The sequence below is a fragment of the Streptomyces albidoflavus genome (genome assembly GCF_000719955.1).
Lineage (GTDB): Bacteria > Actinomycetota > Actinomycetes > Streptomycetales > Streptomycetaceae > Streptomyces > Streptomyces albidoflavus.
The window spans coordinates 395,805-450,001 of record NZ_JOII01000006.1; the positions used below are offsets into that span (position 1 = coordinate 395,805).

Annotated in this window: 51 protein-coding genes and 2 riboswitches (1 of these 53 only partly in view); of the genes, 30 read left to right on the top strand and 21 right to left on the bottom strand. The window is 73.5% G+C overall.

Annotated elements, in window-relative coordinates; all coding sequences use genetic code 11:
* Positions 1 to 782, bottom strand: partial view of a cysteine desulfurase/sulfurtransferase TusA family protein gene (locus tag IF45_RS0109570; protein ID WP_015508013.1) — the 5' portion only. 595 nt of this gene lie to the left of the window's left edge; the window shows 782 of its 1,377 coding nt (coding positions 1–782); the start codon lies at positions 780 to 782; its stop codon lies beyond the left edge, outside the window.
* A gap of 484 nt (positions 783 to 1,266) precedes the next feature.
* Here IF45_RS0109570 and ctaC point away from each other — a divergent pair, with 484 nt between their 5' ends.
* The 4 genes from ctaC to IF45_RS0109590 all read left to right on the top strand — a co-directional run bounded on the left by ctaC (position 1,267) and on the right by IF45_RS0109590 (position 5,763).
* Entirely contained in the window at positions 1,267 to 2,232 is a 966-nt protein-coding gene (gene ctaC / locus IF45_RS0109575; RefSeq protein ID WP_078842857.1) for an aa3-type cytochrome oxidase subunit II, read from the top strand.
* Positions 2,229 to 3,965: an aa3-type cytochrome oxidase subunit I gene (gene ctaD / locus IF45_RS0109580; RefSeq protein WP_003947652.1), complete on the top strand. Its 1,737-nt coding sequence runs from the start codon at positions 2,229 to 2,231 to the stop codon at positions 3,963 to 3,965. Before ctaC ends, ctaD begins: the two co-directional genes overlap by 4 nt.
* Complete coding sequence (locus tag IF45_RS0109585; protein ID WP_003947651.1) at positions 3,962 to 4,360, top strand: cytochrome c oxidase subunit 4; 399 nt, start codon at positions 3,962 to 3,964, stop codon at positions 4,358 to 4,360. Before ctaD ends, IF45_RS0109585 begins: the two co-directional genes overlap by 4 nt.
* A gap of 140 nt (positions 4,361 to 4,500) precedes the next feature.
* Positions 4,501 to 5,763 carry a L,D-transpeptidase gene (locus tag IF45_RS0109590; protein WP_015508014.1) on the top strand — a complete coding sequence of 421 codons (1,263 nt, stop codon included), beginning with the start codon at positions 4,501 to 4,503 and terminating at the stop codon, positions 5,761 to 5,763.
* Positions 5,764 to 5,884: 121 nt separating this feature from the next.
* Here the strand turns inward: IF45_RS0109590 and IF45_RS0109595 are convergent, their stop codons facing one another.
* Positions 5,885 to 6,286 (bottom strand): response regulator transcription factor, encoded by a 402-nt coding sequence (locus IF45_RS0109595; RefSeq protein ID WP_003947649.1) that lies wholly within the window; start codon positions 6,284 to 6,286, stop codon positions 5,885 to 5,887.
* Between the two features lie 298 nt (positions 6,287 to 6,584).
* On the opposite strand from IF45_RS0109595, the gene ctaE reads away from it, so the two are divergent.
* The 6 genes from ctaE (at position 6,585) to IF45_RS0109625 (ending at position 13,840) form a co-directional block, all read left to right on the top strand.
* The gene (gene ctaE, locus IF45_RS0109600; protein WP_003947648.1) at positions 6,585 to 7,205 is read left to right on the top strand and encodes an aa3-type cytochrome oxidase subunit III; all 621 of its coding nucleotides are present in this window, start codon (positions 6,585 to 6,587) and stop codon (positions 7,203 to 7,205) included.
* A 75-nt stretch (positions 7,206 to 7,280) separates the two neighbouring features.
* Positions 7,281 to 8,090 (top strand): cytochrome bc1 complex diheme cytochrome c subunit, encoded by an 810-nt coding sequence (qcrC, locus tag IF45_RS0109605; RefSeq protein WP_003947647.1) that lies wholly within the window; start codon positions 7,281 to 7,283, stop codon positions 8,088 to 8,090.
* The gene (gene qcrA / locus IF45_RS0109610; RefSeq protein ID WP_003947646.1) at positions 8,087 to 9,139 is read left to right on the top strand and encodes a cytochrome bc1 complex Rieske iron-sulfur subunit; all 1,053 of its coding nucleotides are present in this window, start codon (positions 8,087 to 8,089) and stop codon (positions 9,137 to 9,139) included. Before qcrC ends, qcrA begins: the two co-directional genes overlap by 4 nt.
* Positions 9,136 to 10,776, top strand: a complete 1,641-nt coding sequence (gene qcrB, locus IF45_RS0109615; RefSeq protein ID WP_003947645.1) for a cytochrome bc1 complex cytochrome b subunit — start codon at positions 9,136 to 9,138, stop codon at positions 10,774 to 10,776. Before qcrA ends, qcrB begins: the two co-directional genes overlap by 4 nt.
* Positions 10,777 to 10,907: 131 nt before the next feature.
* Positions 10,908 to 11,972 (top strand): anthranilate phosphoribosyltransferase, encoded by a 1,065-nt coding sequence (trpD, locus tag IF45_RS0109620; RefSeq protein ID WP_003947644.1) that lies wholly within the window; start codon positions 10,908 to 10,910, stop codon positions 11,970 to 11,972.
* 115 nt (positions 11,973 to 12,087) lie between these two features.
* Positions 12,088 to 12,204: riboswitch (SAM riboswitch) on the top strand.
* Positions 12,205 to 12,475: 271 nt separating this feature from the next.
* Positions 12,476 to 13,840 (top strand): aminotransferase class V-fold PLP-dependent enzyme, encoded by a 1,365-nt coding sequence (locus tag IF45_RS0109625; protein ID WP_030306799.1) that lies wholly within the window; start codon positions 12,476 to 12,478, stop codon positions 13,838 to 13,840.
* Here the strand turns inward: IF45_RS0109625 and IF45_RS0109630 are convergent.
* The 7 genes from IF45_RS0109630 to IF45_RS0109660 form a co-directional block, all read right to left on the bottom strand.
* The gene (locus tag IF45_RS0109630; RefSeq protein ID WP_030306801.1) at positions 13,801 to 15,042 is read right to left on the bottom strand and encodes a glycerate kinase family protein; all 1,242 of its coding nucleotides are present in this window, start codon (positions 15,040 to 15,042) and stop codon (positions 13,801 to 13,803) included. The genes IF45_RS0109625 and IF45_RS0109630 overlap by 40 nt on opposite strands.
* A gap of 55 nt (positions 15,043 to 15,097) precedes the next feature.
* The gene (locus IF45_RS0109635; protein WP_030306803.1) at positions 15,098 to 16,510 is read right to left on the bottom strand and encodes an SLC13 family permease; all 1,413 of its coding nucleotides are present in this window, start codon (positions 16,508 to 16,510) and stop codon (positions 15,098 to 15,100) included.
* A gap of 76 nt (positions 16,511 to 16,586) precedes the next feature.
* On the bottom strand, positions 16,587 to 17,252 hold the full coding sequence (locus tag IF45_RS0109640) for a response regulator transcription factor (RefSeq protein ID WP_003947639.1): 666 nt from the start codon (positions 17,250 to 17,252) through the stop codon (positions 16,587 to 16,589).
* On the bottom strand, positions 17,249 to 18,721 hold the full coding sequence (locus IF45_RS0109645; RefSeq protein ID WP_030306805.1) for a sensor histidine kinase: 1,473 nt from the start codon (positions 18,719 to 18,721) through the stop codon (positions 17,249 to 17,251). Before IF45_RS0109645 ends, IF45_RS0109640 begins: the two co-directional genes overlap by 4 nt.
* On the bottom strand, positions 18,708 to 19,052 hold the full coding sequence (locus IF45_RS0109650) for a hypothetical protein (protein WP_030306807.1): 345 nt from the start codon (positions 19,050 to 19,052) through the stop codon (positions 18,708 to 18,710). The genes IF45_RS0109645 and IF45_RS0109650 overlap by 14 nt, the downstream gene beginning before the upstream one ends.
* Positions 19,053 to 19,169: 117 nt before the next feature.
* A complete protein-coding gene (locus tag IF45_RS0109655; protein WP_003947636.1) occupies positions 19,170 to 19,451 on the bottom strand; it encodes an Lrp/AsnC family transcriptional regulator in 282 nt (93 codons plus the stop codon).
* Positions 19,448 to 20,185: a rhomboid family intramembrane serine protease gene (locus tag IF45_RS0109660; protein ID WP_008415132.1), complete on the bottom strand. Its 738-nt coding sequence runs from the start codon at positions 20,183 to 20,185 to the stop codon at positions 19,448 to 19,450. The genes IF45_RS0109655 and IF45_RS0109660 overlap by 4 nt, the downstream gene beginning before the upstream one ends.
* 225 nt (positions 20,186 to 20,410) lie before the next feature.
* On the opposite strand from IF45_RS0109660, the gene IF45_RS0109665 reads away from it, so the two are divergent.
* The 5 genes from IF45_RS0109665 to IF45_RS0109685 all read left to right on the top strand — a co-directional run bounded on the left by IF45_RS0109665 (position 20,411) and on the right by IF45_RS0109685 (position 25,976).
* Positions 20,411 to 20,650: a hypothetical protein gene (locus IF45_RS0109665; RefSeq protein ID WP_003947634.1), complete on the top strand. Its 240-nt coding sequence runs from the start codon at positions 20,411 to 20,413 to the stop codon at positions 20,648 to 20,650.
* Positions 20,651 to 20,684: 34 nt separating this feature from the next.
* On the top strand, positions 20,685 to 22,064 hold the full coding sequence (locus tag IF45_RS0109670) for an NYN domain-containing protein (protein ID WP_003947632.1): 1,380 nt from the start codon (positions 20,685 to 20,687) through the stop codon (positions 22,062 to 22,064).
* Positions 22,065 to 22,400: 336 nt separating this feature from the next.
* Positions 22,401 to 23,429: a C40 family peptidase gene (locus tag IF45_RS0109675; RefSeq protein WP_008415127.1), complete on the top strand. Its 1,029-nt coding sequence runs from the start codon at positions 22,401 to 22,403 to the stop codon at positions 23,427 to 23,429.
* Between the two features lie 294 nt (positions 23,430 to 23,723).
* Positions 23,724 to 24,752: a C40 family peptidase gene (locus IF45_RS0109680; protein ID WP_030306809.1), complete on the top strand. Its 1,029-nt coding sequence runs from the start codon at positions 23,724 to 23,726 to the stop codon at positions 24,750 to 24,752.
* Between the two features lie 39 nt (positions 24,753 to 24,791).
* Complete coding sequence (locus IF45_RS0109685) at positions 24,792 to 25,976, top strand: hypothetical protein (RefSeq protein WP_030306811.1); 1,185 nt, start codon at positions 24,792 to 24,794, stop codon at positions 25,974 to 25,976.
* Here IF45_RS0109685 and IF45_RS0109690 read toward each other — a convergent pair.
* On the bottom strand, positions 25,933 to 27,228 hold the full coding sequence (locus tag IF45_RS0109690; RefSeq protein WP_030306813.1) for a glycosyltransferase 87 family protein: 1,296 nt from the start codon (positions 27,226 to 27,228) through the stop codon (positions 25,933 to 25,935). The genes IF45_RS0109685 and IF45_RS0109690 overlap by 44 nt on opposite strands.
* A gap of 118 nt (positions 27,229 to 27,346) precedes the next feature.
* Here IF45_RS0109690 and IF45_RS0109695 point away from each other — a divergent pair, with 118 nt between their 5' ends.
* Positions 27,347 to 28,489, top strand: a complete 1,143-nt coding sequence (locus IF45_RS0109695; RefSeq protein ID WP_010637350.1) for a glycosyltransferase family 4 protein — start codon at positions 27,347 to 27,349, stop codon at positions 28,487 to 28,489.
* 90 nt (positions 28,490 to 28,579) lie between these two features.
* Here IF45_RS0109695 and IF45_RS0109700 read toward each other — a convergent pair whose 3' ends face one another.
* A complete protein-coding gene (locus tag IF45_RS0109700; RefSeq protein WP_003947626.1) occupies positions 28,580 to 30,376 on the bottom strand; it encodes an AMP-dependent synthetase/ligase in 1,797 nt (598 codons plus the stop codon).
* 279 nt (positions 30,377 to 30,655) lie between these two features.
* Between IF45_RS0109700 and IF45_RS0109705 the strand changes: the two genes are divergently transcribed.
* The 6 genes from IF45_RS0109705 (at position 30,656) to IF45_RS0109730 (ending at position 36,008) form a co-directional block, all read left to right on the top strand.
* The gene (locus IF45_RS0109705; RefSeq protein ID WP_078842858.1) at positions 30,656 to 31,426 is read left to right on the top strand and encodes a metallophosphoesterase family protein; all 771 of its coding nucleotides are present in this window, start codon (positions 30,656 to 30,658) and stop codon (positions 31,424 to 31,426) included.
* Between the two features lie 149 nt (positions 31,427 to 31,575).
* The gene (locus IF45_RS0109710; protein WP_003947624.1) at positions 31,576 to 32,022 is read left to right on the top strand and encodes an SRPBCC family protein; all 447 of its coding nucleotides are present in this window, start codon (positions 31,576 to 31,578) and stop codon (positions 32,020 to 32,022) included.
* Positions 32,023 to 32,069: 47 nt separating this feature from the next.
* The gene (locus IF45_RS0109715) at positions 32,070 to 33,260 is read left to right on the top strand and encodes an ArsA family ATPase (RefSeq protein ID WP_030306815.1); all 1,191 of its coding nucleotides are present in this window, start codon (positions 32,070 to 32,072) and stop codon (positions 33,258 to 33,260) included.
* Positions 33,261 to 33,336: 76 nt separating this feature from the next.
* Positions 33,337 to 33,825 carry a DUF5304 domain-containing protein gene (locus IF45_RS0109720; RefSeq protein WP_030306816.1) on the top strand — a complete coding sequence of 163 codons (489 nt, stop codon included), beginning with the start codon at positions 33,337 to 33,339 and terminating at the stop codon, positions 33,823 to 33,825.
* Positions 33,826 to 33,905: 80 nt separating this feature from the next.
* A complete protein-coding gene (locus IF45_RS0109725) occupies positions 33,906 to 34,847 on the top strand; it encodes an ROK family glucokinase (RefSeq protein WP_003947621.1) in 942 nt (313 codons plus the stop codon).
* A 369-nt stretch (positions 34,848 to 35,216) separates the two neighbouring features.
* Positions 35,217 to 36,008: an endonuclease/exonuclease/phosphatase family protein gene (locus IF45_RS0109730; protein ID WP_370443945.1), complete on the top strand. Its 792-nt coding sequence runs from the start codon at positions 35,217 to 35,219 to the stop codon at positions 36,006 to 36,008.
* Between the two features lie 30 nt (positions 36,009 to 36,038).
* Here IF45_RS0109730 and IF45_RS0109735 read toward each other — a convergent pair whose 3' ends face one another.
* Positions 36,039 to 36,653, bottom strand: a complete 615-nt coding sequence (locus tag IF45_RS0109735; protein ID WP_003947619.1) for a hypothetical protein — start codon at positions 36,651 to 36,653, stop codon at positions 36,039 to 36,041.
* Complete coding sequence (locus IF45_RS0109740) at positions 36,646 to 37,434, bottom strand: alpha/beta hydrolase (RefSeq protein WP_030306819.1); 789 nt, start codon at positions 37,432 to 37,434, stop codon at positions 36,646 to 36,648. The genes IF45_RS0109735 and IF45_RS0109740 overlap by 8 nt, the downstream gene beginning before the upstream one ends.
* A gap of 226 nt (positions 37,435 to 37,660) precedes the next feature.
* On the opposite strand from IF45_RS0109740, the gene IF45_RS0109745 reads away from it, so the two are divergent.
* From IF45_RS0109745 to IF45_RS0109760, 4 genes are all read left to right on the top strand, one after another.
* A complete protein-coding gene (locus IF45_RS0109745; RefSeq protein WP_003947617.1) occupies positions 37,661 to 38,449 on the top strand; it encodes a lysophospholipid acyltransferase family protein in 789 nt (262 codons plus the stop codon).
* 90 nt (positions 38,450 to 38,539) lie between these two features.
* A complete protein-coding gene (macS, locus tag IF45_RS0109750; RefSeq protein WP_003947616.1) occupies positions 38,540 to 39,775 on the top strand; it encodes a MacS family sensor histidine kinase in 1,236 nt (411 codons plus the stop codon).
* Positions 39,776 to 39,813: 38 nt separating this feature from the next.
* A complete protein-coding gene (locus IF45_RS0109755; protein WP_044474559.1) occupies positions 39,814 to 40,485 on the top strand; it encodes a response regulator in 672 nt (223 codons plus the stop codon).
* A 56-nt stretch (positions 40,486 to 40,541) separates the two neighbouring features.
* Positions 40,542 to 41,546, top strand: coding sequence for a 2-hydroxyacid dehydrogenase (locus IF45_RS0109760; RefSeq protein ID WP_003947614.1), 1,005 nt, complete (start codon positions 40,542 to 40,544; stop codon positions 41,544 to 41,546).
* 48 nt (positions 41,547 to 41,594) lie between these two features.
* On the opposite strand, the gene IF45_RS0109765 is transcribed toward IF45_RS0109760, so the two are convergent.
* Positions 41,595 to 43,526: an anthranilate synthase family protein gene (locus tag IF45_RS0109765; RefSeq protein ID WP_030306820.1), complete on the bottom strand. Its 1,932-nt coding sequence runs from the start codon at positions 43,524 to 43,526 to the stop codon at positions 41,595 to 41,597.
* 95 nt (positions 43,527 to 43,621) lie between these two features.
* The gene (locus tag IF45_RS34390) at positions 43,622 to 43,678 is read right to left on the bottom strand and encodes a trp operon leader peptide (RefSeq protein ID WP_107104582.1); all 57 of its coding nucleotides are present in this window, start codon (positions 43,676 to 43,678) and stop codon (positions 43,622 to 43,624) included.
* Positions 43,679 to 43,831: 153 nt separating this feature from the next.
* Between IF45_RS34390 and IF45_RS0109770 the strand changes: the two genes are divergently transcribed.
* Positions 43,832 to 45,151, top strand: coding sequence for a class II 3-deoxy-7-phosphoheptulonate synthase (locus IF45_RS0109770; RefSeq protein ID WP_008410433.1), 1,320 nt, complete (start codon positions 43,832 to 43,834; stop codon positions 45,149 to 45,151).
* Positions 45,152 to 45,588: 437 nt separating this feature from the next.
* Positions 45,589 to 45,828 carry a (2Fe-2S)-binding protein gene (locus IF45_RS0109775; RefSeq protein ID WP_003947611.1) on the top strand — a complete coding sequence of 80 codons (240 nt, stop codon included), beginning with the start codon at positions 45,589 to 45,591 and terminating at the stop codon, positions 45,826 to 45,828.
* A 19-nt stretch (positions 45,829 to 45,847) separates the two neighbouring features.
* Here the strand turns inward: IF45_RS0109775 and bfr are convergent, their stop codons facing one another.
* The gene (bfr, locus tag IF45_RS0109780; protein ID WP_008410429.1) at positions 45,848 to 46,327 is read right to left on the bottom strand and encodes a bacterioferritin; all 480 of its coding nucleotides are present in this window, start codon (positions 46,325 to 46,327) and stop codon (positions 45,848 to 45,850) included.
* A gap of 156 nt (positions 46,328 to 46,483) precedes the next feature.
* Here bfr and IF45_RS0109785 point away from each other — a divergent pair, with 156 nt between their 5' ends.
* Positions 46,484 to 47,107 carry a sulfite oxidase-like oxidoreductase gene (locus IF45_RS0109785; protein WP_003947609.1) on the top strand — a complete coding sequence of 208 codons (624 nt, stop codon included), beginning with the start codon at positions 46,484 to 46,486 and terminating at the stop codon, positions 47,105 to 47,107.
* Between the two features lie 26 nt (positions 47,108 to 47,133).
* Here IF45_RS0109785 and IF45_RS0109790 read toward each other — a convergent pair whose 3' ends face one another.
* The 5 genes from IF45_RS0109790 to thiO all read right to left on the bottom strand — a co-directional run bounded on the left by IF45_RS0109790 (position 47,134) and on the right by thiO (position 52,373).
* Positions 47,134 to 48,000: a deoxyribonuclease IV gene (locus IF45_RS0109790; RefSeq protein ID WP_003947608.1), complete on the bottom strand. Its 867-nt coding sequence runs from the start codon at positions 47,998 to 48,000 to the stop codon at positions 47,134 to 47,136.
* Between the two features lie 67 nt (positions 48,001 to 48,067).
* A complete protein-coding gene (pknB, locus tag IF45_RS0109795) occupies positions 48,068 to 50,002 on the bottom strand; it encodes a Stk1 family PASTA domain-containing Ser/Thr kinase (protein ID WP_370443946.1) in 1,935 nt (644 codons plus the stop codon).
* A 114-nt stretch (positions 50,003 to 50,116) separates the two neighbouring features.
* The gene (locus IF45_RS0109800) at positions 50,117 to 50,911 is read right to left on the bottom strand and encodes a thiazole synthase (RefSeq protein WP_008410424.1); all 795 of its coding nucleotides are present in this window, start codon (positions 50,909 to 50,911) and stop codon (positions 50,117 to 50,119) included.
* Between the two features lie 2 nt (positions 50,912 to 50,913).
* The gene (gene thiS / locus IF45_RS0109805; protein WP_003947605.1) at positions 50,914 to 51,150 is read right to left on the bottom strand and encodes a sulfur carrier protein ThiS; all 237 of its coding nucleotides are present in this window, start codon (positions 51,148 to 51,150) and stop codon (positions 50,914 to 50,916) included.
* Positions 51,147 to 52,373: a glycine oxidase ThiO gene (gene thiO, locus IF45_RS0109810; protein WP_030306824.1), complete on the bottom strand. Its 1,227-nt coding sequence runs from the start codon at positions 52,371 to 52,373 to the stop codon at positions 51,147 to 51,149. The genes thiS and thiO overlap by 4 nt, the downstream gene beginning before the upstream one ends.
* A 70-nt stretch (positions 52,374 to 52,443) precedes the next feature.
* A riboswitch (TPP riboswitch) is annotated at positions 52,444 to 52,555 on the bottom strand.
* A gap of 92 nt (positions 52,556 to 52,647) precedes the next feature.
* On the opposite strand from thiO, the gene IF45_RS0109815 reads away from it, so the two are divergent.
* Positions 52,648 to 53,835 carry an NAD(P)/FAD-dependent oxidoreductase gene (locus IF45_RS0109815; protein WP_030306826.1) on the top strand — a complete coding sequence of 396 codons (1,188 nt, stop codon included), beginning with the start codon at positions 52,648 to 52,650 and terminating at the stop codon, positions 53,833 to 53,835.
* The last annotated feature ends 362 nt before the right edge of the window (positions 53,836 to 54,197 follow it).

Here is a 54,197-nt window from a genome sequence, read left to right on the forward strand (position 1 = left end):
TCCCGCAGCCGCACCCCCTCGGCCTCCGCCTCGGCGCGTACCGCCCGGAGCGAGGCCGCCGCCGCGACCACCGCCGGGAGGTTGCCGAAGCCGGGGGCGCGGCCCGACTCCCGCTCGTCCGCCGGGCCCCGCGGCGCGAACCGCGTCCCCTTGCGCACCGCCAGCAGTCCCACCCCGGGCGGGCCGCCCCACTTGTGGGCGCTGCCGGTCAGCAGGGACCACGGGCCCGGGACCGGACCCCAGGGGAGCGACTGGGCGGCGTCCACCAGCAGCGGGACCGTGGCCGCCCGGCACGCCTCGGCCACCTCCTCCACCGGCTGGGCGGTGCCCACCTCGTGGTTGGCCGACTGGAGGCAGGCCAGCGCGGTGTCGGCGCGCAGGGCGGCGGCGAACGCCTGGGCCGGGACGCGGCCGGTGCTCTCCACGCCGACCCGGTCGACCTCGCCGCCCTCGGCCTCGAAGGACTCGGCCGTGTGCAGGACCGAGGAGTGCTCGACCTCGGAGACGACCAGGTGGCGGCCGGTACGGCGGCGGCCCGCCAGAGCGCCGGCCATGCCCCAGTGGACGGCCTGCGTCCCCGAAGGAGTGAAAACCAGCTCGTCGGGGCGGCAGCCCACCGACTCGGCCGCGCTCTCCCGGGCGGCGTCCAGCAGGAGGCGGGCGCGGCGGCCCTCCCGGTAGAGGCGGGCCGGGTCGGCCCAGCCCTCGTCGAGGGAGGCCAGGAGGGCCTGGCGGGCCGTCGGATGCAGGGGGGCGGCCGACGCCGCGTCGAAGTAGGGCACGGCGTCACGCTAACCCCGGGGGCGGGGCTGCGCCCCGGGGAGGGGGCGTGGCTCGCCGGTTCTCACGTGGCCGTCCCGTGGGGCCGGGGTGGGGTGGCCTCAAGCGCCGGCCGGGCTTCGAATGCCGGGCCCGGCGTCCCCGCGCGCCGGCGGGGGATGCCGGACACGACGTCCTCGCGCGCCCGTGGGGGATGCCGGACACGACATCCTCGCGCGCCCGCGCCCGCGGGGAGTAAAGGAAGGGGGCGGAGGGCGTGGGCGGAAGGGGTGTCAGATGGGGGAAAGGCGCCGGGATTCCGGACGGATTCCACCCCTTCGGGGTGCGGCACGGCGCGTTGGGCACCCTCCCCGCGCGGCCCCAAATTGAGTCCAGTAGGGTTTGGTCCGCATAAACATCCAATCCCCTGCCCGCCGCAGGGCCGGCGACCGACCAGCGTGGAGGCCGCACCCGACCGCGCGGGCGAGACTCTCGGGAAGGCGCTACGTGAGTCCCAACGGCTCCGACCGCTCGTCGCGGCGCCCGATGCGGCGGAAGCTGCCGCAGGTGCTGACTGCGGGCCTGATCCTTGCAACCGCCACCGGTTGCACATACGAGGACTTCCCCCGTCTTGGTATGCCCACCCCGGTGACCGAAGAGGCACCGATCATCCTCTCCCTCTGGCAGGGCTCCTGGGCGGCTGCGCTCGTCACGGGTGTCCTGGTGTGGGCGTTGATCCTCTGGGCCTGCTTCGCCTACCGGCGGACGCGCACCAAGATCGAGGTACCCCCGCAGACCCGGTACAACATGCCGCTCGAGGCGCTGTACACCGTGGTTCCCGTCCTCATCGTGTCGGTGTTCTTCTTCTTCACCGCCCGCGACGAGTCGAAGCTGCTCGAGCTCTCCGACGAGCCCGCCCACACCATCAACGTGGTCGGCTTCCAGTGGAGCTGGGCCTTCAACTACGTCGAGGACGTGGACGGCGACACCGCCACCGGTGACGCGAAGAAGGACAAGGACCTCAGGGCGATCCCGGACCGCTTCAAGGACGCGTTCCCCGAGGGAGCCGAGGGCGTCCACGCCGTCGGTACCCCCGGCGAGCGCAACCCGCAGAACGGCAACCCGGGCCCGACCCTGTGGCTCCCCAAGGGCGAGAAGGTCCGCTTCGTGCTGACCTCGCGGGACGTCATCCACTCGTTCTGGGTGGTCCCGTTCCTGATGAAGCAGGACGTCATCCCCGGCCACACCAACTCCTTCGAGGTGACCCCCAACAAGGAGGGCACCTTCATGGGCAAGTGCGCCGAGCTCTGCGGCGTCGACCACTCCCGCATGCTCTTCAATGTCAAGGTCGTGTCTCCCGAGCGCTACCAGCAGCACCTTGAGGAGCTCCGGGAGAAGGGCCAGACCGGGTACGTCCCGGCCGGCATCGAGCAGACGGACCCGGCCAGGAACTCGGAGAAGAACCAACTGTGAGCATCCTCAACGAACCCCAGGGTGACGCCGCAGCTGACGACTCGTACGAGAACGAGCTGCCGGTTCGCCGCAAGCAGCCGGGCAATGTCGTCGTGAAGTGGCTGACCACCACCGATCACAAGACGATCGGCACGCTGTACCTGGTCACCTCGTTCATCTTCTTCTGCATCGGTGGCCTGATGGCCCTGGTGATGCGCGCCGAGCTGGCCAGGCCCGGCACGCAGATCATCTCGAACGAGCAGTTCAACCAGGCGTTCACGATGCACGGCACGATCATGCTGCTGATGTTCGCGACGCCCCTCTTCAACGGTTTCGCGAACTGGATCATGCCGCTCCAGATCGGTGCGCCCGACGTGGCGTTCCCGCGGCTGAACATGTTCGCCTACTGGCTCTACCTCTTCGGCTCGCTGATCGCGGTGGCCGGCTTCCTCACCCCGCAGGGTGCGGCCGACTTCGGCTGGTTCGCCTACTCCCCGCTGTCGGACGCCGTCCGCTCGCCGGGTGTCGGCGCCGACATGTGGATCATGGGTCTGGCGCTCTCGGGCTTCGGCACGATCCTCGGTTCGGTCAACTTCATCACCACGATCATCTGCATGCGCGCGCCCGGCATGACGATGTTCCGCATGCCGATCTTCACCTGGAACGTCCTGCTCACCGGTGTCCTGGTGCTGCTGGCCTTCCCCGTCCTCGCCGCCGCGCTGTTCGCCCTGGAGGCGGACCGCAAGTTCGGGGCACAGGTCTTCAGTCCGGAGAACGGCGGAGCACTGCTCTGGCAACACCTCTTCTGGTTCTTCGGGCATCCAGAGGTGTACATCATCGCCCTGCCGTTCTTCGGCATCGTCTCCGAGATCATCCCGGTGTTCTCGCGGAAGCCGATCTTCGGCTACATGGGTCTGGTCGGCGCCACCATCGCCATCGCCGGTCTCTCCGTGACGGTGTGGGCGCACCACATGTACGTCACCGGCGGCGTGCTGTTGCCGTTCTTCTCCTTCATGACCTTCCTGATCGCGGTACCGACCGGTGTGAAGTTCTTCAACTGGATCGGCACCATGTGGAAGGGCTCCTTGTCCTTCGAGAACCCGATGCTGTGGTCGGTCGGCTTCCTGGTCACCTTCCTCTTCGGTGGCCTGACCGGCGTCATCCTGGCCTCCCCGCCGCTGGACTTCCACGTCTCGGACTCGTACTTCGTCGTCGCGCACTTCCACTACGTCGTCTTCGGCACCGTGGTCTTCGCGATGTTCGCCGGATTCCACTTCTGGTGGCCGAAGTTCACCGGCAAGATGCTGGACGAGCGGCTCGGCAAGATCACCTTCTGGACGCTGTTCATCGGCTTCCACGGCACCTTCCTGGTCCAGCACTGGCTGGGCGCCGAGGGCATGCCCCGCCGGTACCCGGACTACCTGGCCGCCGACGGCTTCACCGCCCTGAACACGGTCTCGACGATCAGCTCGTTCCTGCTCGGCCTGTCGCTGCTGCCGTTCTTCTACAACGTCTGGAAGACCGCCAAGTACGGCAAGAAGATCGAGGTGGACGACCCGTGGGGCTACGGCCGTTCGCTGGAGTGGGCGACCTCCTGCCCGCCGCCGCGGCACAACTTCCTCACGCTGCCGCGCATCCGCTCGGAATCCCCGGCGTTCGACCTGCACCACCCTGAGATCGCCGCCATGGACCACCTTGAGGACCACGACCCGCAGCCCAAGGCCGTCGCGGGCACCAAGGAGGCAGGCAAGTGAAGATCCAGGGCAAGATGTTCATCTGGCTGAGCGCCTTCATCCTGCTCGTGGCCGTGGTCTACGGCCTCTGGTCGCGGGAGCCCGCCGGGACGACGGCACTCTTCCTCGCCTTCGGCCTCTCCATCATGGTCGGCTTCTACCTGGCGTTCACCGCCCGGCGGGTCGACGCGATGGCGCAGGACGACAAGGAGGCGGAGGTCGCGGACGAGGCCGGCGAAGTGGGCTTCTTCAGCCCGCACAGCTGGCAGCCGCTCTCCCTCGGCATCGGTGGTGCCCTCGCCTTCCTGGGCGTGGTCTTCGACTGGTGGCTGATGTACTTCTCCGCCCCGATGCTGCTCATCGGCCTCTGGGGCTGGATCTACGAGTACTACCGCGGCGAGAACCAGAACCAGTGACACCTCGCTGAACCCCGCCGCCCCGGCGGCCCGTCAGGCCCGGCACCTCCCGCGAGGAGGAGCCGGGCCTGACGGCGTTCCCGCACCCGAACGGCCCAACCCGCCGGGCCGGGCGCCGTATCCGTTCCTACGGTGTGGACATGAGCCACACTCCGCGAATCCGTACGGTTCTGAGCTGCACCGTGCTGGTGGTCGCCCTCGGGGCCGGGGCCACGGCATGCGGGAGCTCCGAGACCCACCCGCTCGCGGCCGCGCCGTACGACGCGGCCCAGGACGTCGCCATCAGCGCGGGCGGCCGCACCAAGGCCGACCCGGACAAGCCCCTCGAGGTCACCGCCACCGGCAAGGGCCGGCTGACCGACGTCGTCGCCGTCGACGCCTCCGGGCGCCGGGTCGCCGGCGAACTCTCGGCCGACGGCACCCGCTGGCGCACCACGGGCCCGCTCGCCGCCGCCGCCCGCTACACCGTCACCGCCTCCACCGAGAACGGCGACGGGGGCCCAGGACGGCGCACGATGACCTTCGACACCGCCGCGCAGGGCAAGGGCAAGGACAAGCGCCTCAAGGTCACCTTCGGCCCCGAGAAGGGCACCTACGGCGTCGGCCAGCCGATCGTCGCCGAGCTGAACGCCCCCGTCGAGGACCGCAAGGCCCGCGCGGTCGTCGAGAACTCCCTGAAGGTCACCTCGAAACCGGCCGTGGAGACCGGCGGCTGGTACTGGGTGGACAGCAAGACGCTGCACTACCGGCCCAAGGAGTACTGGCCCGCCAACGCCACCGTGACGGCCCGCAGCGAACTCGGCGGCGTCCGGGTCACCGACAAGGTCCGCGGGGCCGCCGGCAAGCCGCTGACGATCCGCACGGGCAGCAAGATAGAGGCCGTCGTCGACGCCTCGCGGCACGCCATGACGGTGTTCAAGGACGGCGAGGAGCTGACCACCCTCCCGGTCACCACCGGCAAGCCCGGCTTCGCCACCCGCAACGGCGTCAAGGTGGTGCTCGGCAAGGAGTACTTCGTCCGGATGCGCGGCACCTCGGTGGGCATCGCCGCGGGCAGCTCCGAGTCGTACGACCTGCCGGTGTACTACGCGACCCGGGTCACCTGGAGCGGCGAGTACGTGCACGCCGCGCCCTGGTCGGTGGGCTCGCACGGCTCGGCCAACGTCAGCCACGGCTGCGTCGGGATGAGCACGAAGAACGCCGCCTGGTTCTTCGAGACGGTCCGCGAGGGCGACCTGGTCCACGTCGTCAACAGCATCGGCGAGGACATGGACCCGTTCGGCAACGGCTTCGGCGACTGGAACGTCGACTGGGCGGACTGGAAGGCCGGCAGCGCCAACGCCCCCGAGGCGCCGCCCGGCAAGGCCCCCGGGCCCGCCGACCGCCTCAGTCCCCGGATCTGAGCGCGTGACGCGCCCGACACGCCGCGAGGGGCGGCCCGGGAGATCCGGGCCGCCCCTCGCGGCGGTCGTGCGGCTCCAGGAGCGAGGAAGATCACTCTTACGAGTGGCCCCGCGCCGGGAGTCAGGCCGTGACGGGCTTGCGCGGCCGCAGCAGGGCCGCCAGCGCCCCGGCGAACTCCACCGGCTCCACCGGCAGCGTCACGGCCGCGTCGGCGCGGCTCCAGGTGGCCAGCCAGGCGTCCTGCGGGCGGCCCATGAGCAGCAGCACCGGCGGGCACTGGAAGATCTCGTCCTTGAGCTGCCTGCACACGCCCATGCCCCCGATCGGGGCGGTCTCGCCGTCCAGCACGCAGGCGTCGATGCCGCCGTGCTCCAGTTCCTTGAGGACGGCCGGGAGGGTCGCGCACTCCACGAACCGCACCGGGGGGACGTCCGCCGCCGGCCTGCGGCCCGCCGCGAGCCGGACCTGCTCGCGGGTGGCGGAATTGTCGCTGTAGACCAGCACCGTGGCGGTCGCCTGCATGGTTCCTCCGTGACGTCGGTGTCTTCGGGCCCTGCGGTCTTGCCACCCCCGGCGGACCCGCCCCACGGGGCGTACGCGGCCGTGCCGGAGGCCGTGCGGCACCGGCCCGCCCCTGGGCCGCACCGGGGTCTCCCGGGGGCCGCCCGGCGGGCGGGGCCGATGCGCGGATGCTACTCCGTCCGACACCCCGTCAACACCGGTCCGACAGCCCCGGCGATGGGCCGTTCGAGCTGGACAGGGAGGGCTGACACTCCGAACGGCACCCCCCGGAGTGAGGGCGGGATAAGGGACCGACATAATGTCGGTCGTGGCGACAGCAACGACAGTAGAAACAGGGCACGCGCACCCGACGGTCAATCGGCCGAACCTCACCAGTGTGGGCACCATCATCTGGCTGAGTTCCGAGCTGATGTTCTTCGCGGCCCTCTTCGCGATGTACTTCACCCTGCGATCGGTGACCGGGCCGGATCACTGGAAGGAAATGGCGGACAGCCTGAACTTCCCGTTCTCGCTCACCAACACCTCCATCCTGGTGCTCTCCTCAGTCACCTGCCAGCTCGGCGTCTTCGCCGCCGAGCGCGGGGACGTGAAGAAGCTCCGGATGTGGTTCATCGTGACCTTCATCATGGGTGCGATCTTCATCGGCGGTCAGGTACTCGAGTACACCGAGCTGGTCAAGCACGAGGGGCTCACCATCTCCTCGGACCCGTACGGCTCCGTGTTCTACCTGACCACCGGCTTCCACGGACTGCACGTGCTGGGCGGTTTGTTCGCCTTCCTTGCCGTCCTCGGCCGCACCTACGCGGCCAGGAGGTTCACCCACGAACAGGCCACGTCCGCCATCGTCGTGTCCTACTACTGGCACTTCGTCGATGTCGTCTGGATCGGCCTCTTCGCCACGATCTACATGATCAAGTAATTAGGTCTCGTACTTCGTACGAAGTCCCACTGCCCAGAAGCATCGACGCAGAAGATCCTGACACCGGGGTAATCCGTGAAAAAGCTCTCCGCACGACGACGCCATCCGCTGGCGGCGTTCGTCGTCCTACTCCTCGCGCTGGCGGCCACCGGGGGGCTGTACACCGCGTTCGCACCCGCGGACAAGGCGCAGGCCGAAGAAACCGCCCAGTCCCTCGCCATCGAGGAGGGCAAGAAGCTCTACGCCGTGGGCTGCTCCAGCTGCCACGGCACCGGCGGTCAGGGCAGCTCTGACGGTCCGAGCCTGGTCGGCGTGGGATCGGCCGCGGTCGACTTCCAGGTCGGTACCGGCCGCATGCCGCTCCAGCAGCCCGGCGCCCAGGCACCGCGCAAGAAGGTGATCTACACCCAGGCCGAGATCGACCAGATGGCGGCCTACATCGCCTCGCTCGGTGCCGGCCCCACGACGCCGACCGCCAAGCAGTACAGCCCCGAGGGCGCCGACATCGCCAACGGCGGCACGCTGTTCCGCAACAACTGCGCGCAGTGCCACAACTTCACCGGCGAGGGCGGCGCGCTCACCAACGGCAAGTACGCGCCCGACCTCACGGACGTGAGCCCCAAGCACATCTACGAGGCCATGCAGACCGGCCCGCAGAACATGCCGTCCTTCCCGGACACGGTCCTGCCCGAGCAGGAGAAGAAGGACGTCGTCGCGTACCTCCAGACGGTCAACAGCGACAAGTCCGAGAACCCCGGTGGTCTGAAGCTGGGCGGTATCGGCCCGGTCGCCGAAGGACTCTTCGCGTGGATCTTCGGCCTCGGCACCCTGATCGCCGTGGCCATCTGGGTCGCCGCCCGGACCGCAAAGGCCAAGAAGTCATGAGCAGCCAAGAGAATTCTGAAGAGAACCTGCCGACGAAGCAGGACTCCGCGCACGGCGCGGTGGCCGTGGCGGACAACCCGTTCGCCGACCCCGGCCTGCCCCCCCACGAGGCACGGCAGCAGGACCTGGACGACCGGACCGCCAAGCGGTCCGAGCGGACCGTCGCCCTGCTCTTCACGGTGTCGATGCTGGCGACCATCGGGTTCATCGCGTGCTTCGTGATCTTCCCGATCGAGAAGATCGTCTACATCTGGCCCATCGGCAAGGTCAGCGCCCTCAACTTCTCGCTGGGCCTGACCCTCGCCGTGGCGCTCTTCTGCATCGGCGCGGGCGCCGTCCACTGGGCGCGCACCCTGATGTCGGACGTGGAGATCGCCGACGACCGGCACCCGATCTCGGCCGAGCCCGAGGTCAAGGCCAAGGTCCTGAACGACTTCAAGCAGGGCGCCGAGGACTCGGTCCTGGGCCGTCGCAAGCTCATCCGCAACACCATGTTCGGCGCGCTGGCCATGGTGCCGCTCTCCGGCATCGTCCTCCTGCGCGACCTCGGTCCGCTCCCCGAGGACAAGCTGCGTCACACCCTGTGGGGCAAGGGCAAGGCCCTGGTCAACATGAACACGGGTGAGCCGCTGCGTCCCGAGGACATCGCGGTCGGCTCGCTGACCTTCGCCAAGCCCGAGGGCCTGGAGGAGCACGACCACGGCTTCATGAACGAGATCGCCAAGGCCGCCCTGATGATCGTCCGGCTCCAGCCGGAGGACATCAAGGACAAGCGCGAGCTCGACTGGTCGCACGAGGGCATCGTGGCCTTCTCCAAGATCTGCACGCACGTCGGCTGCCCCATCAGCCTCTACGAGCAGCAGACGCACCACGCGCTCTGCCCGTGCCACCAGTCCACCTTCGACCTCTCCGACGGTGCCCGGGTGATCTTCGGCCCCGCCGGACATGCCCTGCCGCAGCTGCACATCGGCGTGAACGACGAGGGCTACCTTGAAGCCCTCGGCGACTTCGATGAGCCCGTCGGTCCTGCCTTCTGGGAGCGCGGATGAGTAACACGACCACAGCGCCTGCCGATGAGCAGCGGGGCAAGGCCCCCGCGGGCGAGCGGGTGGCGGACTGGGCAGACGGCCGGCTCGGGATCTACTCCCTCGCCAAGGCCAACCTGCGTAAGGTCTTCCCGGACCACTGGTCCTTCATGCTGGGCGAGATCTGCCTCTACAGCTTCATCATCATCATCCTCACGGGTGTGTACCTGACGCTGTTCTTCCACCCGTCGATGAACGAGGTGGAGTACCACGGCGTCTACGCGCCGATGCAGGGCGTGCTGATGTCCGAGGCGTACGCCTCGACGCTCGACATCAGCTTCGAGGTCCGCGGTGGTCTGCTCATCCGGCAGATCCACCACTGGGCCGCGCTGATCTTCCTCGCCGGCATGTTCGTGCACATGATGCGCGTCTTCTTCACGGGCGCCTTCCGCAAGCCGCGCGAGATCAACTGGCTGTTCGGCTTCCTGCTCTTCGTCCTCGGCATGTTCACCGGTTTCACCGGCTACTCGCTCCCGGACGACCTGCTGTCGGGCACCGGTGTCCGGTTCACCCAGGGCGCGATCCTGTCGGTGCCGATCGTCGGTACCTACATCTCGATGTTCCTGTTCGGCGGCGAGTTCCCCGGCACGGACTTCGTGGCCAGGTTCTACTCGATCCACATCCTGCTGCTGCCGGGCATCATGCTCGGCCTCGTGGTGGCCCACCTGATCCTGGTCTTCTACCACAAGCACACGCAGTTCCCCGGTCCCGGCCGGACCGAGAAGAACGTCGTGGGCATGCCGCTCATGCCGGTCTACATGGCGAAGGCCGGAGGCTTCTTCTTCCTGGTCTTCGGTGTCATCGCGGCGGTCGCCGCCATCGCGACGATCAACCCGATCTGGACGATCGGCCCCTACCGGCCGGACATGGTGGGTACCGGCGCCCAGCCGGACTGGTACATGGGCTTCGCCGAGGGCCTGGTCCGTGTGATGCCTGGCTGGGAGATCAACCTCTGGGGCCACACGCTGGTCCTGGGTGTCTTCATCCCGCTGGTGGTCTTCGGTCTGGTGCTGGGCGCGATGGCGGTCTATCCGTTCATCGAGTCCTGGATCACCGGTGACAAGCGCGAGCACCACCTGCTGGACCGCCCGCGCAACGCCCCGACGCGTACCGCGCTCGGCGTCGCCTGGATCACGATGTACATGATCACGCTGGTGGGTGGTGGAAACGACCTCTGGGCGACCCACTTCCACCTCTCGATCAACGCGATCACCTGGTTCGTGCGGATCGGCTTCTTCGCCGGACCGGTCATCGCCTTCATCGTGACCAAGCGGATCTGCCTGGGTCTCCAGCGGCGCGACGCCGAGAAGGTGCTGCACGGACGCGAGTCCGGCATCATCAAGCGGCTTCCGCACGGTGAGTTCATCGAGGTGCACGAGCCGCTCAGCCAGGAGCAGCTGCACACCCTCACCCAGCACGAGCAGTACAAGCCGGTCGAGATCGGCCCGACGGTCGACGAGAACGGTGTGGAGCGCAAGGTCAAGGGCGGCGAGAAGCTCCGGGCCAAGCTCTCCCAGGCGTACTTCGGTGAGGGGACCCAGATCCCCAAGCCGACCGCCGAGGAGTACAAGGAGATCCAGGAAGGCCACGGCCACCACTGATCTCCGCGCCACCCTGACCGACTGATCGCCACGCCGGGGCCCCGTCCATTCGCTGGACGGGGCCCCAGGCCGTTGCCGGGCTTGGTTAGGGTATGGACCATCCCGCAGTTCGAGACGAACCAGGAGCGACCATGAGCGCTGCGCAACCCGCTGGAGGCGACACCACGGCGGTCCGTTCCTGGCCCGAGGTGCTCAACGGCCTTCTGGACGGACGCGACCAGAGTGCCGAGGCCACCGCCTGGGCGATGGACCGCATCATGCGCGGTGAGGCCACCGACGCCCAGATCGCCGGCTTCGCGGTCGCGCTGCGGGCCAAAGGCGAGACGGTCGAGGAGATCAGCGGCCTGGTCCGGGGGATGTACGCGCACGCCCGCACCATCGAGGTGCCCGGCGAGAGCGTCGACATCGTGGGGACCGGCGGCGACGGCGCCCACACCGTCAACATCTCCACCATGTCCTCCATCGTGATCGCGGGGACGGGCGCCAAGGTCGTCAAGCACGGCAACCGGGCCGCCTCCTCGGCCTCGGGCGCCTCCGACGTGCTGGAGAAGCTGGGCGTCAATCTGGAGCTGGCGCCCGGCCGGGTCGCCGAGGTCGCGGAGGAGGCCGGGATCACCTTCTGCTTCGCGGTCCGCTTCCACCCGGCGCTGCGGCACGTCGCCCCGGCCCGCAAGGAACTGGGCATCCGCACCGTCTTCAACTTCCTCGGCCCGCTCACCAATCCGGCCCGGGTCCGCGCCCAGGCCACCGGGGTCGCCGACGCCCGGATGGCGCCGATCATCGCCGGCGTCCTCGCCGAGCGCGGCTCCTCGGCGCTGGTCTTCCGGGGCGACGACGGGCTCGACGAGCTGACCACGACCGCCACCTCCCGGGTCTGGCTGGTCGGCGGCGGCGAGGTGCGCGAGGAGACCTTCGACCCGCGCGACGTCGGCATCGAACTGGTGCCGGTGGAGGCGCTGCGCGGCGCCGATGCCTCGTACAACGCCGATGTGGCGCGCAGACTCCTGGCGGGCGAGAAGGGCCCCGTCCGCGACGCCGTCCTGCTCAACTCCGCCGCCGCCCTGGCGGCCCTGCGCCCCTCGGCCGCGCCGCTGACCGAACGCATCGCCGACGGGATGCGGCTGGCCGCCGAGTCGCTGGACTCCGGCCGCGCCCAGGCGGCCCTGGAGCGCTGGGTGGCCGCCTCCCACCGGTGAGCCCGCACCCCAAATCGCGGCCCTCGCGGGGCCGTTGAGTATCCGCACCCCGAGGCGCGGTCCGCATGGCGGACCGCGCCTTGCGCGTTCCGCCCGGTGTGGCAAGATGCTGGCAGGTCATGAGTGACAGCGACTACGGCCCCGGCCCGCTGTCCGGCAACCCTCCGTCCGTGGCGGGGTGCCCCGGGTGAAGACCAGGCCGCGGTCAGACCGTCCGCGGCAAGCGCGGACCCCTCGCGCCCCGTCGGGGCGAGTGTCCAGGGGTCCTGGTCCTTCGAGGGAGCGGTTCTCGTGAGCAAGCGAATGCGTTAGGGCCGGTCGGCCCGACACGGCGTCTCTCTACTCCTTCCTCCCCGCGGCCTTCGCCGTCCGGGCAGTGACGCCGTACCTCCCAGGGAACTCCCGGGTCCCGGGCCGCGGTTGCCCCCACCTCGCACACCCTTCTCCGTTCTCGCCGCCGGGCGCCGCCACACGCCCCGCCGCACACCGCTCCGGGAGTACCCATGACCGCCACCGCCGTTCACGCCGTCGCCGAACCGACGATTTGTGCCCCGCTGCCCGTTCTGGGCGCCGACGTGACCGTCCCGCTCGCCACCGGCGGGGAGCGCACCTACGCCGCCCTCGACTACGCCGCCAGCGCCCCCGCCCTCCAGCGGGTCTGGGACGACGTGGCCGCCTACGCCCCCTACTACGGCAGCGTCCACCGGGGCGCCGGGCACCTCTCCCAGCTCTCCACCGACCTCTTCGAGAAGAGCAGGGCCACCGTCGCCGCCTTCCTCGGCTGCCGCCCCGGCGACGAGCTCCTCTTCACCCGCTCCACCACCGACTCCCTCAACCTGCTGGCCGGCGCCCTCCCCGAGGGGTGCGAGGTCTTCGTCTTCGAGACCGAGCACCACGCCGCGCTGCTGCCCTGGCGCTCCTCCCGCCTCACCGTCCTCGACGCGCCCCGCAGCCACGAGGAGGCCGTCCGCACCCTGGAGCGGGCCCTCGCCGCCCGCGAGCCGTACGGCCCGGCACTGGTCTGCGTCACCGGCGCCTCCAACGTCACCGGGGAGATCTGGCCGGTCCGCGAACTGGCCGCCGCCGCCCACGCCCACGGCGCCCGCATCGTGCTGGACGCCGCCCAGCTCGCCCCGCACCGGCCCGTGTCGCTGGCCGAGCTGGACGTCGACTGGGTCGCCTTCTCCGGCCACAAGCTGTACGCGCCGTTCGGCTCCGGGGTGCTGGCCGGACGCGCCGACTGGCTGCGCTCCGCCGAGCCGTACCTCGCCGGGGGCGGGGCCAGCCGGACCGTCACCCGCGCCGAGGACGGCGGGGTGGAGGTCGTCTGGCACACCGGCGCGGCCCGGCACGAGGCCGGCTCGCCCAACGTCATCGGCGCCTACGCCGTCGCCGCCGCCTGCACCGCTCTCACCGAGGCCGGACCGGAGCACCTGGCCGCCCGCGAGGAGGCGCTGCTGGAGCGGCTGCTGACCGGCCTCGCCGCACTGCCCGGCATCCGCGTCCTCAGCCTCTTCGGCGCCGGCGCCGACCGGGTGGGCGTGGTCTCCTTCACCGCCGAGGGCTGGCACAGCTCGCACCTGGCCGCCGCCCTCTCCGCCGAGTACGGCATCGGCGTCCGCGACGGCCTCTTCTGCGCCCACCCGCTGGTGCGCACCCTGCTGGAGGCGGAGCGGACCGAGCCCGGCGAGTGCGGCGCGCCCCAGGAGACCGACGGACAGGCGCTCAGCGCGGTCCGGGTCAGCTTCGGCGCGGGGACGCCCGAGGAGCACGTCGAGCGGTTCCTCGGCGCCGTCCGCGAGCTGCTCACCGACGGCGCGCGCCTGGACTACCGCACCGTCGACGGTCGCTGGGTCCCGGCCGTCTGACCGACGGCGGCGGCGAGAGGAGCCGCGCACGCCGCGACCGGGCTGAGCCGCGCCCCGAGCAGGACCATCCGCAGGGCCCGCTCGGTGGCGCCGGTGAGGAACTCCGCGCCCCGGCCCAGCGCCTCCGCCAGCCCCACCGGCGCGGGCAGGATGCTGTGGTAGGCGTCCACGCCCGGCACCTGGCCGTGGCCCTCGCCGAGGGTCCCGGCCAGTGCCAGCACCGGGCGGCCGGAGAGCTTGGCGCGGCGCGCGACCTCGGCGGGCACCTTGCCGCGCGGGGTCTGCGCGTCGAGGGCGCCCTCGGCGGTCACCACCAGGTCGGCCCGGGCCAGCCGGGCGTCCAGGTCGAGCCGCCCGAGCAGCACCTCGAAGCGGGGCCGCAGTTCGGCGCCGAGGGCGGCGAGCCCCGCCCCGAGCCCGCCGGAGGCGCCCGTACCGGCGTCCAGCCGCAGGTCGGCGAGGCGGCAGCGGCCCGGTGCCACGTCCCGGGCCAGCACCGCCGCCCACCGCTCCAGACCGGCCGCCAGCTGCTCCACCCGCTCGGGCGAGGCCCCCTTCTGCGGACCGAAGACCCGCGCCACGCCGCGCTCCCCGCACAGCACGTTGTACGGGTTGCAGGCCACCTTGATCCCGGTGCGGGCCAGCCGGGGGTCGAGCCCGGCCGTGTCGATGCGTGCCAGGCGCGACAACTCCACGCCTCCCGGGCCCAGTTCGCGCCCGTCCGCGTCCAGGAGGCGGGCGCCCAGCGCCTGGAGCGCGCCCGCGCCCCCGTCGGACGTACCGGAGTCGCCGCAGCCGACCAGGACGCGGGTGGCGCCCGCGTCGAGGGCGGCGGTGATCAGTTCGCCGACGCCGCGGGTGGTGGTGCGGCCGGGGTCGCGGGCGGTGCGGGGAACCAGGGCGAGGCCCGCGACGGCGGCCATCTCCACCACCGCCGTGGAGTCGGGGAGCAGGGCGAGATGGGTCGGCACCGGGGCGCCGACGGGGCCGGTGGCGGTGTACGGCAGGAGCCGGCCGCCCGCCGCCTCGGCCAGGGCCTCGGCGGTGCCCTCGCCGCCGTCGACCAGCGGGATCAGGTCGACCTCGGCGTCGGGCACCACGCGGAGGATGCCGGCGGCGATGGCGCGGGCCGCGTCCGGCGCGGAGAGGGACTCCTTGAATCCGCTGGGGGCGACGGCGAATCGGGTCGGGTACTGCGGCACGGTGACTCCCGGGAATCGGGCGGACAGGACGGTGTGGGGGAGGGGCGCGCGGCCGTCAGGAGACGGGCACGCCGAGCAGCGGCCACACCGCGAGGGCGAAGGCCAGCACCAGCAGGGCGGTCAGCGGCGCGAGCACCGCCGAGAGCCGCAGCAGGTCGCGCGGGGTGTACGTGGGCGTGTCCGGTATCCCCGCGAAGAGCGTCACCGGCTTCGCGGAGGCGGGCAGGGTGTGGCAGAAGCCGGCGGCGGCGGTGGAGGCGAGGGCGGCGGTGACCGGGTTGACCCCGGCGCTCGCGGCGGCGGCCACCACCAGCGGCACCAGCACGCTGGACCGGGCCGAGCGGGACTGGAGGACCAGGTGGGCCGCCGTGCTGACCGCGGTCACCACGGCGAGGAAGACCCACGGCGGTACGTCCAGCGGCACCCCGCCCACCAGCCAGCGGGCCGCGCCCGAGTCGGCCAGCGCGATGCCCATCGCCATCGTCGCCGCCATGAAGAGCAGCAGCGACCAGGGCACGGTGCGCAGCGCGTCCTTCAGCCGGACCGTGCCCAGCGCCGGGGAGGCGGCGACCACCGCGCCGATCAGCGCCACCACCGCCGGGGGCACTTGGTGCAGGGGCTCGCTGCACCAGAGCACCACCACGGTGGAGAGCAGCAGGGCGCAGCGGGCCTCGGCGGGGGAGAGGGGCCCGGTCACCGGGGAGTCGCTGTGCTCCTGGATGTCGTCCGCGCCGATCCGTACCGGTCCCTCGCGGTCGGCGCGCCGGGTGGTGGTCAGCAGGACCGCCTCGGCGGCGAGGTGGGAGGAGGCGATGGCGAGGGGGAGGCCCAGCAGCAGCCACTCGGTGAAGCCGATCCGTTCCCCGGTGGCCTCCCAGAGCACCGAGACGGTGATGAGGTGGGCGCCGGCGCCGATCAGCGTGGCCACCGCCGACAGCAGGATGACGGTGGGGAAGAGCAGCGCCAGCATCACCACCACCCGGCGCCTCTCGCCCAGCACCTTGGCGAGCGCCAGGAAGACCGGCAGGGCGAGGGCGGCCCGGCCCGAGGTGGCCGGGACGGCGAAGGCGGTGACGACCAGCGCGGCGGTGGTCAGGTGGACCAGCTGGCGCACCGAGCGGGCGCCGCTCACCAGGAAGGCCGCCGCCCGGCCCGCGAGCCCGGTCCTGCCCACCGCGGCGGCCAGCACGAAGGCGCAGATCAGCAGCCAGACGGTGTCGTCCCCGAGGGTGCCGAAGAGGGCGTCGCTGCTGATCACGCCGGTCACGGTGAGGGCGAGCCCGGCGCCGAGCGCGACGTAGGTGTCGTCCACCGGGCCGGCGATCCAGGCGGCGGTGGCGAGGACGAAGACGCCGAGCGTCAGCCGCCCCTCCCCGGACAGGCCGGGGACCTGGCCGGGCACGAGGAGCAGGGCGCAGAGGCTCAGCGCCGCGCACCACAGCGCGGCCTGGCGGAGAGTCAGGGTCACCCGTTCACCCTGGGCGGCGGGGGTGAGCCGCCCATGAGCCCGTCATGAAGGACGTCTCATGCGGGCCCGGCCCCGATCACCCCTGCGGCAGCCGGTACCCCATCCCGCGCACCGTCTCGATCCGGTGCGCGCCGAGCTTGCGGCGCAGGGCGCGCACGTAGACGTCGACGATGTTGGAGCCCGGGTCGAAGTCGTACCCCCAGACCTGGGAGAGGATCTGCTCGCGGGAGAGGACCTGGCCGGGGTGGCGCAGGAAGAGTTCCAGCAGGACGAACTCGCGGGCCGTCAGGTCGACGGTCTCCTCGCCGGATCGGGCCCGCCGGGTGCGCAGGTCGAGGGTGACCTCGCCGCACCGCAGGACGGTCACCTCCGGCGCGCGGGCGGCGGTGCGCAGCCGCAGCCGCACCCGGGCCAGCAGCTCCTCGAACCGGAACGGCTTGGTCATCCAGTCGTCGGCCCCGCCCTCCAGACCGGCCACCGTGTCCCGTACGGAGTCCCGCGCGGTCAGCACGATCACCGGCGCCGTCACCCGGGCCTCGCGCAGGTCCCGCAGGACGGTGAAGCCGTCCCGGCCCGGCAGCCCGATGTCCAGCAGGACCAGGTCGAAGCCGCCGGTGAGGGCGTAGTCGTGGGCGCTCTCCCCGTCGGCGGCGACCGTGGTGGTGAAGCCGTTGGCCCGCAGCCCCTTCTCGATGAAGGAGGCGATGCGCTCCTCGTCCTCGACGATGAGTATCCGGTTCACGGCGTGGTGGCCCTTTCCAGTACGAGGACGAAGGTGGCGCCGCCCGACTCCGGCGAGCGCAGCTCGACCCGGCCGCCGGGATGGCCCTCGGCGATGGCCCGGACGATGGCGAGGCCGAGCCCGGCCCCGCTGCCCCGGGCGCCGCGCCGGGCGGTGCCGCGCCGGAACCGTTCGAAGATGACCTCGGCGTCCTGCGGCTGGACGCCGGGCCCGGTGTCGGCGACGTACAGCTCCGTGGTGGAGTCGGCGAGGGTGCGGGAGCCGACGGTGATCCGGGCGCCCTGCACGGTGTGCTGCACGGCGTTCTGGGCGAGCTGGACCATGGCCTGGGTGACGCGCTGCTCGTCGAGGTGGACGAGGTCGTCGTCGGGGCGGTCCGGGCGCAGGTCGGTGTGGCCGTCGAGGACCCAGTCCCGCTCGCCCAGGGTGCGGGCCTTGACGTAGACGTCGGCGGTGAGTTCGGCGAGGCGGACGGGGCCGGGGGTGACGAAGTCGGGGCGTTCGGACTTGGCGAGGAGCAGCAGGTCCTCCACGATGCGGCTCATCCGGTCGAGTTCGTCGGTGACCAGCCGGACCGTCTCCTCACGCTCGGCCGGGTCGTCGCCCATCAGCTCCAGGTGGCCCCGGACGATGGTGATGGGGGTACGCAGCTCGTGCCCGGCGTCGTCGACGAACTGGCGCTGCGCGGCGAAGGCCCGCTCCAGCCGGTCCAGCATGGCGTTGAAGGTGCCCGCCAGCGCCGCGATGTCGTCGTGGCCGCGGACCGGGATGCGGCGGGTCAGGTCCTGCTCGGTGAGCTGGGCCGCGGTGGTGGTGACCAGCCGGACCGGGGCCAGGATGCGTCCGGCGACGGCCCAGCCGATGCCACAGGTCAGCAGCAGGGCGACGGCCGAGATGGCGAGCAGGATCTGGAAGACGGTGTCCGCCTCCTCCCGCTCCCGCTCGGGATGGAAGGCGACCACGAAGGCCGCCTCCGGGGAGCCGCCGCCGGGGACCACCCGCACCTTGGCCCAGCGGATCTCGCCCTCGGGCCGGTCCAGCGTGCCGGAGCGGTGCGGGGAGGCGAGGACGGCGGCCCGCGCGTCGGCGTCCCGGTGCAGCGGCAGCCGGACGGGTATCTCGCGGCCCTGGGTGAGCTGGGCCGGGCCCCGGCCGCCGGTGCGGCCGACCAGGCCGATCAACTCCTCGCCCGGGTCGGCGTACTGGCGTTCCAGGAAGACCCGCAGGAGCCGTTCCGGGTCGCGGAAGCGGGTGCCGGTGGAGGGGTCCACGCCGCGTTCGAAGAAGGCGGTGAACTCGCCCGTCTCCTGGGCGAGGAGGCGCTCCACCCGGTGGTCGACGTCCCGCAGCAGGATGGACCGGGTCGTCGCGGCCACCGCCGCCAGGGCGACGGCCATGACGACCAGCAGCCAGAGCAGGATGCGGACCCGGGCGGATATCCGGTGCGGGACGGAGTCAGCCGTCGTCACCGTCGCGGTCGTCCCGGTCGTCGTCGCGGTCGGGTCCGATGTCGTCCCGGTCGTCGTCCCCGTCGTCGCCCGAGCCGCTCGGGGAGGGGGAGCCGGAGGGCCGGGCGGAGGGGGCGCCGCCGTCATCGCGGCCGTCCTCGGCGGAGGGGGAGGGGCCGCCGCTCTCCGGCGTGCCCGAGGGGCCGGAGGAGGGCGAGCCGCTCTCCATCTCCACCCGGGCCGGCGGCGCGGGCGGGTCGGGGCTGTCGGTGAGCGCGAAGCTGGTCGCCGCGATGGCCAGCGGTATCGCGACGACGGCGGCGAGGGTCGCCACCCGGTGGGAGAAGGCCATGCCCGCAGCCTGCCGGGGCCACCCGTCGCCGGGGATGAAGGCCGGATGAGGGTTTCTTCATCTTCGCCGCCACCCCGGTGCGCGCGGCCGGCGGTGGGCCGGCCGCCGCGCCGGAGGTCAGCTGTCGAGGCCGATGGCGAAGGCGGCCTCGAGGTCGTGCTGGGAGTAGGTGCGGAACGCCACGTGGGTGTCGGTGCCCTCGACGCCCTCGATCTTGCTGATCCGGCCGGGGATGACGTCGGCCAGGTCGTCGTGGCGGGGCACGCGCACCATGGCGATCAGGTCGTAGGTGCCGGTCACCGAGAACACCTCGCTGACGTTGTCCAGTGCGGCGATGGCCTCGGCGATCTCGGGAATGCGGTCCACGCTGGTCTTGATGAGCACGATCGCGGTGATCACGGTTTGCTGTCTCCCTCGGTGGCCGTCGCTGGGGTCCTCACTCTAAGCGACCCCGAACGGGTCCACGCATACAGGAACCCCAGCGCGAATCCGATCAGGTGCGCCAGATAGGCCACGCCCGGGCCCTCGCCGCCGCGCCGGGCCGCGATCCACTGGAGCGCCGCCCAGAACGGCAGCACCACCCAGGCCGGTACCCGTACCGGGAGGAAGAGGAGGAAGGGCAGCAGCGTGGTGACCCGTGCCTTGGGCAGCACGTGGAGGAAGGCGCCGAGCACCGCCGAGATCGCCCCGGAGGCCCCCACCAGGGGCTGGGCGGAGTCGGCGAAGGCCGCCGCGTAGCCGAGCAGCGCCAGGTAGCCGCAGCCCAGATAGAAGAGCAGGTAGCGGACCGGGCCCATCCGCTCCTCCAGCATCCCGCCGAAGACGTGCAGGAAGAGCAGGTTGCCGAGCAGGTGCAGCCAGCCCCCGTGCACGAAGAGCGCCGTCAGCGGGGTCAGCGCCTCCTCGGCCCGCCCCCGGAACAGCTCGGCGGGGATCACCCCCCAGCGGTCGTAGTAGGCGTACTGCGCCGCGACCAGCCGCTCGCCCGTGCCGTACGCGGTGGTGAACCCGGAGACCGGACCGAGCAGGAAGACGATCGCGCAGAGGGCGATCAGGCCGTACGTGACGGGGTGGCCGCGCCCCGCCAGCCGCCGGGCCGCCGTCCGCAGGGAGCCGAACCGTGTCACGATCATGTTCAGATCATGGCGTAACCGGCGCAAACCACGCATACCGCCTCGCCGGTGCCCTGGGCGGCCCACGGGCGGCCCGCCAGGCCGTAGGGTTGCGGCGTCAGGCGGCACGGACGTACCGCGACCCGGTCGCGGTGGCGCCACGTGGTGGCGACGACACCAGCGCAGGCGACAGCGTGGTCGCGGCAGAAGCAGTAGCGACACCGAGTGACACCAAGGACAGCCACGATGACGGTTCCCCAGCCCACCACCGAGACCCGCTGGCGCTGCACGCTCTGCGGCAACCTCACGCGCTTCGACGTGACCCGCTCCTCCAAGGTCGTCGAGTACGTCCACCTCGACCTGGCCGGAGTGCCGAACGTCGAGGAGACCGAGGTCGTCAGTGAGACGATCGACTCGGTCCGCTGCCGCTGGTGCAACGCGGTGGACCAGATCGAACTGGTGGACAGGCCGGGCGCCGGCTCCTGAGGGAGCGGCACCCGCACGGCGATGGGGTGACTCGATGACGGACGGTGCGCGGCCCGCCGGCTCCACCTCGGGAGCGGACGGCCCCGAAGGCGGCGAGACGGCGGACGAATGCCTCGACCGCCCCCTGCCGGAGCCCGTACGCCACCGGGTCATCGCCCTCGCCTCCGAGGGGTTCGGCTCCCTCACCCCGAGCGAACTGCCCGCACCGCTGCGGCAGTACGCCCGGTTCACCCCCAGCCGCCGCGTCAAGTTCGCCGGGAACGCGCTGGCCGCCGCCCTGGAGCACGAGCCGCTCTTCCGCCAGCGCGTCGGCGAGCGGCTGCGGGAGAACCAGGCCGAGCTGGCCGCCGCCCTGGAGGCCGGCACCGCCCCGCCCGCCGCCGACCCGCTCGACGTGGCCGCCGCTGCCTACGTGCTGCGCCCGGCCGGCTGGGTCAAGCTGGTCACCGCCGGCGGCGAGGAGGCCCAGCGCGCCGACGCCGAGCGCGGCGGCGAGCGCGCCCGCGCCGAGGTGGCCCGGCTTCGCGAGGAGCGCGACGCGGCCCGCGCCCAGGTCCGTACCGAGACCGAGCGGCTGCGCGCCGAACTCGACCAGGCGCGCAAGCAGGCCGACGCCCTCCACCGCAAGCTGCGCAGCGCCCACAGCGACATCAAGCGCGGCGAGGCCGCCGTCCGCAAGGCCGAGGCCCGCACCGAGGAGGTACGCGCCGAGACCGCCGCCCAGCTCTCCGCCGCCGACAGCGAGAGCCGTCGGCTCAAGGCCCGGCTGGCCGAGTCCGAGGCGGCGCTGGAGGCCAGCCGCAAGGCGGCCCGCGAAGGGCGCAGCATCGAGGACATGCGGGTCCGGCTCCTCCTCGACACCGTGCTGGAGGCCTCCCAGGGGCTGCGCAGGGAACTGGCGCTGCCGCCCGCCGGTATCCACCCGGCCGACACCGTGGACGCGGTGGAGCCGGGCCGGATGACGCCGAAGGACATCGCGGCCCGCGCCCTCTCCGAGCACGACCCGGCCGTGCTCGACCAGTTGCTGGCGCTGCCCCAGGCCCATCTGGTGGTCGACGGCTACAACGTCACCAAGACCGGCTATCCCACGATGCCGCTGGAGAAGCAGCGGCTGCGGCTGCTCGGCGGCCTCTCGGCGCTGGCGGCGCAGACCGGCGCCGAGGTCACCTGCGTCTTCGACGGCGCCGAACTGGCCGCGCCGGTGCTGCTGGCGCCGCCGCGCGGGGTACGGGTCCTCTTCAGCAAGCCGGGGGTGACCGCCGACGAGCTGATCCGCCAGCTGGTGCGGGCCGAGCCGGAGGGGCGTCCGGTGACCGTGGTCTCCACCGACCGCGAGGTGGCCGACGGGATCGCGGCGGCGGGGGCCCGGCCGGTCGCCTCCGTGGTCCTCCTCAAGCGGCTCTCGCGCGGCTGAGGGTGGCGGGGGCGGTGCGGCCGGGGTGGCGCCGAGTACCGCCAACTTCCGTCGGTATCCCGTAAGTCGGCCAAGTGGCAGTCGGGCGCAAATGACCGACTTTGACAGCTCCTTCACGCGACGCCCTGTCAACCTCCCATGACTGACCGTGGATTCTTCGCAACGAAGCCAGGATGTGGCCGAGATTTTTCCTCACAGGATTTGAACTGATCACAAGGAGGTCACTAAGGTCGGCCCGAACCTCCGATCGGTTGATCACCCACCCGGGGTGACAGCGGAGGTACCCGCCCACCGGGTTCGTCGGTAGGCGGCTGAAGGAAGAAGGAGCTCGCCTTCGTGGCGTCCCACCGTCGACCCAAGCAGCCGAGCCGCACCCGCGTGACCGTGCTCACCGCGACCGCCGCCGCTGCCGTGGCACTCACCTCCCAGACCGCGCACGCCGACCCCAAGCCGTCCAAGACGGAGGTCAAGGCGAAGGTCGACAAGCTGTACGAGGAGGCCGAGAAGGCGTCCGAGAAGTACAACGGCGCCAAGGAGAAGCAGGACAAGCTGGAGGGCCAGATAGGCAACCTCCAGGACAAGGTCGCCCGTGGCCAGGAGGAGCTGAACGAGCTGCGCCAGGCGCTCGGTTCGGCCGCCAGCGCCCAGTACCGCACCGGCGGCATCGACCCCTCGCTGCAGCTCTTCCTCTCCGCCGACCCGGACGACTACCTGGACAAGGCGTCCGCGCTCGACCAGCTCAGCTCCAAGCAGGCCGAGGGCGTCAAGAAGATCCAGGCCAAGCAGCGCGACCTCGCGCAGCAGCGCCAGGAGGCCCAGGCCAAGCTCCAGGACCTCAGCGACACCCGCAAGGAACTCGGCGACAAGAAGAAGAAGGTCCAGGGGAAGCTCGCCGACGCGCAGAAGCTCCTCAACAGCCTCACCGCCGCCGAGCGCGCCGAGCTCCAGCAGGAGGAGGAGCGCGCCAGCCGCTCCGCCGGTGACCGTGTGGAGCTCGGGGACGCCGTCCCCGCCTCGAACCGCGGTGCCGCCGCCCTGGCCGCCGCCAAGTCCAAGGTCGGCACGCCCTACGTCTGGGGCGCCACCGGACCCAACTCCTTCGACTGCTCGGGCCTCACCTCCTGGGCCTTCGCGCAGGCCGGCTACACCATCCCGCGCATGTCGCAGGACCAGGCCAACGCCGGCACCCGGATCGGCTCGCAGAGCGCCCTCAAGCCCGGCGACCTGGTCATCTTCTACAGCGACCTGCACCACGTCGGCTTCTACGCGGGCAACGGCCAGGTGCTGCACGCCCCGAAGCCCGGCGCCAACGTGCGCTACGAGTCGATCAACAACATGCCGTACATGTTCGGCGTCCGTATCTGACGCACGGACACCACGGACACGCGCGAGCCGGAGGGGCCAGGACCCCTCCGGCTCGCGGCCGTTCGCACCCGTCCGGCCCTCCCCGCGCCACCCCCGGCCGACACCGCCCGAACGAGGGAATCCCCGTGGCTCGTGTCGCCCCGCGACTCCGCCGGTGACCTGCGGATGTGGCACAACGCCCCGATTTGCCCCACCCGAGGTCGTTGGAGCACGGGTGATCGCCCCGCTACTGTCTGCCGCGCACTTCCCCGCCAAGGCCGGGGGAGACTTCAGCGGAGGGGAGAACGGCTTCCAGTGGGGTCCCACCGACACACCGGTACGTCGCACACCGCACGCCACGCCCGAGGCGTGACCGCCGCCACCGCGCTGTCCGCGGCGGCGGCCACCGCGGCCGCCACGCTCGGCGGCGCCGCCCCGGCCGAGGCCAAGCCCGAGCCGGCCGCCACCCGGGCCTCCGTGGAGCGGCTGCTCACCGAGGCCGAGCGGGCCACCGAGGCCTTCAACAAGGCCGACGAGCGCACCGGCGCCCTGCGCGCCGAACTCCGCCGCACCCAGGACCGGGTGGCACGCGGCCAGGACCGGGTCAACACCATGCGCGGCGCCCTCGGCGCGCTCGCCGGGGCCCAGTACCGCAGCGGCGGCGTCGACCCGGCGCTGGAGCTGATCTTCTCCGCCGACCCCGAGCAGTACCTGGAGAAGGCCGCCACCCTGGACCGGATCAGCCTGCGCCGGGCCGGTGAACTCAACCGCCTCACCCAGGCCCAGCGACTGCTCACCCAGGAGCGCGCCGAGGCCGCCGCCACCCTCGCCGAACTCACCCGCAGCCGGGCCGCCACCGCCCGCCACAAGCGGACCGTCGAGGCCAAACTGGCCCGCGCCCGCGCCCTGCTCGCGGCCCTGCCCGACGGCGAGCGCGACGCCCACGACCGGCGCGCCTCCCGGTCCGCCCGGCCCGACCTCGGCGGCATCGCCCTCTCCGGCCGCGCCGGCACCGCCGTGGCCGCCGCCCAGCGCGCCCTGGGCAAGCCCTACGTCTGGGGCGCCAACGGCCCCGGCGGCTTCGACTGCTCCGGCCTCATGCAGTGGGCCTACGCCCAGGCGGGCGTCGGACTCCCGCGCACCTCGCAGGCCCAGCGGAACGCCGGACAGCACGTGCCGCTCTCCCAGGCCCGCCCCGGCGACCTCGTCACCTACCGCGCCGACGCCAGCCACGTCGGCATGTACGTCGGCAACGGCCAGGTCATCCACGCCCCCTACCCGGGCGCCTCGGTCCGCTACGACCCGGTCGGCATGATGCCGATCGCCTCCGTCACCCGGGTCTGACCACGGGCCGGGTCCGCGCGGCCCGTACGATCGGCGACCGTGACCGAAGCCCAGGGCCTCCCCGGGCGGCGCCGGGCGGCCCGCCTCGGGCTCGCCGCACTGCTGGCGGCGGGGTGCGCCCCCGCCTCCGGCCCGCCCCCGCCCGGCCAGGCGGCGGCCGCCGCCCTGCTCGGCCGGCGCGCCGCCGCCCTGCGGGAGCGCGACCCCGCCGCCTGGAGCGCCACCAGCACCGGCGGCACCGGACAGGACAGCCTCTGGGCCCGGCTCGCCGGGGTCCCGCTCGCGGGCTGGGCGTACCGGGTCACCGGGGTCCGGGCCGGTGACGCGACCGCCACCGTCGAGGCCACCCTGCGGTACCGCCTGCGGGGCGAGGACCCGGCGCCCGCCACCGCCCGGCGCCTCCTCGCCCTCGTCCGCCACGAGGGCCGCTGGCGGGTCCGCTCCGAAGAGGCCGCGCCGGGCGCCGCCCAGCTCCTCTGGGACCAGGGCCCCGTCCGCGCCCGGCGGGGAAGCTGGGGGCTGGTCCTCGGCACCGGGAGCGCCGGGGAGCTGGCGGCGTTCGCCCGGCTCGCCGAGCGGGCCGTACCCGTCGCCGACGAGGCCTGGGGCGGCGACTGGCCCCGCCGGGTCGTCGTCCTCGTCCCCGGCTCGCTGGCCGGGACCGCCGCGCTGCTCGGCGGGGAGCCCGACGCCTACCGGGGCGTCGCCGCCGTCACCACCGGATCGCCCGAGCCCGGCACCCCGGCCGACCGGATCGTCGTCAACCCCGAGGCGTACCGCGAACTGGACGCCCGGGGGAAGCAGTTCGTCCTCACCCACGAGACCGTGCACGTCGCCACCCGGAGCGTGACCGGCCCCGCCACCCCGCTCTGGCTCTCCGAGGGCTTCGCCGACCTGGCCGCGCACCGGGCCGCCCCGCGCCCCCTCGCCGCCGCCGCGCCCGCGCTGACCGCCGCCGTGGCCCGGGGTGAGGTGCCGCGCGCCCTCCCGGACGACGCCGCCTTCGCCTTCGACGGGGACAGCGGCGCGCTGGACCGGGCCTACGAGGGCGGCTGGCTCGCCTGCCGCCTGCTCGCCGACCGGTGGGGCGAGGAGCGGCTGCGCGCCTTCTACCGGGCCGCCGGGACCCGCGGCGGGCAGGCCGCCTTCCGCGAGGTGCTGGGCACCACCCGGGCGGAGTTCACGGCTGCCTGGCGGGCGTACCTCCGGGAGAAGCTGGGCTGAGCCCCTCCGGCGTGGCACCGGCCGCGCCGGGCACCGTACGGCGCCACAGCGCCCGGCCCGCCAGCAGGCAGGCCGCCACCAGCAGGCCGTTGCGGACCAGCATCACCCCCACCCCCAGCGGCGTGCTGCCCACCACGTCGCCGAAGAAGACCGGGAACTCCAGCACCGTCACCGCCGAGGCGGCCACCACCAGCACGGCGGGCCGCGTCATCCCGCTCCCGGCGAAGAGCAGGCAGACCGCCGCCAGCGCCACCAACCACAGCAGGTACTGCGGGCTGATCACCCGGCTCGTCGTGGTGAAGAGCAGCACCGCCGTGAACGCCGCGTCGGCCGTCGTGCCCGCCGCGAACACCCGCGCCCGCAGCCGCCAGTACACCAGCCACCCCAGCGCCACCACCGACAGCAGCTGCGCCGCCAGGCTCACCCCGGCCACCCCCGGGCCCAGGAACTCCAGCGAGCCGTAGTGCAGCTGGACCTCGCCCTGCCAGCCGAAGTACCGCGCCACATGGAAGACCAGCGCCCCCAGCGACTCCACCTCGGTGCCCCGGTCGCGCTGGGCCGTCAGGAAGACCAGCGCGTTCGGCATCGCGACTGCGAACGCCGCCAGCACCACCGCGCCGGTCACCGCCGCCGACACCCAGACCCGCCGCACCGCGCCCCGCGCCACCCCGATCAGCAGCAGCGCCGGCCACACCTTCAGCAGCGCCCCGAACGCCACCAGCGCCCCCATGAGCCGGGGCCGGCCCACCCCGGCCACCAGCGCCGCCACCGCGACCGCCGCCACCATCAGGTCGTAGCGCGCGTACGCCGTCGGGCCGAGCAGCACCACCCCGGCCACCCAGACCCACACCCCGCGCCGCGAGCGGTCCGGGCCGTGCGAGGCGCGCAGCAGCAGTGTGAGGACCACCGCGTCGGCCAGCAGCACCAGGACGAAGAAGGCGTGCGCGTACTCCAGGAACGGCAGCAGGGCGGGGGAGAGGATCGCCAGCGCCGCCGCGGGCGGGTACTGCCAGGTCACGTCGTCGGCCGGGAAGGCGCCGGTGGACAGGACGCCGTACCAGTTCCGGTAGATGACCGAGACGTCGACCGTGACGTCCGGTCCCGGCACCACCCAGACCTGGAGGACGCAGAGCAGCAGCGCCGCCCGGGTCGCCGCCCAGACCGCCACCGGGGCCAGGACGCCCGCCGTCGGCGGGGGCCGGTCCCCGCCCGTGGCACCCCTCGTCGCGGTGGCGTCCGTCGTCGCCGTCATCTCCTCGCGTCCCCTCGTCGCCGTACGGGACCAGCCATGATGCCCTTCGGGCCGCCCGGGCCACCATCGGACACGGCCGTGGCGCCGCGCCCTGGACCGTTGGGTACTGTCGGGCGCGATGGACAAGACCCTGATCGTGACCAACGACTTCCCGCCGCGCCCCGGCGGCATCCAGGCGTTCCTGCACAACATGGCGCTGCGCCTGGACCCGGACCGGATCGTCGTCTACGCCTCCACCTGGAAGCGCGGGCGGGAGGGCGCCGAGGCCACCGCCGCCTTCGACGCCGAACAGCCCTTCCCCGTCGTCCGCGACCGCACCACGATGCTGCTGCCCACCCCGGCCGCCACCCGGCGCGCCACCGGGCTGCTCCGGGAGCACGGCTGCACCTCCGTGTGGTTCGGCGCCGCCGCCCCGCTCGGGCTGATGGCGCCCGCGCTGCGCCGCGCCGGCGCCGGGCGGCTGGTCGCCACCACCCACGGCCACGAGGCCGGCTGGGCCCAACTGCCGGGCGCGCGCAGCCTGTTGCGACGGATCGGGCAGTCCACGGACACGATCACCTACCTCGGCGAGTACACCCGCTCGCGGATCGCCCGGGCGCTCACCCCCGAGGCCGCCGCCCGCATGGCGCACCTGCCGCCGGGCGTCGACGAGAAGACCTTCCACCCGGACAGCGGCGGCGACGCCGTCCGCGCCCGCCTCGGCCTCACCGACCGGCCCGTCGTCGTCTGCGTCTCCCGCCTGGTCCCCCGCAAGGGCCAGGACACGCTGATCAAGGCGATGCCCCGGGTGCTGGCCGCGCAGCCCGAGGCGGTCCTGCTGATCGTCGGCGGCGGCCCGTACGAGAAGGAGCTGCGCGCCCTCGCCGAGACCACCGGCGTGGCACGCTCCGTCCACTTCACCGGCCCCGTCCCCTGGTCCGAACTCCCCGCCCACTACGGCGCGGGCGACGTCTTCGCCATGCCCTGCCGTACCCGGCGCGGCGGCCTGGATGTCGAAGGGCTCGGCATCGTCTACCTGGAGGCGTCCGCCACCGGGCTGCCCGTGGTCGCCGGGGACTCCGGCGGCGCCCCCGACGCCGTCCTCGACGGCGAGACCGGCTGGGTGGTGCGCGGCACCCGCCCCGAGGACGTGGCCGACCGGCTCACCACCCTCCTCGCCGACCCCGCCCTGCGCGCCGCCATGGGCGAACGCGGCCGCGCCTGGGTCGAGTCCACCTGGCGCTGGGACCTCCTCGCCGACCGGCTCCGCGCGCTGCTCTGAGCCGCGAGACCCGAGCCCCGAGCCGGTACGCCGAGGGCCCGCCCCCCTGTCGCAGGGGGCGGGCCCTCGGTCTCGTGCACGCGCGGGAGGTCAGCGGGTGTAGATCGCCTCGATCTCGTCCGCGAAGTCCTTCAGGACCACGCCGCGCTTCAGCTTCAGCGAGGGCGTGATGTGGCCCGACTCCTCGGTGAACTGCGAGGGCAGCACCCGGAACTTGCGGACCGACTCGGCCTTGGAGACCGCGGCGTTGCCGTCGTCCACCGCGCGCTGGATCTCCGCCAGCAGCTCCGGGTCCTCCCGCAGCGAGGCCGCCGTCGACCCCGCCGGCTTGCCGTGGTCGGCCGCCCAGCGCACCAGGAACTCCTCGTCCACGGTGACCAGCGCGCCCACGAACGGCCGCCCGTCGCCGACCACCATGCACTCGGCGACCAGGGCGTGCCCGCGGATGCGGTCCTCGATCACGGCCGGGGCGACGTTCTTGCCGCCGGCGGTGACGATGATCTCCTTCTTGCGGCCGGTGATCGCGAGGTAGCCGTCCTCGTCGAGGGTGCCGATGTCCCCGGTGTGGAACCAGCCGTCGGCCAGCGCCTCGCGGGTGGCCGCCTCGTTGTTCCAGTACCGGTCGAAGAGGTGCTCGCCATGGAGGAGGACCTCGCCGTCGTCGGCGATGCGCACCACCGAGCCGGGCAGCGGCTGGCCGACCGTGCCGATCTTCTGGCGGTCCCACGGGTTGAAGGCGGTGGCCGCGCAGGACTCGGTGAGGCCGTACCCCTCCAGCACCGAGAAGCCGATGCCGCGGTAGAAGTGGCCGAGCCGCTCGCCGAGCGGGGCGCCGCCGGAGATCGCGTACTCGCCGCGGCCGCCGAGGACCGTGTGCAGCTTGCTGTAGACCAGCTTGGCGAAGAGCTTGTGCTTGAGCTTGAGGCCGAGCGAGGGGCCCTGGGGGGTGTCGAGCGCGCGGCTGTAGGCGATCGCGGTGTCGGCGGCCTTGTCGAAGATCTTGCCCTTGCCGTCGGCCTGGGCCTTGGCGCGCGCCGAGTTGTAGACCTTCTCGAAGACGCGGGGGACGCCCAGGACCATGGTCGGGCGGAACGAGGCCAGCTCGTCGGTGAGGTGCTTGATGTCCGGGACCAGGCCCAGGCGGATCGGCGCCATCAGCGCCGCGACCTCCACCAGCCGGCCGAAGACGTGGGCCACCGGGAGGAAGAGCAGCACCGAGCACTCGCCGGTGCGGAAGAGCGGTTTGAGCCGCGCCACCACGTTGCCGCACTCCGCGAAGAAGCTGCGGTGGGTCAGCACGCAGCCCTTGGGGCGGCCGGTGGTCCCCGAGGTGTAGACGATCGTCGCCGGGTCGTCGGCGCCGGCCAGCGCGCTGCGCTCGTCGACCGCCTCGTCGCTGAGGCCGGCCCCGGCCCGCTCCAGCTCGGCCACACCGCCGGCGTCCAGCTGCCAGACGTGCTTGAGGGCGGGCAGCGCGCCCCGGACCGACTCCACCGAGGCGGCGTGCGCCGGGGTCTCCACGACGCAGGCCACGGCGCCCGAGTCACCGAGTATCCACTCGATCTGCTCCGGCGAACTGGTCTCGTACACCGGGACGGTGACCGCGCCGGCGCTCCAGATCGCGAAGTCCATCAGCGTCCACTCGTACCGCGTCCGGGAGAGCAGCCCCACCCGGTCGCCGGGCTGGACGCCGGAAGCCATCAGGCCCTTGGCGGCGGCGCGGACCTCGGCGAGGAAGGCCGTGGCGGTCAGGTCCTCCCACGCGCCGTCCACCTTCCGGGCGATCACGGCCACATCCGGGTGCCGCTCCGCGTTGCGCCGGACGATGTCGGTGAGATTTCCGTCCGCTGGTACCTCGTACAGGGCCGGAAGGCTGAACTCGCGCAAGACTGCTGCTCCTCATAGGGCGCCGGCGCCACGACACTGTGCGATGCGACGGTGCGGTCCAAGAACGGGCAGGTGCTCAGTGGGGTGAGCACAACTGGACTGCCCGGACGTTACCCACCGGTATGACGGTTCCGATAGGGGGTTCCGGACATCTGTCTGATCCATCACACGGCGCGGCGATGCTCCGGGCACCCTAGTCCACCGCCTTTGCCACTGTGAAGTAAGCGCAGGTCCGGCCGGGTCTACCCGGCACGGGCCCGTGGTTCTAGGGTGGCAGACATGGCGGGTACACGGATTCATGTGGTCAGCGACGTGCACGGCAACGCGAAGGACCTCGCCCGCGCCGGCGAGGGCGCCGACGCCCTCGTCTGCCTCGGTGACCTGGTCCTGTTCCTCGACTACCGCGACCACTCACGCGGCATCTTCCCCGACCTGTTCGGCGCCGAGGCCGCCACCCGCGTCGTCGAGCTGCGCACCGCCCGCCGCTTCGAGGAGGCCCGCGCCTTCCAGCGCACCCTGTGGGCCGGCATCGACCGCGAACAGGCCCTGGAGGCGGCGGTCCGCCGCCAGTACGCCGAACTCTTCGCCGCCTTCCCCACCCCCACCTACGCCACCTACGGCAACGTCGACGTGCCCCGCCTGTGGCCCGAGTACGCCCGCCCCGGCACCACCGTCCTCGACGGCACCCGCGCCGAGATCGGCGGCCGCGTCTTCGGCTTCGTCGGCGGCGGCCTCCCCTCCCCGATGCGCACCCCCTACGAGGTCCCCGAGGAGGAGTACGCCGCCAAGATCGAGGCCCTCGGCGAGGTCGACGTCCTCTGCACCCACATCCCGCCCCAGGTCCCCGAACTCCTCTACGACACCGTCGCCCGCCGCTTCGAACGCGGCAGCTCCGCCCTGCTCGACGCCATCCACCGCACCCGCCCCCGGTACGCCCTCTTCGGCCACGTCCACCAGCCGCTGGCCCGCCGGATGCGGATCGGCGCCACCGAGTGCGTCAACGTCGGCCACTTCGCCGGCACCGGAAAGCCCTGGGCCCTCACCTGGTGACCCGGCCCCGCCCGGCACCGGGGGAGCCACGTGACCTCGCCCACCCCGGCGCGCGGTAGCCTGCACGCGGCGGGACGCCCGACAGCACCCGGCCGAGGCCGCACCCGGACGGGCCCGGCCGCACCGTTCAGCATGGAGGAGCCACGGCGATGGCGGAACACACCAGCTCTAGCATCACGATCGACGCGGCCCCGGCCGAGGTCATGGCCGTCATCGCCGACTTCGCCCGCTACCCGGAGTGGACCGGCGAGGTGAAGGAGGCCGACGTCCTCGCCACCGACGACCAGGGCCGCGCCGAACAGGTCCGCCTCGTCCTCGACGCCGGCGCCATCAAGGACGACCACACCCTCGCCTACACCTGGCACGGCCCCGACCAGGTCCGCTGGACCCTGGTCAAGTCGCAGATGCTCCGCGAACTGGACGGCTCCTACACCCTCGCCGCCCTCGGCGAGGGCCGCACCGAGGTCACCTACCAGCTGACCGTCGACGTCAAGATCCCCATGCTCGGCATGATCAAGCGCAAGGCCGAGAAGGTCATCATCGACCGCGCCCTCGCCGGGCTGAAGAAGCGCGTCGAGTCCCACCCGGACGCCTGACCCGCCCGCCCCACCCGGGGCACCACCCCCGAACAGGGAGGACGACCGTGCGCACGGTCCTCGTCACCGGACCCGGCGGCGCGGGCCGCACCACCCTCGCCGCCGCCACCGCCCGGGCCGCCGCCCGCACCGGCACCCGCGTCCTGCTGCTCACCGCCGACCCCGGCGACCGCCTCGGCACCGCCCTCGGCACCCCGCTCGGCCCCGCGTCCGTCGAGGCCGCCCCCGGCCTGCACGCCCTGCGCCTGGACGCCGCCGACCGGCTCCGCGCCGACCTCCTCGCCCTCCAGGAACGCGCCGCCACCGCCCTGGACGCGCTCGGCGCCACCCCGCTGGCCGCCGACGAACTCACCCCGCTCCCCGGCGCCGAGGAACTCGCCCTGCTCCGCGCCCTGCGCGAACTGGCCGCCCTCCCCGACGGCGACCCCGCCCGCCCCGGCCTCGTCGTCGTCGACCTGCCCGCCGCCCCCCGCGCGCTGGCCCTGCTCTCCCTCCCCGGCGAACTCCGCCGCTACCTCGCCCGGCTGCTGCCCGCCGAACGCCAGGCCGCCCGCGCCCTGCGCCCCCTCCTCGGCCGCCTCGCCGGACTCCCGCTCCCCGGCGAGGGCCTGTACGCGGCCGCCGCCCGCTGGGACACCGAGCTGGCCGCCGCCCAGGCCGCCCTGACCAGGCCCGGCACCAGCGTCACCCTCGTCGCCGAACCCGGCCCCGCCGGCGCCGACGCCCTCCGCGAGGCCCGCACCGCCCTCGCCCTGCACGCCCTGCCCGCCGGCCCCGTCCTCGCCAACCGGGTGCTGCCCGCCGAGGGCGCCGGAGCCTGGGCCGCGCCGCTCCTCGCCCAGCAGGCCAAGACCCTCGACGCCTGGGACCAGGACCCCGGCGGCCCGGCCGTCCGCGTCCCGCACCTCGGCCACGACCCGCGCGGCCCCGAGGACCTGGACGCGCTCGGCGTGCCCGCGCCCGGACCCGTACCCGCCGCCGCCGGACCGCGCGTCGAGGACCGGCTCGCCGAGGACGGGGTGCTGCTGTGGCGGCTGGAGCTGCCCGGCGCCACCCGCGACCAGCTCGACCTGGTCCGCCGCTCCGACGAACTGGTCGTCACCGCGGGACCGTTCCGCCGCATCCTGCCGCTCCCCGCCGCCCTGCGCCGCTGCACCGTCGCCGGGGCCGCCCTGCGCGACGGGGCGCTCACCGTCCGCTTCGCCCCCGACCCCGCCCAGTGGCCGCAGGGCCGCTGAACCCCGTACCGAGGCCGCCGTTCCGGTACCGTCGGAAGGGAGTACCCCTCCCTTCACCCGCCGCAGGAGCTGGCCCATGAGCGACGCCACCGAGCGCCCCGGAACCGACCGACCCGGCGCCGACGAGGACGCCTGGGGGCAGGCGTGCGCCGAGGACCTCGCCGCCGAGCGGGAGCGCCGCCGCGCCCGGTACGGCACCCCGCCCGGCTCCGCCGCCGAGGAACTGCGCAAGCTGATGGAGGCCGTCACCGGCAAGCTCGCCGAGGGCAACCTCCTCGGCGCCGCCGTCCAGGGCGCCGAAGAGGCCGTACGGCAGGCCCGCGCCGCCGCCGAACCGGTCATCGCCCGCAACCCGGAGGTCTTCGGCCACCTCGCCGCCGCCGGCTCCGAACTCCTCGCCGCCTACCGCTCCGCCGTCGAGAAGCAGGAGAGCGGCTGGACCAAGGGCACCGGCGCCGCCACCCCGCCGCCGCGCAAGCCCGAGGAGCCCACCGGCGAGGCACGCCCCGGCGGCCGCCCGGACGACGAGGACCCCGGCCCCGCCGAACACATCGACCTCGACTGAACCCGTCCCGAACTCCCGGACGACGCCCGCCCCTCGGGTACCGTGGCCCGCAGCGGGGCTCGACCTGAACTGAGGGACACATGGGACTGACCATCGGCGTCGACATCGGCGGCACGAAGATCGCGGCCGGAGTCGTGGACGAGGAGGGCGCGATCCTCAACACCTTCACGGTGCCGACACCTGCGACCGCCGAGGCCATCGTGGACGCCATCGCCTCCGCGGTCGAAGGGGCCCGCGAGGGTCACGAGATCGAGGCCGTCGGCATCGGCGCCGCCGGATACGTCGACGACAAGCGCGCCACGGTCCTCTTCGCGCCCAACATCGACTGGCGCCACGAGCCGCTCAAGGACAAGGTCGAGCAGCGCGTCGGCCTGCCCGTCGTCGTCGAGAACGACGCCAACGCCGCCGCCTGGGGCGAGTACCGCTTCGGCGCGGGCAAGGGCCACGACGACGTCATCTGCATCACGCTCGGCACCGGCCTCGGCGGCGGCATCATCATCGGCAACAAGCTGCGCCGCGGCCGGTTCGGCGTCGCCGCCGAGTTCGGCCACATCCGCGTCGTCCCCGACGGGCTGCTCTGCGGCTGCGGCAGCCAGGGCTGCTGGGAGCAGTACGCCTCCGGGCGGGCCCTCGTGCGGTACGCGCGACAGCGGGCGGCGGCCACGCCCGAGAACGCGGTGCTGCTGCTGTCGCTCGGGGACGGGACCACCGAGGGGATCCAGGGGAAGCACGTCTCGGAGGCCGCGCGGCAGGGGGATCCTGTCGCCGTCGACTCGTTCCGGGAGCTGGCGCGGTGGGCCGGGGCCGGGCTGGCCGATCTCGCCTCGCTCTTCGACCCGTCGGCGTTCATCGTCGGTGGGGGGGTCTCCGACGAGGGGGAGCTGGTGCTCGACCCGATCCGGAAGTCGTTCCGGCGGTGGCTCATCGGTGGGGCTTGGCGGCCCCATGCGCAGGTGCTCGCCGCCCAGCTGGGCGGGAAGGCTGGGCTGGTCGGTGCGGCCGACCTTGCTCGACAGGGCTGAGCCGGGGGCCGGCTCGTTCTTGGGGGTTCGGCCCGGTGGGCCGGGCCCCCTTTTTTTGCCTCGGGCGCCGGCCGGGCTTCGGTCGGGTGCGGTCCGGCTATCGGCGCCGGTCACCGATGGCCTCAAGCGCCGGCCGGGCTTGGAATGTGGCCTCAAGCGCCGGCCGGGCTGGGATCTGCCGGACTGTGGGGTGTCGAGTGCCGGTCACCGATGGCCTCAAACGCCGGCCGGGCTGGGAGAGCGCCGGCCGGGCTTGAGGAGTGCCGGTGGGCTGGAGATGTGGCCGTTCCCGGGGGCCGTGCGGTGGGGTGCGACTCGCTCGGCTCGGTGGGGGAGGCTGAGGTGGTGGGGGGCGGTTAATTTGGGGGGATGGTCGACATGGTGCGGGTCGGGCCGGGGGAGTTGCCTGCCTCCGGGCGGGTGGGCGGGGACGTCGTGGTGCGGGTGCTCAGCTACAACGTGCGGTCGCTGAGGGACGATCCGGCGGCCGTCGCGCGTGTGGTGCGGGCCTGTGCTCCCGACCTCGTCCTGGTGCAGGAGGCGCCCCGGTTCTTCCGCTGGCGCAAACCGCTGGGGCGGCTGGCGGCCGCCTCCGGGCTCGTCGTCCTGGGCGGCGGGGCGCCGGCGGCCGGTCCGGCGCTGCTCTGCTCGCTGCGGGCCACCGTGGAGTCGGTCCACGACGAACTGCTGCCGCTCACCCCGGGACTGCACCGGCGCGGCTTCTCCACGGCGGTGGTGCGGTTCGGGACGGTCCGGCTCGGGGTGCTCAGCTGCCACCTGAGCCTGCAGAAGGACGAGCGGTACGCGCAGGGCGGGATGGTGCTGGAGCGGCTGGCGGCGCTGGGGGTCGAGCACGCCGTGGCCGGGGGCGACATCAACGAGCGCCCCAAGGGCCGCACCTTCCGGCGGCTGGCCGCGGAGCTCCAGGACGGCTGGGCGGTACGGCCCTGGGGCGGCGAGTACACCTCGACCCCGGCCGACCCGCACCAGCGGATCGACGCGGTCTTCGCCACCCCGGGCATCGAGGTGCTGGGCTGCGGGGTCCCGGCGCCGGGCACGGCCGCTCCGGGCGTACCGCCGTTCACCGAGGACGACCTGGTCCGGGCCACCGACCACCTGCCGGTGCTGGCGGCCCTGCGGGTGCCGGGCACCGGGCGCTGAGCCCGGGCCCTGCCCGCCGGCCCGCGCCCGTCAGACCACGGCCCCGCGCCCCGGGTCGTCCTCGTCCTCGTCGCCGTCGTTCATGCGGACGACCAGGGTGGCGAAGCCGCCGAGGAAGCCGCCGACGCCGAGCGTCGTCAGCCACCAGGTCATGTCCCAGTCCAGCAGGACCGCGAGGAGCAGCAGCAGCGGGCCGCCGAGGACGGCCACCCAGGCGAAGCGGGTCGTGGTGTCGGCCTCCGGCAGCGGCGGCGGCTCGGGCGGCACGAAGTGGCCCTCGTCGTCGTCCTCGGCGGCGCCGCCCTTCCTGGCGCCCTTGCCGTCCTTGCCCGCCGGGGTGTTCTCCTCGGCGAGCCGGTAGTCGCGCGGCCCGATGCCCGGCGCGAAGGAGACCGAGCCGCCCAGCGGCGGGCGCTCCGGCTCCAGGGTGTCGGTGCCACCGGCCGGGTCCGGGGTGACGGACGGCAGCTCGCGGTCCAGGTCGGCCATCTCCTCGACCGACTTGAAGGGCCGGGCTCCCGGCGGGTCGGCCGGCTCGTCGCCGTACCCGGCGACGATCGCCTCCCAGGCGGCCTTCTCGTCCAGCGGGGGCTTCTGCTCGTCGGGCTCGCAGTTCTCCTCGCGGCCCGCGCCCTGTTCAGCCACTGACGGCCTCCCCTTCCGGCCTGCTGTCCGCCCCGTCCGCCCCGGTGCGGGCGAGGAAGGCGGCGGTCTCCTCGAAGACGCGCGGGGCGTCGTGGTCCAGTGTCGCCACGTGGAAGCTGTTCTGGAGCAGGATCTCCGTCACGTCCCGCGAGGAGACCCGGCCCAGCACCCGCGCCGAGTCGGCGGGCGGCACCACGTGGTCGCGGGGGCTGCGCAGGAGCAGCAGCGGCTGGGTGACCTGCGGCAGCTCCGCGTCGACCAGCCGGAAGAAGTTCCGCAGGGAGTGCGCGGCGTGCAGCGGCACCCGGTGGTAGCCGACCTCCTCGGAGCCCTCCAGGGCGATGTCGGAGACCAGGCCCTTGGTGGTGCGCACCAGGTGGCGGGCGGCGGGCAGCGCGTAGGCGCTCAGGCCGTGCACCTTGTTGGCCGGGTTGACGACGACCACGCCGCGGACCGCGTCCCCGTGCCGGGCGGCCAGCCGCAGGGCCAGCGCGCCGCCCATCGAGAGCCCGGCGACGTGGACCCGCTCGCAGCGGGACAGGAGTTCGCCGAGGGCCCGGTCGACCTCCGCGTACCAGTCCTGCCAGCCGGTGAGCTGGAGGTCTTCCCAGCGGGTGCCGTGGCCGGGGAGGAGCGGCAGGGAGACGGTGTGGCCGCGGGCGGCGAGGTCCTCGGCCCAGGGGCGCATCGACTGGGGTGTTCCGGTGAAGCCGTGGCAGAGGAGGACACCCGTGGGGCCGCCGTCGTGGCGGTACGGTTCGGCTCCAGGCAGGACCGGCACCTTCGGTCTCCGTTCGTGAGGCGCGGACGGGGGCAGACGGCTCCGGAGGGGGCGTCGCGGCCGCCGCCGGTGCGGGCTGGTGTGGTCTTCACCGTACGCGACCGGGCCTGTACCGACCAGGTTCCGTGACGTCCCGCGGCCACCGCCGGCCGGCCGCTGCCGAGGAGGGCACCGCGCCCGCCACGGGTTAAGGTCTCTGGCGACATACCCGGCAGGAGGAAGACCCTTGATCTACGGAGCCATGAAGGTCGTCATCGGTGGGCCGCTGAAGGTCGCCTTCCGGCCGTGGGTGGAGGGCATCGAGAACATCCCCGCCGACGGTCCGGCGATCCTCGCCAGCAACCACCTGTCGTTCTCCGACTCCTTCTTCCTGCCGACGATGCTCGACCGGAAGGTCACCTTCATCGCCAAGGCGGAGTACTTCACCACGCCGGGCGTGAAGGGCCGGATGACTGCCGCCTTCTTCAAGGGCGTCGGCCAGCTCCCCGTCGACCGCTCCGGCGGTCGGGGCGCCGGCGAGGCCGCCATCCGCAGCGGCATCGAGGTGCTGGAGCGCGGCGAGCTGTTCGGCATCTACCCGGAGGGCACCCGCTCCCCGGACGGCCGCCTCTACCGAGGCAAGCCCGGCGGCCTCGCCCGGGTGGCGCTGGCCACCGGCGCCCCCGTCATCCCCGTCGCCATGATCGACACCGAGAAGATCCAGCCCCCCGGCCAGGTCCGCCCCAAGCTGATGCGCCCCGGCATCCGCATCGGCAAGCCGCTGGACTTCCGCCGCTACGAGGGCATGGACCACGACCGCTTCGTGCTGCGCGCGGTGACCGACGAGGTCATGTACGAGATCATGAAGCTCTCCGGCCAGGAGTACGTGGACGTCTACGCCACCGTCGCCAAGCGGCAGATGGCCGAGGACGCCAAGAAGCGGGCCGAGGAGGAGAAGGCCATCGCCAAGGCGGAGAAGGCCGCCGCCAAGGCCGCCACCGCCCGCGAGCAGGACGACAGCGGCCGGGCCGCCTGAGACCTCCGCCGCGCCCGCACCCCGTTTCCGGTTACTTTTGTCGGCGGAAGAGGCCGCCGGTCCGGGCGGCCGGGAGACGGGGGCCCGGGGATGAGACGTGAGGCGGCCGCGATGAGCATGTCGGTGGAGCAACCGCTGTGGCGCGCGCTGACCGCGTACCGCGCGCTCACCGCCGTCTACGCGGTCGCCATCGCCGTCGTCGCCCGCGACTCCTACGAGCGCCCCCAGGTGGCCTTCGGCTACCTCGCGGTCCTGCTGGTGTGGACGCTGGCGACGCTGCCCCGTTTCACCGGCGCCGCCCGCTGCACCCGCCCCTTCCTCGCCGTGGACACCGGCCTCGCACTGGCCGGCATCCTGCTCACCCCGCTCGCCGACGGCGCCGGCCGGCACGCCGCCGACGGCCCGACGCTGCCCTCCATCTGGACCGCCGGGGCCGTCCTCGCCTGCGCGCTCAAGGGCGGCTGGCGCTGGGCGGCGGCCGCCTCCACCCTGGTCGGCGCCGCCAACCTCGCCCAGCGCGGCGAGGCCAGCCCCAACACCCTCCACAACGTGCTGCTGGTCTGGGTCGCCGCCATCGCCATCGGCTACGTGGTCGAGGTGGCCCGCGCCTCCGAGCGCACCCTCGCCCGCGCCCTGGAGATCCAGGCCGCCACCCGAGAACGCGAACGCCTCGCCCGCGACATCCACGACGGGGTCCTCCAGGTCCTCGCCATGGTCCAGCGCCGGGGCACCGCGGTGGGCGGCGAGGCCGCCGAACTCGGCCGCCTCGCCGGCGAGCAGGAGGCCGCGCTGCGCCGCCTGATCACCCAGGGCCCGGTCCCGGAGCCGCGTACGGCGGCCGGTCCGGACGCCGCGCCCGAGGACGACACGCGGCCCCAGGACCTGATGGCGCTGCTCGGCCGGTACGCCGACGCCCGCGTCACCCTCTCCGGCCCCGGCACCCCGGTGGAGCTGGCCCCGCACGCCGCCCGCGAGACGGCCGCCGCCGTCGGCGCCGCCCTGGACAACGTCCGCACCCACGTCGGCCCCGGCGCCCGCGCCTGGGTCCTGGTGGAGGACGAGCCGGACCAGGTGCTGGTCTCCGTGCGCGACGAGGGGCCCGGCATCCCCGAGGGGCGGCTGGCGGAGGCGGCAGAGGAGGGGCGGCTCGGCGTGGCCCAGTCGATCCGGGGCCGCCTGCGCGACCTCGGCGGCACCGCCGAGCTGGTCTCGGTGCCGGGGCAGGGCACCGAGGTGGAGCTGACCGTACCGAAGCAGGACCAGGGCGGCGGGGAGGCGGCGACGGGCCGCCGGTACCCGGCCCGGACGGGGGAGGGGACGCAGTGACGACCGAGGAGCAGGCGCCGGGCGAGCAGGTGCGGGTCATGGTGGTCGACGACCACCCGATGTGGCGGGACGCGGTCGCCCGGGACCTGGCCGAGGCCGGGTTCGCGGTGGTGGCCACCGCCGGGGACGGGCCGCAGGCGGTCCGCCGGGCCCGGGCCACCCGGCCCGACGTGCTGGTCCTCGACCTGAACCTGCCGGGGCTGCCCGGTGCCCGGGTCTGCCAGGAGGTCGCGGGCGAGGACGGGCCCCGGGTGCTGGTCCTCTCCGCCAGCGGTGAGCACACCGACGTGCTGGAGGCGGTCAAGGCCGGGGCCACCGGCTACCTGGTGAAGTCCGCCGGGACCGAGGAGCTGATCGACGCCGTCCACCGCACCGCCCGCGGTGACGCCGTCTTCACCCCGGGCCTGGCCGGGCTCGTCCTCGGCGAGTACCGAAGACTGGCCGCCGGACCCGCCCCCACCCGGGGCAAGCCCGACGCGCCCCGGCTGACCGCCCGCGAGACGGAGGTGCTGCGGCTGGTCGCCAAGGGGCTCAGCTACAAGCAGATCGCCGAGCGCCTCGTCATCTCGCACCGCACCGTCCAGAACCACGTGCAGAACACCCTCGGCAAGCTCCAGCTCCACAACCGCGTCGAACTGGTCCGGTACGCCATCGAGGCCGGGCTCGACGAGGAGGACGAGGCCGAGGGGACCCCGGGCGCGGAGCGCTGACCCGCCGTATCCTCACGCTGAGGCGGCCCACCAGCCCAGCGACCCGGGGAGACGGCGTGGAGATCCTGGCATTCGGCGTGCAGGACGACGAGCGGCCGCTGATCGAACGGGCCTTCGCGGGCGAGCACGAGGTGCGCTGCGTCGACGTCTTCCTCAACCGGGACACCGCCGCCATCGCCCGCGGCTACGAGGCCATCTCCACCAGCGTCAACGCCGACCTCGGCGGCCCCGTGCTCCAGACCCTGGCGGCGGGCGGCACCCAGTTCATCGCGCAGCGTTCCACCGGCTTCAACAACATCGACCTCGACGTCGCCGAACGCCTCGCCCTGACCGTCGCCCGGGTCTCCTCCTACTCGCCGTACTCCGTCGCCGAGTTCGCCTGGACCCTCGCGATGGCCGTCAACCGGCGCATCGTCCGGGCCGCCAACCGCACCCGCGACTTCGACTTCCGGCTGGAGGGGCTGATGGGCCGCGACCTGCGCGGCCGCACCGTCGGCGTGATCGGCACCGGCCGCATCGGCGAGGCGTTCACCCGGATCGCCCACGGCTTCGGGATGAACCTGCTGGGCTGGGACATCGCGGAGAACCCCGCCTGCCGCGAACTCGGCATGCGCTACGTCGAGCGCGAGGAGCTGTTCCGCGAGGCCGACGTGGTCAGCCTGCACGTCCCGCTGCTGCCCGCCACCGAACACCTCGTGGACGCCCACGCCCTCGACCTGATGAAGGACGACGCGATCCTCGTCAACTCCAGCCGGGGCGGCCTCGTCGACACCCGCGCCCTGGTCGACGTCCTGCGCGCCGGCCGCCTCCTCGGCGTCGGCCTCGACGTCTACGAGGCCGAGGCCGGGCTCTTCTTCTACGACAAGTCCCTCGACGTGGTCACCGACGACGTGCTGGCCCGCCTGATGACCTTCCCCAACGTCGTCGTCACCTCGCACCAGGCGTACTACACCGAGGACGCCGTCACCGAGATCATCGACACCACCGTCCGCAACGTCCGCGACTACGTCGCCGGACGCCGCAGCGAGAACGTCCTGGTCCCGGCCCTCCCGCCGCGCTGACCCGTGCCGGGGGCCGCCACCGTGGGGCGGCCCCCGGCCCCGGCCGCCTCAGCCCGCCTGGACCGGCACCCCCGCCAGCAGCTCGGCCACCAGCGCCGGGCCGCGCAGCGACAGCACCGACTCCGGGTGGAACTGCACCGAGGCGAACCCCGGCCCGCGCAGCGCGTGCACCTCCCCGGCCGCGTCCCGGCTCACCTCGACCCCGTGCGCCGCCAGCTCCGTGGCCGCCTCGTCGTCGCAGGAGGCCACGTAACTGTTGTAGAAGCCGACCGTCTCCCACCGCCCGAACAGATCGATCGCCACCTGCGCCCCCTGGTACGGCACCCGCTTGCGGACCAGCGGCAGCCCCAGTTCGGCGGCGATCAGCTCATGGCCCAGGCAGACCCCGAGCACCCCGCGTCCGCCGTGCCGCGCGTCCAGCACGTCCGCCGTCACCTCGCGCAGCAGCCGCATCCGGGGATCGGCCGGGTCCGAGGGGTCGCCGGGACCGGGGCCGAGCACCACCGTCCCCCGGTGCGCCGCCACCGCCTCGCGCAGCCCCGGCTCGTCGAACCGGCGCACCGTCGTCCGGTGCCCCGCCGCCCGCAGCACATGGGCCAGCATCGAGGTGAAGGTGTCCTCGGCGTCCACCACCAGCGCCTCCCCGGCCACCGGCGCCACGGGCTCGCGCATCCGCAGCCAGAACGGGGAGAGCCGCTCGCGGCGGGCGTCCAGCGCCGCCCGCACCCGGATGTCGTCGGCGAACCGCACCGGCGCCGGACCCGCCTTCGGCCTGGCCGGCCGCACCCCGAGCGCCGCCAGCACCCCCGCCGCCTTGGCGTGCGTCTCGGCGACCTCGCCCGCCGGGTCCGAGCCCCGGACCAGGGTGGCGCCGACCCGGACCTTGACCAGCCCGGCGGCGTCGACGTCGGCGGTGCGGATGAGGATCGGCGAGTCCAGGCTCTGGGCGCCCGAGGCGTCGGCGGAGAGCAGGGCGAGGGCGCCCGCGTAGTAGCCGCGCCCGCCCGGCTCGTACCGTTCGATGACCCGGCAGGCGTTCTGCACCGGCGAGCCGGTCACCGTCGCCGCGAACATGGTCTGCCGCAGCACCTCGCGCACGTCCAGGGTGGAGCGGCCGCGCAGTTCGTACTCGGTGTGCGCCAGGTGTGCCATCTCCTTCAGCCGGGGGCCGACCACCACCCCGCCGAGGTCGCCGACGGCGCACATCATCTTCAGTTCCTCGTCGACCACCATCGACAGCTCGTCGCGCTCCTTGGCGTCGTCGAGGAAGTCCAGCAGCCCCTGTGCCGTCGGGCCCTCGGCCGGGTAGCGGTAGGTCCCGCTGATCGGGTTCATCACCACCGTGCCGCCCGCCTCGTCCCGGCCGCCGCCCGACATCCGCACGTGCACCTCCGGGCTGGCCCCGACCAGGGTCCGCTCGCCGGTGTGCACGACGTACGTCCAGTAGGCGCCCCGCTCCTGGTCCAGCAGGCGGCGGAAGAGGGCCAGCGCGTCGGCGGGCGCGTACCCCTCGATCCTCCCCTCCCAGGTGCGGCTGATCACGAAGTTGGCGCCCTCACCGCCGCCGATCTCGTCCGCGACGACCCGGCGGACCACCTCCTCGTACGCCCCGTCGCCCAGGTCGAAGCCGCCGTCCGCCACCTCCACCGGGTGAGCGGGAAGGGCGGCCAGCGCCTCCTCCACCGGCATCCGGTGCACCGCGTCGGCGTGCAGCACCACCAGCCCGGTCGCGTCGTCCCGCACGTCGAAGCCGCGTTCGCGGATCTGCCGGAAGGGCACCAGGGCGAGGGCGGGGCGTTCGTCCACGGGCAGGTCCGCGAGGTGGTCCACCTCACGCACCGGTCCGGTCAGCACCTCCACGGTCCGCCCGTCGAGGCCGGGGGCGGAGCGCCGCAGCAGGGCGAAGGGCGGGGCGCCCGGCGCGGTCAGCCGGGACAGGTCGAAGGGGGCCTCGGGCGGGGTGGGCGATGTCGGGGACAAGGGGGTTCCTTTCCTCGGATGAGGTGGGAGGAACGGCCCCGGACATGCGGAAGGCCGCCCCTCGGGGCGGCCTGGGTGAAGTCTGAGCGCGTCAGTCAGCGGGCCGCCGGATGAGCGGTCCACCACCAGTTCTGGGTCTGCTGCGCAGTCATGGGGCGGATCGTAGCGCACCCGCCACCGCCACGGGGTGCACTTGCGTGGCAGTGTGTCGCTCGTCCCACACTGTGGGCAGGGCGCCGGACGCCCCGGGCCGAGGCCGTACCCTGACTCTCGTGACATCGACTGTTGAGAACTCAGCTGCCCGTGTGCCGTCCTGGCGAACCCTGCCTGCCGCGCAGCAGCCCGAGTATCCCGACCAGGAAGCCCTGGCGCGGGTGGTCACGGAGCTGGAGTCCTTCCCGCCGCTCGTCTTCGCGGGCGAGTGCGACCAGCTGCGGGCCCGTCTCGGTGCCGTCGCCCGGGGCGAGGCGTTCCTCCTCCAGGGCGGCGACTGCGCGGAGTCCTTCGACGGCGTGGGCGCGGACGACATCCGCGCCAAGGTCAAGACGCTCCTCCAGATGGGCGCCGTCCTTACCTATGCCGCCTCCGTACCGGTGGTGAAGGTCGGCCGCATCGCCGGCCAGTACTCCAAGCCGCGCTCCAAGCCCACCGAGACCCGCGACGGCGTGACGCTGCCCACCTACCGGGGCGACTCCGTCAACGGCTTCGACTTCACCGAGGCGGCCCGGGTCCCCGACCCCGAGCGCCTCAAGCGGATGTACCACGCCTCCGCCTCCACGCTGAACCTCGTGCGCGCCTTCACCACCGGCGGCTACGCCGACCTGCGCCAGGTGCACGCCTGGAACCAGGACTTCGTGAAGTCCTCCCCGTCCGGCCAGCGGTACGAGAAGCTCGCCCGCGAGATCGACAACGCGATGAGCTTCATGCGGGCCTGCGGCGCCGAGCCGGAGGAGTTCCGCACCGTCGAGTTCTACGCCTCCCACGAGGCGCTGCTCCTCGACTACGAGACGGCGCTGACCCGCACCGACTCGCGCACCGGCCACCTGTACGACGTCTCCGGCCACATGGTGTGGATCGGTGAGCGCACCCGGCAGATGGACGGCGCCCACATCGAGTTCGCCTCCAAGGTGCGCAACCCGATCGGCATCAAGCTCGGCCCCACCACCACCCCGGAGGAGGCGCTGGAGTACATCGAGCGTCTCGACCCGGAGCGGGAGCCCGGACGGCTCACCTTCATCGTGCGGATGGGCGCGGACAAGATCCGCGACCGGCTGCCCACCCTGGTGGAGAAGGTCACCGCCTCCGGCGCCCAGCCGGTCTGGGTCACCGACCCGATGCACGGGAACACCTTCGAGGCCGCCTCCGGCCACAAGACCCGGCGCTTCGACGACGTGCTCGACGAGGTCAAGGGGTTCTTCGAGGTCCACAAGGAGCTGGGGACGCACCCCGGTGGGATTCACGTCGAGCTGACCGGTGACGACGTGACCGAGTGCGTCGGGGGCGGGGACGAGATCTTCGTCGACGACCTTCACCAGCGGTACGAGACGGCCTGCGACCCCCGGCTCAACCGGAGTCAGTCGCTGGACCTCGCCTTCCTGGTGGCGGAGATGTACCGGGGGCAGTGACCTCCGGTCCGGTTTCGCGTGGGGCTCGGCTTCGGCTGGGCCCCACGCCCGTCTGTGGGGTGGCCTCAAGCGCCGGCCGGGCTTGGTTGGCCTCAAGTGCCGGCCGGGCTGAGGTGGGTCTGCTTCGTCCGGACCGTGCCGGTCAAAGATGGCCTCAAACGCCGGCCGGGCTTGAACTGCGGCCTCAGACGCCGGCCGGGCTTGAAGTGTGGCCTCAGACGCCGGCCGGGCTGGGTGTGGCGGCCGGGCTGGAACTGTGTCGGCCGCGGGGAAGTGGTTGTGGGGGAGTGGGGCGCGGGTCGGGCTGTGATCCGCGCCCCACCGGTGTACCCGGGGTGTCCCGTGTATCGCGTGGTGGGTAAGGTTAGGTTAGCCTCACCGAAGGGTCGGTTCGATCGGTCGGTTCAGGGCCGTCCGACCGCCGTATCTCCGGGGAGGTGAACCGCGTGTACGTCTGCTCCTGCTTCGGCATCACCGAGGAAGAAGTCAGGGCGCGTGCGGCCGCGGGCGCCGGGACGCCGCGCAGTATCGCCTCCGCCTGCAAGGCCGGGACCGACTGCGGCTCCTGCGTCCGCCGCATCCAGGCCCTGCTGGGCCGGGGCGCCGCCCCCCGCCGCCATGCCGCGGGGTGCCGGGCCGTCGCCGGGAGCGCCGCGCCGCTGGACGAGGCGGCCTGAGCCAGGCGGTCCGTACCGCTCAGCTGTCGGGCTGCTCGATCTGCTGGGCGATGTACAGCGCCTCACCCATCTTCTCGATGATCGCCAACTGCGCTTCGAGATAGTCGATGTGGTGCTCCTCGTCCTCCAGGATCTCCTCGAAGAGCCGCCGCGAGGTGTGGTCGCCCTTGGACCGCATCACCTCGATGCCCCGCTTGAGCCGGTCCACCGCCTCCAGCTCGATCTGCATGTCCGCCTCGAACATCTCCGTGACCGTCTGGCCCACCCGGACGTGGAAGAGCCGCTGGTAGTTGGGGAGGGCGTCCAGGAAGAGGATGCGCTCGGTGAGCTTGTCCGCGTGCTTCATCTCGTCCATGGACTCGGCACGCGTGTACTTGGCCAGCTTGTACCAGCCGTTGTTGTCCTGGATCCGGTAGTGCAGCCAGTACTGGTTGATCGCCGTCAGCTCGGCGGTCAGCTGCTCGTTGAGAAACTCGATGACCTCGGGATCGCCCTGCATGGCAAGGGCTCCTTCCAGGGTGCGGACGGGGCAGGAATGCGCGCATCCTCGCAAAGCCGTGACCCCTGGTCCAGTAAGTGCAGGCTTAGTGGCAGATGCCCGAATCGGGACCGCCCTGGTCATTTCCGGCTGCCCGGGTCTGTCAGGATGGAAGGCATGGGACAGCCGGAAAGCCGCGAGGCGCAGCAGCCACAGCTCCCTCCCGGACAGCGGCTCCAGCGCGGGTGGCCGGTCACCCATTACGGGCCCGTGCCGCGCTTCCGCCCCGACCGCTGGGAGTTCCGGGTCTTCGGTGCCACCGCCGAGCAGGGCAAGCACACCTGGACGCACGACGAGTTCACCGCCCTGCCGTACACCACCGTCGTCGCCGACCTGCACTGCGTGACCAAGTTCAGCATGCTCGACGCCGAGTGGGGCGGGGTGCTGGCCCGCACCGTCGCCGAGGCCGCGCCCCCGGCCGGCCACGTCACCCACGTCATGGTCTGGGCCGAGTACGGCTTCAGCTCCAACCTGAGGCTCAGCGACTTTCTCGACGAGCGCACCGTCTTCGCCACCCACAAGGACGGCGAACTCCTCACCGCCGAACACGGCTTCCCGCTCCGCCTGATCGTCCCCCACCTGTACGCCTGGAAGGGCCCCAAGTGGGTGCGCGGCATCGAGTACATGACCGCCGACCGGCGCGGTTTCTGGGAGGAGCGCGGCTACCACAACACCGGCGACCCCTGGCGGGAGCAGCGCTACTCCTACCAGGAGGAACCGGGGGACGGCCCCGGGCTGTAGGGGCTCGTCCGGGGGGTGCCCCGCCCTCAGCCGCCCTGCGCCGCGTCCCGCAGCTCCTTGAGCCGGGCCACGTCCGCGGTGTGGCCCTCCTTGCCGCCCGGCGTCTCGATGACCAGCGGCACCCCGGCCACCGCCGGATGGCCCAGCAGCTCGCCGAACGGGTCCGCGCCGATCGAGCCCGAGCCGATCGACTCGTGCCGGTCCTTGTGGGCGCCCGCGACGTCCTTGGAGTCGTTGGCGTGGATCAGCCGCAGCCGGCCCTCGCCGACCGTGGCCACCAGCGCGTCCAGCGTCTCCTTCACCCCGCCCGGCGCCGCCAGGTCGTGGCCGGCGGCGTGGATGTGGCAGGTGTCCAGGCAGACGCCGAGCTTCGGATGCCGCTCCAGCACGTCGAAGTACGGGCCGAAGTCGGCGACCTCGGCGCAGAGCGAGGCGCCCTGCCCGGCCGTCGACTCCAGCAGCAGGTACGGGTCCTCGTCGCCCAGCTCGTCCAGGAGCGGCAGCATCAGCTCACGCGCCTGGGCCAGCGCCGTCTCGCGGGAGCGCCCGCCGGTCGCCGAACCGGTGTGCACGACGACGCCGAGGGCGCCGATCTCCCGCCCCCGGCGCAGCGAGTGCCGCAGCGAGTCCACCGACTTCGCGGCGGTCGCCTCGGTGTGCGAGCCGAAGTTGATCAGGTACGGCGCGTGCACGTACGCCGGTATCTCCCGCTCGGCGCAGAGCCGGCGGAACTCCTCGTCCTGCTTCGGGTCGCCGGCGGGGGTCGCCCAGCCGCGCGGGTTGGCGACGAAGACCTGCACCGCCTCGGCGGCGAGGTCCTGGGCGTAGGCGAGGCCGGTCTTCGCGAGGCCGCCCGCGACGGGGATGTGGGCACCGATGCTGCTCTTGTTCACGAGGTCAAGGGTCGCACGGCGGGGAGCGTTGCCCGCCGAACGGCCCTGAGGCCCCGGAACCCTGAGGTCAGCGGACCCGGATGGTGATCTCCGATCCGCGCGGAGCGGTCTCGCCGCCCTCGACCGACTGGTCCCACACCGTGTCGCCGAAGAACCAGCGGGAGACGTCGACCTTGAACCCGGCGCCCTCCAGCGTCTTCCGCGCCTCGTCCTCCTTCTGCCCGGTCACGTCCGGGACCTCGACCAGGTCCGGGCCCTTGGAGAGCGTCAGCTCCACCTCGCCGCCCTTGGCCAGCTCCGTCCCGGGCTTCGGCGACTGGGCCGCCACCGCCCCCTTCTCGTGCTCGGAGAAGATCCGCTCGTCGGCGGTGCTCACCTTCAGCCCGGCCTCCTTCAGCGCCTCGGTCGCCTTCTGGAGCGAGGAGCCCGCCACGTCCGGCACCTCCACCGGCGCGCCCTTGCTGACCACCAGCGCCACGGCCGAGCCGCCGCGCCGCTCGGTCCCGGCGGACGGGTCGGTGCTGACCACCTCGCCCTTGGCGACGGAGTCGCTGAACGCCCGGGTCACCATCCCCGGCTCCAGCCCGGCGTCCCGCAGCCGCGCCTTGGCCTTGTCCAGTGCCATCCCCTCGACCCGGGGCACCGTCACCTTGCGCGGGCCGAGCGAGACGGTCAGGTTCACCGAGCCGTTGCCCCGCACCCGCTCGCCGGTGCCCGGGTCGGTCTTCGTCACCGTGCCCCGGTCGGCCGTGTCGCTGTACGCCTTGTCGACGCCGCCCACCTTCAGCCCGGCGTCCGCCAGCCGCTGCCGCGCCTCGTCCTCGGTCTTGGCCAGCAGCGGCGGCACCCGCGTGAACTGCCCCGAGTTGATGTACCAGACGCCCGCGCCCACACAGAGCACCAGCAGCACCGCGACCAGCGCCGCCAGCCCGCCCTTGCGCCGGTTGCCCAGGCGGCGGCGCGGGGCCGGGGGCTCCGGCGGGGCGGCGGCCAGCACGCTGGTGCGCTGCACGCCGTCGTTGTCGGTGGGCCGGGCCGGGGTCGAGAAACGGGGGATGACGCTGGTCCGGTCCTCCGCGATGCTGCGGTCGCCCTCCAGCGCCGCCGGGGGCACGGCGTCCAGCGCCGCGTCGTCCAGCGCCGCCCGCGCGTCCCGGGCCAGTGCCAGCAGGGCCACCGCGTCCTCGGGCCGGCCCTCGGGCGCCCGCGAGGTGGCCACCGCGACCAGCCGGTCCAGCTCCGGACCCAGGTGCGGCACGGCCGCCGACGGCGGCGGCACGTCCTCGTTCAGGTGCCGGTACAGGACCTGCGCCGGGGAGTCCCCGGAGTGCGGGCGCCCGCCGGTCAGCATCTCGTAGAGCACCACCCCGCAGGCGTACACGTCCACGCGGGCGTCGGCGACGTCGTCCTGCTCGATCTGCTCCGGCGCCAGGTACGAGACCGTGCCCAGCACCGCGCCCGTGGTGTTCGTCACCGTGTCCACGGCCTTGACCAGGCCGAAGTCGGCGACCTTCACCCGGCCGTCGTCGCCTATCAGGACGTTCTCCGGCTTCATGTCCCGGTGCACGAACCCGGCCCGGTGGGCCGCGCCGAGCGCCGCCAGCACCGGCTCCAGCACGTCCAGCGCCGCCCTCGGCGTCAGCGCGCCCCGCTCCCGCAGCACGTCCCGCAGGGTGCACCCCGGCACGTACTCCATCGCCAGATAGACGTACGCGCCCTCCGCGCCCTGGTCGAAGACGCCGACCACGTTGGGGTGGGAGAGGCGGGCCACCGAGCGGGCCTCGCGGATGAAGCGCTCCACGAAGGAGGCGTCGGCGGCCAGCTCCGGATGCATCACCTTGAGCGCCACCACCCGGTCCAGGCGGGTGTCCAGGGCCCGGTAGACCGTGGCCATGCCGCCGACGGCGATCAGCGCGTCGACGCGGTAGCGCCCGTCGAGCACCAGCCCCAGCGGGGCGGTGCCCGCGGGCCGGGGCGAAGTGTCGGGAAGCGGCGTATCCACGCCCCGGAGTCTACGAGCCACGCGGACCCGCCGAAGACTCCGGAACCGACCGCAGCCAAGCTGTGACGCCCTGGTCACCGCCGTGCGGCCGTCCCCGTCCCGGCGACCGCCCGGTCAGAACGCGGGGCGCTCAGGATCGAGGCGCGCCACGCCCTCCACCGGCGACGACGCCCGCGCGAAGTGGCGGCGCGGGATGCGCCCCGCCCGGTACGCCAGGCGGCCCGCCTCCACCGCGTGCCGCATCGCCGAGGCCATCAGCTCCGGCTCCTGCGCCCGGGTCACCGCCGAGGCGAGCATCACACCGGCGCACCCCAGCTCCATCGCCAGCGCCGCGTCCGAGGCGGTCCCCGCGCCCGCGTCGAGGATCACCGGGACCTGGGCCCGCTCGACGATCAGCTCGAAGTTGTGCGGGTTGCGGATGCCGAGCCCCGACCCGATCGGCGAGCCCAGCGGCATCACCGCCGCACACCCCGCCTCCTCCAGGCGCCGCGCCACCACCGGGTCGTCGTTGGTGTACGGCAGCACCGTGAACCCGTCGTCGACCAGCACCTCGGCCGCCTCCAGCGTCTCCACCGGGTCCGGCAGCAGGGTCCGCTCGTCGGCGACGACCTCCAGCTTCACCAGGTCGGTGCCGAGCGCCTCGCGGGCCAGGCGGGCGGTGAGCACCGCCTCGCCCGCCGTGTAGCAGCCGGCGGTGTTGGGCAGCACCTGGATCGCCAGGCGCTCCAGCACCGAGAGGACCGAACCGGCCACCCCCGGGTCCAGCCGCCGCATCGCCACCGTCGTCAGCGTGGTGCCCGAGGCGGTCAGCGCCCGCTCCAGCACCTCCAGACTCGGCGCCCCGCCGGTCCCCATGATCAGCCGGGAGCCGAACTCGGTCCCCCCGATCGTGAACGTGTCGTCCGCCACGGTCAGCCTCCCTGCACAGCGGTGAGCACCTCGACGCGGTCACCCTCGCCGAGCACGGTCGCGGTCCACGCCCCGCGCGGCACCACGGCCTCGTTGACGGCCGCCGCCACCCCGCGCGGCGCCGAGGTCAACTCCGCCACCAGCGCCTCCAGCGTCGTCCCGGCGGCCAGCTCACGCCGCTCGCCGTTGACGGAGACGGCGTACGTCCCCGCCTCGCTCCTCGTGCCCTCGGCCGTCATCGGGCCCCCTCCTGGACGGGCGCGGCCTCGAACCGCCGCGCGGTGAAGGCGTCCGCGTACCCGGGCAGCTCGCCCGTGGTCAGCACGTCCGCCAGGACGTCTCCGGTCACCGGGGTGAGCAGTACCCCGTTCCGGTGGTGGCCGGTGGCCAGGTGCAGCCCCGGCAGGGCGGTCGGCCCCAGCAGCGGCGCGTTGTCCGGCGAGCCCGGCCGCAGCCCCGCCCGCACCTCGGTGAACGGCAGCTCGGTCAGGCCCGGCACCAGCTCGTGGGCGTCCCGCAGCAGCTCGTAGACGCCGCCGGCGGTCACCGTGGTGTCCCAGCCCAGCTCCTCGGTGGTCGCCCCGATCACCAGCTCGCCGTTCTCCCGGGGCACCAGGTACACGTGGCTGCCGCGCACCACCGCCCGCACCGTCCGGCCGAGGAACGCCGCGCCGCGCCGGTACGCCTCGGGCACCGCCAGCCGCACCACCTGGCCCTTCACCGGCCGCACCGGAACCGCCACCTCCTCGGGCAGCCCCGCCAGCAGCCCGCTGCGGCTCCCCGCCGCCAGCACCGTCTGCCCGCCCTCCACGAGCGAGCCGTCGGCCAGCTCCACGCCCACCGCCCGGCCACCGCGCACCACCAGCCGCCCGGCGGTGGACCGGCACCAGACCACTCCGGCCCGCTCGCACGCGGTCACCAGCGCCGAGGCGAGCCGCCGCGGATCGATCTGGTGGTCCCCGTCGACCCGCAGACCGCCCCGGACCCCCGGCGCCAGCATCGGCTCCAGCCGCCGGCACTCCCGGCCCGACAGCCACTCCGACTCCAGCCCCGACCGGAGCTGCAACGCGTGCAACTCCCGCAGATACGCCCGGTCGTCGGCGTCCAGCGCCACCGCCAGCGTGCCGCAGCGCCGGTACCCCAGCTCCTGCCCGCTCGCCTCCGCCAGCTCCGCCGCGAAGGCCGGATAGCGCTCGGCCGACGCCAGGTTCAGCGCCAGCAGCCGCTCCTCGCCGAAGTGCAGCTCGGTCACGGCCGCCAGCATCCCCGCCGCGACCTGAGCCGCGCCGCCGCCCGGAGCCGGGTCCACCACGGTCACCGTCAGCCCCCGCTGGGCCGCCCGCCACGCCGTGACCAGCCCGACGATCCCGCCACCGGCCACCACGACGTCCCGCCCCCCACCCGCCGCGTACGCCGCCGTCGCCCCCGCGACCTCGGCGGCGGGCACGGCCCCGGGCCCCACCGGAGCCCCGGACGTGGCCGCACCCGTCCCCTCGTCAACCCTGCTGTCGCTACTGCTGTGGCTGCTGCTGTCCATGGGCTCCCAGCCCCTCCCTTCGCCGGCATGACCCGGATCAGGTACGTACGGTCGGAGGCCGCAGCCTCCCTCTCAGCCCGGTCCGCCGGACTCCCGCGATTGGTCTGCGGCCAGCCTAGACCCCTGCCCGGCCCGCCCCGCCGCCCGCCCGGAGATCTACAGTGGCCCGGTGAGCGAGACGCAGCAGGAAGATCCCGGCGTGGTGGTCGTCGGCGCGGGCATGGCCGGGGTGCAGACGGCGGTGGCGCTGCGCGAACAGGGGTACGAGGGCCCGGTGACGCTGCTCGGCGCCGAACCCCATCCGCCCTACGACCGGCCGCCGCTCTCCAAGGCCGTCCTGCTCGGCACCGCCGAGGGCTCCGCCTTCGACGTGGACTTCGAGGGGCTCGGCATCGGGCTGCGGCTCGGCGTCGCCGTCACCGGGGTCCGCCCCGCCGCGCACCTGGTCGACACCGACGCGGGCCCCGTCCCGTACACCGCCCTCGTCCTCGCCACCGGCGCCGAACCCCTCGCCCTCCCCGGCACCCAGGACCACCCCGCCGTCCACCTGCTGCGCACCCTCGACGACGCCACCCGGCTGCGGCCCGTCCTCGCCGACCGGCGCACCGTCGTCGTGGTCGGCGCGGGCTGGATCGGCGCCGAGTTCGCCACCGCGGCGCGGGAGGCCGGGTGCCACGTCACCGTCGTGGAGGCCGCCGAGCGGCCGCTCGCCGGGGCGCTGCCCGCGGAGGCGGCCGAGCCGATGGCCGCCTGGTACGCCGAGCAGGGCGTCGAGCTGCTCACCGGCGTGGCCGTCTCCCGGGTCGAGGACCACGGGGTGCGGCTCGCCGACGGGCGGCTGCTGCCCGCCGACGCCGTCGTCGTCGGGATCGGGGCGCGGCCCGCCACCGGGTTCCTCGCCGGTTCCGGCATCGCCCTCGACGCCCACGGGGCCGTCCTGGCGGACGGGCTGCTGCGGGCCTCCGTCCCCGACGTCTACGCGGTCGGGGACTGCGCCTCCTTCCCCTCGGCGCGGTACGGGCGCCGCCTCCTCGTCCACCACTGGGACAACGCCCTCCAGGGACCCCGCACCGTGGCCGCCGCCCTCACCGGGCAGGAGCCCGCCCCCTACGACCCCGTGCCCTACTTCTGGTCCGAGCAGTTCGGCCGCTTCGTCCAGTACGCCGGCCACCACGCGCCCGAGGACCGCCTCGTCCACCGGGGCGACCCCCACGCGGCCGCCTGGTCCCTCTGCTGGCTCTCCCCTGCGGGGGCGCTGCGCGCCGTCCTCACCGTGGGGCGCCCCCGTGACCTCACCCAGGGCCGCAAACTCATCGCCTCCGGCGCCCCCTTGGCCCCCTCCCGCGTCGCCGACCCCACCGTCCCCCTCAAGTCGACCACGGCCTGACCCCCCACCTCCCGGCTGCGCCGCCTCTGGAGCTGCCGGTGCCGGTCACCGATCAGCCTCAATCGCCGGCCGGGCTCAAAGGATGGCCTCAAGCGCCGGCCGGGCTTGAAAGGCGGCCTCAAGCGCCGGCCGGGCTCGGAAGGTGGCCTCAAGCGCCGGCCGGGCTGGTTCTTGGCTGGGCTCCGCCCCGACCTGTCCGGCCGTGACCGTGCCGGTCAAAGACTGGCCTCAATCGCCGGCCGGGCTGTAGGGGTTCGCGGTTCCTCCGGTGCGTGGGTGGGGTGGGGCCGCGCCGGGGTACCTCCTCACAAACTGCAGGGTGCGGGGTCAATTGGAGTATGGCGGCCGTGTGTGCAGTTTGC

Excerpts from the sequence above, each read along its gene's own strand:
- trpD (WP_003947644.1), top strand. The coding sequence starts at position 10,908 with ATGAGCGCTGCGCAACCCGCTGGAGGCGACACCACGGCGGTCCGTTCC.
- IF45_RS0109730 (WP_370443945.1), top strand. The coding sequence starts at position 35,217 with ATGGTCGACATGGTGCGGGTCGGGCCGGGGGAGTTGCCTGCCTCCGGG.
- bfr (WP_008410429.1), bottom strand. The coding sequence starts at position 46,327 with ATGCAGGGCGATCCCGAGGTCATCGAGTTTCTCAACGAGCAGCTGACC.
- IF45_RS0109785 (WP_003947609.1), top strand. The coding sequence starts at position 46,484 with ATGGGACAGCCGGAAAGCCGCGAGGCGCAGCAGCCACAGCTCCCTCCC.
- IF45_RS0109755 (WP_044474559.1), top strand. The coding sequence starts at position 39,814 with ATGGTGGTCGACGACCACCCGATGTGGCGGGACGCGGTCGCCCGGGAC.
- IF45_RS0109665 (WP_003947634.1), top strand. The coding sequence starts at position 20,411 with ATGACGGTTCCCCAGCCCACCACCGAGACCCGCTGGCGCTGCACGCTC.
- IF45_RS0109650 (WP_030306807.1), bottom strand. The coding sequence starts at position 19,052 with ATGGCCTTCTCCCACCGGGTGGCGACCCTCGCCGCCGTCGTCGCGATA.
- IF45_RS0109660 (WP_008415132.1), bottom strand. The coding sequence starts at position 20,185 with ATGATCGTGACACGGTTCGGCTCCCTGCGGACGGCGGCCCGGCGGCTG.
- qcrB (WP_003947645.1), top strand. The coding sequence starts at position 9,136 with ATGAGTAACACGACCACAGCGCCTGCCGATGAGCAGCGGGGCAAGGCC.
- IF45_RS0109705 (WP_078842858.1), top strand. The coding sequence starts at position 30,656 with ATGGCGGGTACACGGATTCATGTGGTCAGCGACGTGCACGGCAACGCG.
- IF45_RS0109595 (WP_003947649.1), bottom strand. The coding sequence starts at position 6,286 with ATGCAGGCGACCGCCACGGTGCTGGTCTACAGCGACAATTCCGCCACC.
- IF45_RS0109590 (WP_015508014.1), top strand. The coding sequence starts at position 4,501 with ATGAGCCACACTCCGCGAATCCGTACGGTTCTGAGCTGCACCGTGCTG.
- IF45_RS0109670 (WP_003947632.1), top strand. The coding sequence starts at position 20,685 with ATGACGGACGGTGCGCGGCCCGCCGGCTCCACCTCGGGAGCGGACGGC.
- IF45_RS0109720 (WP_030306816.1), top strand. The coding sequence starts at position 33,337 with ATGAGCGACGCCACCGAGCGCCCCGGAACCGACCGACCCGGCGCCGAC.
- thiS (WP_003947605.1), bottom strand. The coding sequence starts at position 51,150 with ATGACGGCCGAGGGCACGAGGAGCGAGGCGGGGACGTACGCCGTCTCC.
- macS (WP_003947616.1), top strand. The coding sequence starts at position 38,540 with ATGAGACGTGAGGCGGCCGCGATGAGCATGTCGGTGGAGCAACCGCTG.
- qcrA (WP_003947646.1), top strand. The coding sequence starts at position 8,087 with ATGAGCAGCCAAGAGAATTCTGAAGAGAACCTGCCGACGAAGCAGGAC.
- IF45_RS0109690 (WP_030306813.1), bottom strand. The coding sequence starts at position 27,228 with ATGACGGCGACGACGGACGCCACCGCGACGAGGGGTGCCACGGGCGGG.
- ctaE (WP_003947648.1), top strand. The coding sequence starts at position 6,585 with ATGTCGGTCGTGGCGACAGCAACGACAGTAGAAACAGGGCACGCGCAC.
- IF45_RS0109710 (WP_003947624.1), top strand. The coding sequence starts at position 31,576 with ATGGCGGAACACACCAGCTCTAGCATCACGATCGACGCGGCCCCGGCC.
- IF45_RS0109695 (WP_010637350.1), top strand. The coding sequence starts at position 27,347 with ATGGACAAGACCCTGATCGTGACCAACGACTTCCCGCCGCGCCCCGGC.
- IF45_RS0109625 (WP_030306799.1), top strand. The coding sequence starts at position 12,476 with ATGACCGCCACCGCCGTTCACGCCGTCGCCGAACCGACGATTTGTGCC.
- IF45_RS0109725 (WP_003947621.1), top strand. The coding sequence starts at position 33,906 with ATGGGACTGACCATCGGCGTCGACATCGGCGGCACGAAGATCGCGGCC.